At 64.8% G+C, this 55434-nt stretch carries 57 protein-coding genes, 1 tRNA gene, 1 pseudogene and 1 other annotated feature (2 of these 60 running past the window's edge); of the genes and pseudogenes, 15 read left to right on the top strand and 44 right to left on the bottom strand.

Annotated features, from left to right (window positions below; all coding sequences use genetic code 11):
* The 7 genes in view from N7L95_RS08350 to N7L95_RS08320 are tightly spaced (at most 50 nt apart) and all read right to left on the bottom strand, a layout consistent with a single transcriptional unit that may run on beyond the window.
* Positions 1–308 carry the beginning of a tape measure protein gene (locus N7L95_RS08350; protein ID WP_301259358.1) on the bottom strand. The gene continues 3241 nt to the left of window position 1, outside the view, so 308 of the gene's 3549 nt are visible here — the first part of the coding sequence; it begins with the start codon at positions 306–308; its stop codon lies off the left edge, out of view.
* Positions 309–328: 20 nt separating this feature from the next.
* Positions 329–976, bottom strand: coding sequence for a DUF6441 family protein (locus N7L95_RS08345; RefSeq protein ID WP_301259357.1), 648 nt, complete (start codon positions 974–976; stop codon positions 329–331).
* The gene (locus N7L95_RS08340) at positions 973–1113 is read right to left on the bottom strand and encodes a hypothetical protein (RefSeq protein WP_301259356.1); all 141 of its coding nucleotides are present in this window, start codon (positions 1111–1113) and stop codon (positions 973–975) included. Before N7L95_RS08340 ends, N7L95_RS08345 begins: the two co-directional genes overlap by 4 nt.
* A gap of 50 nt (positions 1114–1163) precedes the next feature.
* Positions 1164–1565 (bottom strand): DUF6631 family protein, encoded by a 402-nt coding sequence (locus N7L95_RS08335; protein ID WP_301259355.1) that lies wholly within the window; start codon positions 1563–1565, stop codon positions 1164–1166.
* Entirely contained in the window at positions 1562–2314 is a 753-nt protein-coding gene (locus N7L95_RS08330; RefSeq protein WP_301259354.1) for a phage tail tube protein, read from the bottom strand. Before N7L95_RS08330 ends, N7L95_RS08335 begins: the two co-directional genes overlap by 4 nt.
* 2 nt (positions 2315–2316) lie before the next feature.
* A complete protein-coding gene (locus N7L95_RS08325) occupies positions 2317–2517 on the bottom strand; it encodes a hypothetical protein (protein WP_301259353.1) in 201 nt (66 codons plus the stop codon).
* Positions 2489–2926 (bottom strand): hypothetical protein, encoded by a 438-nt coding sequence (locus N7L95_RS08320; protein WP_301259352.1) that lies wholly within the window; start codon positions 2924–2926, stop codon positions 2489–2491. Before N7L95_RS08320 ends, N7L95_RS08325 begins: the two co-directional genes overlap by 29 nt.
* A 290-nt stretch (positions 2927–3216) precedes the next feature.
* On the opposite strand from N7L95_RS08320, the gene N7L95_RS08315 reads away from it, so the two are divergent.
* The gene (locus tag N7L95_RS08315) at positions 3217–3918 is read left to right on the top strand and encodes a hypothetical protein (protein WP_301259351.1); all 702 of its coding nucleotides are present in this window, start codon (positions 3217–3219) and stop codon (positions 3916–3918) included.
* A 31-nt stretch (positions 3919–3949) separates the two neighbouring features.
* Here the strand turns inward: N7L95_RS08315 and N7L95_RS08310 are convergent, their stop codons facing one another.
* The 8 genes from N7L95_RS08310 to N7L95_RS08275 all read right to left on the bottom strand — a co-directional run bounded on the left by N7L95_RS08310 (position 3950) and on the right by N7L95_RS08275 (position 12607).
* Complete coding sequence (locus tag N7L95_RS08310; protein ID WP_301259350.1) at positions 3950–4231, bottom strand: head-tail joining protein; 282 nt, start codon at positions 4229–4231, stop codon at positions 3950–3952.
* A 1-nt stretch (position 4232) separates the two neighbouring features.
* Positions 4233–5234 carry a major capsid protein gene (locus N7L95_RS08305; protein WP_301259349.1) on the bottom strand — a complete coding sequence of 334 codons (1002 nt, stop codon included), beginning with the start codon at positions 5232–5234 and terminating at the stop codon, positions 4233–4235.
* A 79-nt stretch (positions 5235–5313) separates the two neighbouring features.
* Positions 5314–5691 carry a head decoration protein gene (locus N7L95_RS08300; protein WP_301259348.1) on the bottom strand — a complete coding sequence of 126 codons (378 nt, stop codon included), beginning with the start codon at positions 5689–5691 and terminating at the stop codon, positions 5314–5316.
* 3 nt (positions 5692–5694) lie between these two features.
* On the bottom strand, positions 5695–6948 hold the full coding sequence (locus tag N7L95_RS08295; RefSeq protein WP_301259347.1) for a S49 family peptidase: 1254 nt from the start codon (positions 6946–6948) through the stop codon (positions 5695–5697).
* 1 nt (position 6949) lies between these two features.
* The gene (locus N7L95_RS08290; RefSeq protein WP_301259346.1) at positions 6950–8425 is read right to left on the bottom strand and encodes a phage portal protein; all 1476 of its coding nucleotides are present in this window, start codon (positions 8423–8425) and stop codon (positions 6950–6952) included.
* Entirely contained in the window at positions 8425–8634 is a 210-nt protein-coding gene (locus N7L95_RS08285) for a phage head-tail joining protein (protein ID WP_301259345.1), read from the bottom strand. Before N7L95_RS08285 ends, N7L95_RS08290 begins: the two co-directional genes overlap by 1 nt.
* A gap of 371 nt (positions 8635–9005) precedes the next feature.
* Positions 9006–12086: a terminase gpA endonuclease subunit gene (locus N7L95_RS08280; RefSeq protein WP_301260100.1), complete on the bottom strand. Its 3081-nt coding sequence runs from the start codon at positions 12084–12086 to the stop codon at positions 9006–9008.
* On the bottom strand, positions 12086–12607 hold the full coding sequence (locus N7L95_RS08275; protein ID WP_301259344.1) for an elements of external origin: 522 nt from the start codon (positions 12605–12607) through the stop codon (positions 12086–12088). The genes N7L95_RS08280 and N7L95_RS08275 overlap by 1 nt, the downstream gene beginning before the upstream one ends.
* A 127-nt stretch (positions 12608–12734) precedes the next feature.
* Between N7L95_RS08275 and N7L95_RS08270 the strand changes: the two genes are divergently transcribed.
* The 3 genes from N7L95_RS08270 to N7L95_RS08260 all read left to right on the top strand — a co-directional run bounded on the left by N7L95_RS08270 (position 12735) and on the right by N7L95_RS08260 (position 14278).
* Positions 12735–13307, top strand: coding sequence for a DUF3489 domain-containing protein (locus N7L95_RS08270; protein WP_301259343.1), 573 nt, complete (start codon positions 12735–12737; stop codon positions 13305–13307).
* Positions 13279–13815 carry a hypothetical protein gene (locus N7L95_RS08265; protein WP_301259342.1) on the top strand — a complete coding sequence of 179 codons (537 nt, stop codon included), beginning with the start codon at positions 13279–13281 and terminating at the stop codon, positions 13813–13815. The genes N7L95_RS08270 and N7L95_RS08265 overlap by 29 nt, the downstream gene beginning before the upstream one ends.
* A 97-nt stretch (positions 13816–13912) precedes the next feature.
* A complete protein-coding gene (locus tag N7L95_RS08260; protein ID WP_301259341.1) occupies positions 13913–14278 on the top strand; it encodes a hypothetical protein in 366 nt (121 codons plus the stop codon).
* A gap of 54 nt (positions 14279–14332) precedes the next feature.
* Here the strand turns inward: N7L95_RS08260 and N7L95_RS08255 are convergent, their stop codons facing one another.
* The 16 genes from N7L95_RS08255 to N7L95_RS08180 all read right to left on the bottom strand — a co-directional run bounded on the left by N7L95_RS08255 (position 14333) and on the right by N7L95_RS08180 (position 26131).
* Positions 14333–14638: a hypothetical protein gene (locus tag N7L95_RS08255; protein WP_301259340.1), complete on the bottom strand. Its 306-nt coding sequence runs from the start codon at positions 14636–14638 to the stop codon at positions 14333–14335.
* Entirely contained in the window at positions 14625–14975 is a 351-nt protein-coding gene (locus N7L95_RS08250) for a hypothetical protein (RefSeq protein ID WP_301259339.1), read from the bottom strand. Before N7L95_RS08250 ends, N7L95_RS08255 begins: the two co-directional genes overlap by 14 nt.
* A gap of 51 nt (positions 14976–15026) precedes the next feature.
* Positions 15027–16286 (bottom strand): DNA modification methylase, encoded by a 1260-nt coding sequence (locus tag N7L95_RS08245; protein ID WP_301259338.1) that lies wholly within the window; start codon positions 16284–16286, stop codon positions 15027–15029.
* A 631-nt stretch (positions 16287–16917) separates the two neighbouring features.
* Complete coding sequence (locus N7L95_RS08240; protein ID WP_301259337.1) at positions 16918–17361, bottom strand: DUF6362 family protein; 444 nt, start codon at positions 17359–17361, stop codon at positions 16918–16920.
* The gene (locus N7L95_RS08235; protein WP_301259336.1) at positions 17354–17563 is read right to left on the bottom strand and encodes a hypothetical protein; all 210 of its coding nucleotides are present in this window, start codon (positions 17561–17563) and stop codon (positions 17354–17356) included. Before N7L95_RS08235 ends, N7L95_RS08240 begins: the two co-directional genes overlap by 8 nt.
* Before the next feature lie 11 nt (positions 17564–17574).
* Positions 17575–18120, bottom strand: a complete 546-nt coding sequence (locus N7L95_RS08230) for an antA/AntB antirepressor family protein (RefSeq protein WP_301259335.1) — start codon at positions 18118–18120, stop codon at positions 17575–17577.
* Positions 18117–18590: a hypothetical protein gene (locus N7L95_RS08225; RefSeq protein WP_301259334.1), complete on the bottom strand. Its 474-nt coding sequence runs from the start codon at positions 18588–18590 to the stop codon at positions 18117–18119. Before N7L95_RS08225 ends, N7L95_RS08230 begins: the two co-directional genes overlap by 4 nt.
* Before the next feature lie 120 nt (positions 18591–18710).
* Complete coding sequence (locus N7L95_RS08220; protein ID WP_301259333.1) at positions 18711–20990, bottom strand: phage/plasmid primase, P4 family; 2280 nt, start codon at positions 20988–20990, stop codon at positions 18711–18713.
* The gene (locus N7L95_RS08215; protein ID WP_301259332.1) at positions 20983–21216 is read right to left on the bottom strand and encodes a DNA-binding protein; all 234 of its coding nucleotides are present in this window, start codon (positions 21214–21216) and stop codon (positions 20983–20985) included. Before N7L95_RS08215 ends, N7L95_RS08220 begins: the two co-directional genes overlap by 8 nt.
* Positions 21213–21947 carry a PD-(D/E)XK nuclease family protein gene (locus tag N7L95_RS08210; protein ID WP_301259331.1) on the bottom strand — a complete coding sequence of 245 codons (735 nt, stop codon included), beginning with the start codon at positions 21945–21947 and terminating at the stop codon, positions 21213–21215. Before N7L95_RS08210 ends, N7L95_RS08215 begins: the two co-directional genes overlap by 4 nt.
* Positions 21944–22423 carry a DUF6511 domain-containing protein gene (locus tag N7L95_RS08205; RefSeq protein WP_301259330.1) on the bottom strand — a complete coding sequence of 160 codons (480 nt, stop codon included), beginning with the start codon at positions 22421–22423 and terminating at the stop codon, positions 21944–21946. The genes N7L95_RS08210 and N7L95_RS08205 overlap by 4 nt, the downstream gene beginning before the upstream one ends.
* A gap of 12 nt (positions 22424–22435) precedes the next feature.
* The gene (locus N7L95_RS08200; RefSeq protein WP_301259329.1) at positions 22436–23128 is read right to left on the bottom strand and encodes a hypothetical protein; all 693 of its coding nucleotides are present in this window, start codon (positions 23126–23128) and stop codon (positions 22436–22438) included.
* A complete protein-coding gene (locus N7L95_RS08195) occupies positions 23125–23961 on the bottom strand; it encodes an ATP-binding protein (protein ID WP_301259328.1) in 837 nt (278 codons plus the stop codon). The genes N7L95_RS08200 and N7L95_RS08195 overlap by 4 nt, the downstream gene beginning before the upstream one ends.
* Positions 23961–24488: a hypothetical protein gene (locus N7L95_RS08190; protein WP_301259327.1), complete on the bottom strand. Its 528-nt coding sequence runs from the start codon at positions 24486–24488 to the stop codon at positions 23961–23963. The genes N7L95_RS08195 and N7L95_RS08190 overlap by 1 nt, the downstream gene beginning before the upstream one ends.
* A gap of 10 nt (positions 24489–24498) precedes the next feature.
* Positions 24499–24783: a helix-turn-helix transcriptional regulator gene (locus tag N7L95_RS08185; RefSeq protein WP_301255739.1), complete on the bottom strand. Its 285-nt coding sequence runs from the start codon at positions 24781–24783 to the stop codon at positions 24499–24501.
* Positions 24784–25189: 406 nt separating this feature from the next.
* Positions 25190–26131: a hypothetical protein gene (locus tag N7L95_RS08180; RefSeq protein ID WP_301259326.1), complete on the bottom strand. Its 942-nt coding sequence runs from the start codon at positions 26129–26131 to the stop codon at positions 25190–25192.
* A 563-nt stretch (positions 26132–26694) separates the two neighbouring features.
* Here N7L95_RS08180 and N7L95_RS08175 point away from each other — a divergent pair.
* From N7L95_RS08175 to N7L95_RS08165, 3 genes are all read left to right on the top strand, one after another.
* The gene (locus N7L95_RS08175; protein WP_301259325.1) at positions 26695–27174 is read left to right on the top strand and encodes a DUF2924 domain-containing protein; all 480 of its coding nucleotides are present in this window, start codon (positions 26695–26697) and stop codon (positions 27172–27174) included.
* Positions 27171–28583 carry a recombinase family protein gene (locus N7L95_RS08170; RefSeq protein WP_301259324.1) on the top strand — a complete coding sequence of 471 codons (1413 nt, stop codon included), beginning with the start codon at positions 27171–27173 and terminating at the stop codon, positions 28581–28583. The genes N7L95_RS08175 and N7L95_RS08170 overlap by 4 nt, the downstream gene beginning before the upstream one ends.
* A 104-nt stretch (positions 28584–28687) precedes the next feature.
* Positions 28688–29065 carry a hypothetical protein gene (locus N7L95_RS08165; RefSeq protein ID WP_301259323.1) on the top strand — a complete coding sequence of 126 codons (378 nt, stop codon included), beginning with the start codon at positions 28688–28690 and terminating at the stop codon, positions 29063–29065.
* A gap of 136 nt (positions 29066–29201) precedes the next feature.
* Here the strand turns inward: N7L95_RS08165 and N7L95_RS08160 are convergent, their stop codons facing one another.
* Positions 29202–29768 carry a LysR substrate-binding domain-containing protein gene (locus N7L95_RS08160; protein ID WP_363324875.1) on the bottom strand — a complete coding sequence of 189 codons (567 nt, stop codon included), beginning with the start codon at positions 29766–29768 and terminating at the stop codon, positions 29202–29204.
* A 130-nt stretch (positions 29769–29898) separates the two neighbouring features.
* Between N7L95_RS08160 and N7L95_RS08155 the strand changes: the two genes are divergently transcribed.
* From N7L95_RS08155 to N7L95_RS08145, 3 genes and pseudogenes are all read left to right on the top strand, one after another.
* The gene (locus N7L95_RS08155) at positions 29899–31119 is read left to right on the top strand and encodes a hypothetical protein (protein ID WP_301259322.1); all 1221 of its coding nucleotides are present in this window, start codon (positions 29899–29901) and stop codon (positions 31117–31119) included.
* Between the two features lie 25 nt (positions 31120–31144).
* Complete coding sequence (locus tag N7L95_RS08150) at positions 31145–32485, top strand: hypothetical protein (RefSeq protein WP_301259321.1); 1341 nt, start codon at positions 31145–31147, stop codon at positions 32483–32485.
* 51 nt (positions 32486–32536) lie between these two features.
* A pseudogene (locus tag N7L95_RS08145) lies at positions 32537–33383 on the top strand (IS3 family transposase); the annotation flags it as partial.
* Positions 32817–32934: a sequence feature (AL1L pseudoknot), on the top strand. Its footprint overlaps the pseudogene before it by 118 nt.
* 36 nt (positions 33384–33419) lie before the next feature.
* Here the strand turns inward: N7L95_RS08145 and N7L95_RS08140 are convergent.
* The 3 genes from N7L95_RS08140 to N7L95_RS08130 form a co-directional block, all read right to left on the bottom strand.
* The gene (locus tag N7L95_RS08140; protein ID WP_301259320.1) at positions 33420–33665 is read right to left on the bottom strand and encodes a hypothetical protein; all 246 of its coding nucleotides are present in this window, start codon (positions 33663–33665) and stop codon (positions 33420–33422) included.
* A gap of 23 nt (positions 33666–33688) precedes the next feature.
* Positions 33689–34246, bottom strand: a complete 558-nt coding sequence (locus tag N7L95_RS08135; protein ID WP_301259319.1) for a Tse2 family ADP-ribosyltransferase toxin — start codon at positions 34244–34246, stop codon at positions 33689–33691.
* Positions 34247–34440: 194 nt separating this feature from the next.
* Positions 34441–35373, bottom strand: a complete 933-nt coding sequence (locus N7L95_RS08130; protein ID WP_301259318.1) for a LysR family transcriptional regulator — start codon at positions 35371–35373, stop codon at positions 34441–34443.
* A gap of 1062 nt (positions 35374–36435) precedes the next feature.
* Here N7L95_RS08130 and N7L95_RS08125 point away from each other — a divergent pair.
* The 5 genes from N7L95_RS08125 (at position 36436) to N7L95_RS08105 (ending at position 44198) form a co-directional block, all read left to right on the top strand.
* Complete coding sequence (locus N7L95_RS08125) at positions 36436–36687, top strand: SymE family type I addiction module toxin (protein ID WP_301259317.1); 252 nt, start codon at positions 36436–36438, stop codon at positions 36685–36687.
* Positions 36688–36916: 229 nt separating this feature from the next.
* On the top strand, positions 36917–37492 hold the full coding sequence (locus N7L95_RS08120; RefSeq protein ID WP_301259316.1) for a hypothetical protein: 576 nt from the start codon (positions 36917–36919) through the stop codon (positions 37490–37492).
* Positions 37493–37967: 475 nt separating this feature from the next.
* Positions 37968–42905: an RHS repeat-associated core domain-containing protein gene (locus tag N7L95_RS08115; protein WP_301259315.1), complete on the top strand. Its 4938-nt coding sequence runs from the start codon at positions 37968–37970 to the stop codon at positions 42903–42905.
* Positions 42906–42911: 6 nt separating this feature from the next.
* The gene (locus N7L95_RS08110) at positions 42912–43205 is read left to right on the top strand and encodes a hypothetical protein (protein WP_301259314.1); all 294 of its coding nucleotides are present in this window, start codon (positions 42912–42914) and stop codon (positions 43203–43205) included.
* Between the two features lie 468 nt (positions 43206–43673).
* Positions 43674–44198: a ParB N-terminal domain-containing protein gene (locus N7L95_RS08105; RefSeq protein ID WP_301259313.1), complete on the top strand. Its 525-nt coding sequence runs from the start codon at positions 43674–43676 to the stop codon at positions 44196–44198.
* Between the two features lie 531 nt (positions 44199–44729).
* Here N7L95_RS08105 and N7L95_RS08100 read toward each other — a convergent pair.
* From N7L95_RS08100 to N7L95_RS08060, 9 genes are all read right to left on the bottom strand, one after another.
* Positions 44730–45827, bottom strand: coding sequence for a helix-turn-helix domain-containing protein (locus N7L95_RS08100; RefSeq protein ID WP_301259312.1), 1098 nt, complete (start codon positions 45825–45827; stop codon positions 44730–44732).
* Complete coding sequence (locus N7L95_RS08095; RefSeq protein ID WP_301259311.1) at positions 45796–46398, bottom strand: hypothetical protein; 603 nt, start codon at positions 46396–46398, stop codon at positions 45796–45798. The genes N7L95_RS08100 and N7L95_RS08095 overlap by 32 nt, the downstream gene beginning before the upstream one ends.
* A 423-nt stretch (positions 46399–46821) precedes the next feature.
* A tRNA-Thr gene (locus tag N7L95_RS08090) sits at positions 46822–46897 on the bottom strand.
* Between the two features lie 75 nt (positions 46898–46972).
* On the bottom strand, positions 46973–48004 hold the full coding sequence (locus N7L95_RS08085; RefSeq protein ID WP_301259310.1) for a class 1 fructose-bisphosphatase: 1032 nt from the start codon (positions 48002–48004) through the stop codon (positions 46973–46975).
* 67 nt (positions 48005–48071) lie between these two features.
* Complete coding sequence (gene pepN, locus N7L95_RS08080) at positions 48072–50744, bottom strand: aminopeptidase N (RefSeq protein WP_301259309.1); 2673 nt, start codon at positions 50742–50744, stop codon at positions 48072–48074.
* A gap of 51 nt (positions 50745–50795) precedes the next feature.
* Positions 50796–51900 (bottom strand): peptide chain release factor 2 gene (gene prfB, locus N7L95_RS08075; RefSeq protein ID WP_301259308.1). Its coding sequence is split into 2 segments (ribosomal slippage): positions 50796–51818 and positions 51820–51900, totalling 1104 coding nucleotides; the frame shifts between segments, so codons are not numbered across the junction.
* Between the two features lie 58 nt (positions 51901–51958).
* Complete coding sequence (locus N7L95_RS08070) at positions 51959–52885, bottom strand: alpha/beta fold hydrolase (protein WP_301259307.1); 927 nt, start codon at positions 52883–52885, stop codon at positions 51959–51961.
* A 76-nt stretch (positions 52886–52961) separates the two neighbouring features.
* Positions 52962–54686, bottom strand: coding sequence for a lipid A export permease/ATP-binding protein MsbA (gene msbA / locus N7L95_RS08065; protein WP_301259306.1), 1725 nt, complete (start codon positions 54684–54686; stop codon positions 52962–52964).
* A 98-nt stretch (positions 54687–54784) separates the two neighbouring features.
* Positions 54785–55434 carry the 3' portion of a hypothetical protein gene (locus tag N7L95_RS08060; protein WP_301259305.1) on the bottom strand. The gene runs 142 nt beyond the window's last position, so 650 of the gene's 792 nt are visible here — the last part of the coding sequence; the start codon falls outside the window, past its right edge; it ends in the stop codon at positions 54785–54787.

Here is a 55434-nt window from a genome sequence, read left to right as displayed (position 1 = left end):
GCTGCCGTCTCGGTGAGAACGGTCTGGTCGCGCCCCGCGACATCCGGCGGCGGCGCGTCGGCACGGGAGGCGTCCTGGAAGGTTGCTGCCCGCTGGAGCCGGCCTTGCAGCGCGTCGTATTGCGCGGCTGCCGCCTGCAGGTCTCGCACGCCGGCTCCGGCGCCGATGCCCGCCCCCACGTCTCGCAGTGAGTCTCCCACCTGCGCGGCTTGCTCGCGCAGCTGCACCAGGCTGGACTGTATGGTCTGAAACGCCCGCCGCGTGTCGTCGACGGCGGTGATCAGGATCTGCGCTCGGTTTTGAGCCATGACATTTCCTTGGAAGGAAATCAGGTTGGGGTCGAGGCCTTCTCGGTGGCCGCGACCAAGCGGCGCAAGTCGCGGCTCACCGTGCGCGTCAGGTCGAAGCGGCGCCGCAGGCGAACTTGCCGCACGAACACAGCGATCGGGATCTCCTGTCCCCGCTTCAGCCTCTTGACGCCGCTGCGTTCCCGCTCGGCGCGCCGAAAGCGGGTGAGCGCCCGGCTGTTGGCAGAGAGGTTCTCCGCCATCAGGATCGTGCGCCCATCCCTCTGGACGAAAAACGCGTTGCCGGCGTCCATCAGGTCGCGCACCACGCGGGCAAATGCCTTGCGGCCCAAGCGCTGGTGTTGCGGCAGCAGCGGGATCAACATGCGGCCCTGGATGGAGCCACCCTGCTCGTGGAGGCCAAGCCAGGGGACCTTGGAGCCGATGTAAAGCGCGGGCAAGCGGTCCGGCTTGCTGTCGAAGACCTTGGAGCGCATGGACTTCAGGAAGGATGGCTTGGCAGTCTTGAAGCTGGCCCGCATCTCGGACCGGACGGTCTCGGCAATCTCCTTACCGGTCTCCCGCATGGCCTTAGCCACGTCGGTTCGGAGGGAACGCCGAAAGTCCTCCTGCCATGCGTCGAAACCGCCCGGCCTCAGCAGGCCGCCAGCGGCGAGTTGCAGTTTCATGCGCTGTACTTCTGCAGCTCCCGCTGCAGCTGTTGAATGGCGTCCCGGCTGCCCTGGGCAGCCACCGCAGTGACAGTGAGCTGTGCGGCGAGCCGCTCGTGCTCCAGCCGGGCATCGGCCGCCAGGAAGGCGTTCACCTGGGCCACGGTGTAGCCCAGGATCTCGGCATACCGGTGGCCACCCCTGATCAGCCGTGCGATGGCGTCGGCCCAGCCAAGCGGCCGCCGATGGCCTGTGCCACCTGGCCGATGCGCGGCGCCACCCGCCGCACGAAAAAATCGGCGTTCACCTCGAACACCGCGCCGGCCAGGACCAGCGCCTCGTCGAGAGCGAGGCGGTCGATCCACTCCCGCGGCCGGCGTGCCGCCAGGCTGAGTGTCTGTAGCAGCGCCTCCCCGTGCTCGCACAGCAGCGCCAACCAATCCGGCTCCGCGGCCAGTTGCGACGCAAAACGCCGGACGGCCTTCAGCACGGCGGGCAGCTCGCCCAGCACCAAGGGGCGGATCTCCAGGCGCTCGCCGGCGATGTCCACCGTCACCGCCAGCGGCGAGATGATGTCCAGGTCCATGGTGGTTCTGCTCTCGCTCATAGCAGGATCAACCGGCCGAACATGCCCAGCTCCCCGGCGGCCGGCTTGAGGGTGTCGGCCAGCACCTGGCCCGACAGCTCGAACTTCAGCAGCTCGTCGGTGATCATCGACAGCTCTTTGGCCGGGTTAATCGCGACTCGGTACAGGTCGATGACGACCTCCGCATTGCCATCGGCCGTGTTCAGTCCCTCGAAGCGCACCCAGCGCTCCGGAAGCGGCTGGGTGAACATCGAGGTCACCTGCGCAGCCCCATAGGCATAGTCGACCTTGAACGGCTCGACATAGGGGCCACCGGCGGTCTTGTCATTGACCACCAGTGAGCCGTGCTTGGTGTTGACGCTGTACTGCGCAGTGGGCAGCGTCTTCGGCGTGGAAGACGAATCCTTGACCACTACCGAGGACACGTTCTGCTTGGACAGCAGGTAGAGGCTGCCGGGCGTGACGGGACTGGGCAGGGCCTCGGCCGTCACGCTGCCCGCGGCTTGCTGCGTGGTCGTGCCGTACAGGCCCAGGGCCAGATTGACCGGCACCAGCTCCTCCAGCGTGCAGGAGAACTCGCCCTTCTTGGTCTTGATCAGCTGCAGGTCGGTGAGGCGCTGGCCGCTGGAGGACTCCTGGTGCTCCAGGGTCTCCACCGACAGCGATACCTTGAGTTCGGGGACGTTGCCGACGTAGGCAAGACCCAAGGGGCGGCCCGCGGTATCGCGGGCGCCGATGTAGACGCGGCCTTGGCCGGAGAAATAGGGCATGGTCAATTGCTGTCGAGGTGGTAGGGAGACGAGGGAGTCGCGGCCAGGGCTTCGGCGGCCTGGGTGAGACCCAGTGCCAGCAGGCGGCGCCGGTCAAGCTCCTTCGGGTTCGGGAGGCGGTGGCGGCGGTGCCGCAGGTCGGCGGCCGGCCGCAGCTCGCGCAAGCGGCGGCGGTCAACCGGATCGGGTGAGGTCGTGGGCATGGGTTCGGTAGCGGATTTCGTAGCGGGCCGGCATCGCGACGGCGCCGGCATCCGCGTCCTCGGCGTCCCACTCGCTGTCGAGCTCGCGCAGGGCGATGGCGAGCCCGCCGAGATTGGCATCGGCGAACAGGGCGGCGTGGGCGGCAACGACAAGCTGGTCGGCCACGTCGAAGGCGCTGTCGATGTCGGGACTGCCCCGGGCGACGGCGACTAGGCGGAACGTCAGGGCGCGGTCGATGAGGGCGTTGGCGTGGCCGGTGACGGCGTCGGTTTCGGGGAACAGCAGCAGCGCGGCGCTGCTGTCACGGTGCACGGGTGTCGTCGGTGAGCGCAGCACCGTCGACGGCGCGACAGCCGCGCGGAGGCGCTCCAGGACCGCCCGCAGAAGGCGCTCGCGGACGGAGGTCATGCTTCAGAGAGGCGGCGATGTGTGAGCGAGAGGACCTAGAAGGTCGAGGACAGTGTTTGAGCCCGGGCGAAGCCAAGAACTCGTCCACGAAGATGATCACGGTCTCGTTCGAGGGGGACTGACCCGCTGGTGTGGAGCAGCGTCGCTGCAACAGGGCCCATAGGCAGTGAAGCGGATTTTTTCAAGCGAATGCTGCCGGTGCGAGCCACCTAAGGTTAGGGCTCACCAGGCGGCGTGTGCGAATATAAGAATGCGTTCTGGACGAATTGCGCAACACGCCGGAGGCCGTCATGCCGCTATTTCTTACGGAGCTGAAAAAAGAGATACCTGACGACGACCCAAATGTGCTCAAGGAGGAATACTTCTCTGCGCGACGAGACGGCCGCTCGATGGACCTCGCTGCCATAGTGAAGGCGCAGGAAGCGCACGCCATGTCCGTGAAGCGCAGGGAGTCTGAGAATCAGGCCCACAGTGTCCCCCTCGATGTTTTGGAGGGCACCCAGCTCTACTTAATCGAGTGGATGTCTCAGTACCGGCAGATTCTGACGAAGCCACCGAAGGCGCCCGCGGTCACCCACAATATCCAGCTTCCGGTTGCTTGCGTTCACTTGATCGCGGAGATCCAGTGCGTGGTAGCACGTCTAAGGGACGCCAATCAGAAATCAGACGGCGGCCGGGTTCATGTGCAGGCTCTCCGAAAGGAGAATCCATCTCACGTACTTATACTAAAAACTCTGACTGCGACCGTGAATGATCTGATTCTGCTGATAAAGAAGATCCTCGAACGGGCAGCCAGTGACGGAAAGGCGCAGAAAGTGTTCGAGGCGTTGGTGATGAGCGGCTTCACTGACTATCTGCTGCTGTATGTTTCCACCCCTGTGTGCAACCAGCAAGCAGCTGCAAAGCTCGGCGGCTTCCTCGATCTCATCAGCTGTACCCAAGCTAGGGGATCCTCCTCGAAGCGCTCCAAGGAGGAAAGCACGTCTCAGTAGAGGAGATGGCACAGCGCACTGGGCCCTGCGTTCATAGTCGTGAGAGGGTGGCCCTTCGCTCGGTGCCGTCGCCGATTGCTTGCTTGTCCCGTACTCGGTAGGCCACGCCTTCGATATAAATTGTCTGCCCAGGAGCAAGGTCCGGGAGCCAGGAGGCGGGGTAACGGATGGCGTAGTCTGCGGACACGGCTAGGCCGTCGAGCACCGTGTTGTCGGGCGATCGGAACTCGGTGTGCACCGGGTGTCCGTCCACGACCACCTTCGTGAGCAGTCCGGATCGCGCGGCGGCGTCGTACAGGTCTTCGACCCGCACGTCAGGCCTTCAGCTTCACCAGCAGGGCCGGCCGGTGGCACATCGGCAGCGGGTTGCTCTGCGTGTGCAGATCGGTGCCCCGATCGAACTTGCGCGGCTCCTGCTTGGCGTACAGCGGCTGGCCCGGCGTGTTGACCGTCTCATTGAAATCGGCCGGCGCAACATAGGTAGCAAAAGTGCTGATCGTTCCGATGGGGAAAGCCTGCGCCTCTCCGGCGCCAATGAAGCGCCGGGTGTTGCCGTGTTCGTCGCTGGCCTGGCCGCGGTATTCCTCGAACAGGATGGAGCCGTAGCGGAAGCCCTGGCGCACATCGTTGATGAGGACCGCGCCGTCCTGCCAGCGTTCGTAGGCCTTGATCACCGTGGCGTGGCCCGTCAGGGCGGCGAAGAACTCCGGCGAGCACAGGCAGTGCACGCCCGTCATGAACTCGCCCCGCAGGTTCTCCTCGATGTGGGCCAGCACCTCGATGCACTTGGCCTTGACGTTGGTCTTCTCGTTCTCCAGCCCAAAGCTGATCGTCTTGGGCTGGATGTCGAACTCGCGGTAGAGGTCATAGAGCACCGAGCCGTCGGCGTCGAGGATGACGCCCTTGAGGGCCCCCATGCGCAGGTGCTCCAGCGTGATGGCGTGCTTGTTGCGCATGGTCTCCAGGTGGCCGGCCATGACGCCCGCGATCGATTCGAGCTCGGTTTCGCTGCCGAACGCCCGGATCCCTTGGACCTCCTCAGGCAGCACCACGTCGTCGTGCGGGATGTGCGGCACCACAAAGGACCGGATACCCCGCTTGCCGCGGGTGCCGACCGTGCCTGGCGCCCCGGGCGGTCGCGTCGGCAGCAGGTTGAGCACGCCGTTGCGCTCCTCGATCAGGATCTGGCGCAGCCGCACCGACTTGATGGGCATCAGGTTGAGCGACTCCAGCCGGCCGTAGCGGTTGGGCAGGATGTTGATGGCCGCCGTCAGAGCGGCGGTGGAGAACGCCGGGTTGTTGAAGGGGTTCTGCATGCGATGGCACAAAAGAAGACCCGCCGGGCGCGTGGCGCCGGGCGGGTCGGATGAGGGGAAGACGTCGGTAGCGAGGCGCTCACGCGCTGTCGCGGACCGCCAGCCCGCGCACCGCAAGCTGGGCGATGGCCGCGGAGCGCTGCTCCGGCGTGATACCGGCCGGCCATACCAGCGCGGCGCGGGCAAAGACGGCGTGGCGCACGATCAGAACCGCATCGGCCCGCTCGCCCTGCGACGCATCGATGTCGAAGGCGAGCACGGCCTCCGCCGCCTCGGTGCCGTCCTTGGCGGCAGGGGCCAGCGCCTTGATCTTGCCGGTGGCCGTCTCCCGGCCGACGACGGCGCCGAGCACGAGTTTCTGGCCGGCGGCCACGGTGGCGGTCTCGCGCGAGTACAGGTTCGGAGCCTCGTACTTCAGCAGGTCGCCCAGGTTGTTGGGTTCGCGGAGCACGGGCACGGTTCAGCTCCGAGAGATCAGTTTCTTGACGGCTGACATCAGCGGGCTGGATTCCGGCGCGGCCACTGCGCTCGTGCCGGCGCCGGCCGTGATGCGCGAGCTGATCTCCGGCTGGCTGGCGCGCGCGTCGAGCAGCACCCGACGCACCTGGTCCTGCGTCATGCCGGCACCGAGGAATTCGGCGGTGCGCTCCGGTGCGCCAGCGATCAGACACAGCTCGGCAATGGCATGCGCCTCGTTGCGATAGGCCGCTGCTGCGGCAGGCACCGGAGCAGCTACCGACGACAGAGCAGCAGTGGCGGGCGGCACCGCGTCAGCCGGCGGGTTCATGAGGTCGTTGGAGTGCATCGTGTGCTCCGTGGGTGAGGAAGAAGGAGAAGGCGAAGTAGGCCGCGGCGTCACCGCGGCGGGGGAAGGCAGGAGAACGGTTGGACCCGCGAGGCGAGCAGCGAACTCGGCCTGCACGTCTTCCAGGCTCAGCACGGCATCGGCCAGGCCAGCGTCAACACCGCCATGGCCGAACAGCAGCCGCGCCTCGGTCGCCCGCACGGCGTCTTGGCTCAACCCGCGCATTTGCGCCACGGAGCCGACGAAGATCGCGTAGAGGCGATCGACCTCGGTCTGCAAGGCAGAGGCGGCCTCGGGCGTCAGCGGCTGGTGCGGGCTGAAGTCGTTCTTGTGGTGGCCGGCGTAGACCGCGCGGTACGCCAATCCGTCCTGCAGATCCTTGGCGGACTGGTCCACGTGCAGCGCAATGACGCCGATGGAGCCAATCCCAGCTGTCTGCGACAGCGTCAACCGGCTGGCCGCTGCGGCGATGGCGTAGGCCGCCGAGTAGGCCGCATCGTTGGCGTGTGCCCAGACCGGCTTGCTCCGGCTGGCCGTGCGGATGCGCTGAGCCAGCTCGAACACGCCACCAGCTTCACCGCCGGGCGAGTCGATGTCCAGCAGGATGCCTTTGACTTCGGGGTCGGCCAGCGCAGCGTCCAGGCGGGCGCCAATCTCGGCATAGGACGTCAAGCCGGAGGCCGCCTCCAGACCCATCGACCGGCGCACCAGGGTGCCGTGAATCGGGATCAAGGCAATGCCGGGGGCGGTCGGGCTGGCCGCTGTCCGGGGCACCGGCAGCGCCGGCTGCGCCTCGGCGCTGGGCCATCCCAGGCGCGATCCCAGCACCGCCAGGATGACGTCCAGCTTGGATCGGGTGATCAGCAGCGGCGTCCCGTACAGCCGGGACGCCAGGTAGGGGAGTGACATGTCAGAGGTCCTGTTCATGGACGGCGGGTGCCGGTGTCGCCGCCGCAGGCCGGTCGTGCCGCGGGTCGGAGTCGAAAACCAGCCCTAACGCGTCGGCGCGTTCGTTGTCGGCCGCAATCTCCCGGTCAACGTCCTCGGCGTCGTAGCCCGACGCAGAGATCGCCTCGGAGCGTGAGAGCAGACCGGAGCGGATCGCGGTGTTCATCGCGTCGAACTCCTTCTTCGGGTCCACCCACTGCCAGCCTTGCGGGATCCACTTCACCGCCTGGTACTGTCGGCGGCGCCGCGTGTAGCCGGGCAGCTCCAGCGCCCCTTCCAGCACCGCCTGGGCCATCCAGGCCCGCCAGATCGGCCGGCACAGCTGGTGCACGATCACGCCGTGCTGCAGCGCTTCGCAGCGACGGCGGAACTCCAGCAGCCCGGCGCGGATGGAGGAGTAGTTCACTTGCGTCAGGTCACCCGTCAACATCTCGTAGGTGATGCCCATCGCGGCGGCTACGGCGCGGAACTGCTGCCGCATGAAATCGGCGTAGCTGCTGCCCACGTCCGCAGGGGCGGAGAAGCGGATGTCCTCGCCTGGCTCCAGGAACTGCAGGGTGCCGGGCTCCAGGCCGGCGAGCGCCGCGCCGTGGGCATCCGGCCCGCCTTCGCCCATCAGGTTGTCCTCGGGAGCACCCCGGGTGATGAATCCGGCGAACATGGCCGCCGTCTTCTTGCGCACCAACTCGGCGTCGTCGTACTGATCCAGCTCGTGGAGCTTCACGAGGGCGCGGGCGAGCCAGGGCTCGCCGCGGATCTGGCCCGGCCGCAGCGGACGAAAGAGGTGGATCACTTCACTGGCCGGGATGCGCACCGTCTCCATGCCGCCGACGCCCGACATCGGCGCCAAGGCGCCATCGTTCGGGTGCGAGCGGTAGAGGTGATAGGCCACGCGCCGGCCCAGCCGATCAAACTCCATTCCAGCCCGCACCACGTTGCCCGATAGCAGCTCCAGGTTCATCGTGGCCGGCAGGTGTTCCGGCTCCAGCACCTGGATCTGCAGAGCCACCGGCAGGCGGTCCTCCGGCCGGCGGTAGCGCAGGCGGACCAGCGCCTCGCCGCCCTCCAGCATCGCCCGGCAGGCCAGCGACTGCAGGCCGTAGAAGTCGGTGAGGCCGCCAGCATCTGCGTCCTCGCACCAGTCGCGCCACAGCGCCTGGATCATCTCGCGCTGCGGGATATCCAGCACCAGCGACTGCGGCTTGATGCCGGTGCCGATCGCGGCAGCCACAAACGCCTCGGTGCCGGCCGCCGCCCATGCGTTGCGGCGCACCAGGTCACGGCTCTTGGCGCGCAGCTCGTTCTGAGTGAACGCCAGCGCCGCCACAGCGCCTGGGTTGCCGACCTGCCAGGCGACAGCTCGGCGGCCACCGCCGACACCGTCGTAGGTGGGCGTTGCACCGAACAGGCCACGCCTGAGTTTGGCGAACCAGCCCATCAGGTGCCCTTGCTGGTGGTGACGCGGATCTGCCGGGGCGGGCGGGCCGTCACCCCTTGGGCGGCCAGGTCGCGCTTGACCTCTCGCAAGGCCGTCTGCAACTCGGCGACGTCGCGGTACTCGACGGTCTTGTCGCCGAAGCTAACGCGGCGCTCGCCTTTGGCCAGGGCCGCTTGTACGCGTCGTAAATCCTCCTCGGAGTAAGCCATAGACATAGCGGTGGGTAGAAGATGGAGAAGAAGTGACAGGCGAGCGCAATGATTTGTGGCGCTCGACTTCATCGCGGACTAGATTCGAGTCATATCCTTGAGACGGAGGTCAGCGATGACAGCAGGCACGGAGCCAGCTCCACGATCAATGGCGGATCAGCTGGAGAAGATGATCGTGATGGGCGAGCTGCGCCTCACTAGCCGGTTGAAGTTCATCCTTGCCGCGCAGAGCGCTGGGGCTCACCTGAGGGCTTCGCATCGCGATCTGGCTGGGATCATGAACAGCCTTTCTCAGCTGAACGCCTTCCGCAAGGAGCTCTACCACCACCAGTCACGAGGTATTACCTCTACGACCGCTGAATCCCCAACGGCTAGGACGAGAGCCATCGACTCTTAACCACCCGCCTGGTGTTTCTGCGCGCTGAGGAGTCGAAGGCCGTGGCCGCAACGGCGTCAGGCGCAGAAGCGGCGAACAGCTGGGAAGGTTCGGGCTTTGGCGAAAACTGCGGTGGCAGGGACCGCCCGCCCTCGAACGGTCGCTCCAGCTCCCGCCAATGGCGTTCTTCGAAACGGTCCAAGCCGCACGCCGCCGCAGCAGCTCGGGCGTAGACCGCGATATCCAGGGCCTCGTTCCTCTCGCGCATCTTCTGCCACTCCCGCACCGGGAAGCCGTTGCGGTCTCGCCGGGTGACCAGTTGCTCGGCGCACAGCTGCTGCAGGTACTCGGCGTCCATGGCGGGCAAGTGGACGTAGCCGGGCGGATAAGCGATCTCCCCAGTGCTCGGATCGACGTTCGGCGCCTTTCGCAGGTTGCTGTACAGCTCCTGCTTGGCGAGGCCCACTGCCACCGCAAAGACCTTGATGCCGCGCCGCAGCCGGCGGCCAGCCGCCGTGACATCCACCGCGGTCGGTGTCCCGATCAGTGCGGCACCAGTCGGCACCCCCTTGACCGCCATCACCCGGACGTCGTGGCAGGCGCGCACGAACGCATAGGCCTCCTGCGTCTGAAAGCCGGTGTCCACGGCCAGCTTGGCCAGCGGCATCTGCACCCCACTCTCGTGGGCCCAGGTTTCGTTCAGCAGCGCGCCGAGCTGGCGCCACACATCGGCTCGCCCGGTGTCGCCCATCAGCACGCGGTGCTCGATCAACCAGGATTCCTTGCCCCGGCCCCAGGCCCAGACCGACACCTCGATGCGGTCCTTCTGGATGTCGGCCCCCGCCACCAGCAGCAGGCCGCCCCAGGGGATCGATCCCGGGCGGTAGCTCTCGCGCCGCTCTAGCAGGCGCTGCCAGTCGGGCGCCTCGCCGTCCTCGGTCCACGTCTCGCCCAGCTCCGTGTTCTTGAAGGTCTTGATGGCCGCCGACGAGCGGGATTCCTTGGCGGTGGCGCTCTCCCAGGCGGCAGCAATGTCGCGCCAGGAGCGCCAGCCGATCGGACTGTACAGCGATGACAAGTGGAAGCCGGCCGTCCGCCGCGAGCCACCCGTCACCGTCGCCCGCCACTGCCCGCGCTCCAGCATCCGCGTCTTGTGGTGCTCAGGGATGGGCGCTTCGCAGTCCTCGCAGATGTAGGCGACGGTGTGCGGCCGCTCCCGCTCCCAGCGCAGTCGCTCGAAGCGCAGCCACTGGCTGTGGCCGCAGTGCGGGCACGGCACGAGGTAGCGACGTTGGTCCGACGCTTCGTACTCGCGCTCGATGGTCGAGGCTCCGGCAATCGTCGGCGTGCTGACGATGAAGATCTTGCGCCGCGCGAAGGTGCGAGTGCGGGCCTCGGCCAGCGAGATGGCATCTCCTTCGCCCTCCACGTCCAGCGGATAGCCGTCCACCTCATCCAGGAACAGGTAGCGCACCGGCATCGAACGCAGGCCCACCGCGCTGTTGGCCCCGGTCATCACCAGCACGCCGCCGCGGAACTCCTTGGACAAGATGGTGTTGCCCGCGTCCCGGCTGCGGGCCGGCGCGATCAGCTCGGCCAACACCGGTGACTCCTCCACCAGCGGATCGATGCGCTGCTTGGAGTTGCGCTTGGCCATCTCTACGGTCGGCCAGACGGCCATCATGGGACCCGGCGAGTGATGGATCACGTAGCCAATCCAATTACTGCCCGCCTCGGTGTTGTGGGTAGGAATCCAGCCCTTGCCGCACAGGAACAGGTGATCGGACGAGTCCACGGCGATACAGCGCACCGGTACCGAGGCCACCGGCTGGATATCGACGATACGTCGGCGCCGGCTCCTGGCGGGCAGCCCCTTGTCGATCGAACGCATGCGGGCAAGCTTGCGCGAGAGCCGAAACATCGGCTCTTCTGCATAGGCGGTCCAGGTGACCCGCCAATGCTCCTGGCTGGCCGTCCAGCCTTGCTCGCGGATTCGATGCAGCCTGCCCGGTCGGCTGGACACGCTGGGTTTGTAGCCCAGGCTGCGCAGCAGCTCGACGAGTCCATCGATCAAGTTGCGATCGACGTTGGAGAAGGTACATGTCTTACCGTCGGCGCTGATGGTGCCGTCGGTATCCATCAAGCCCTGCACCAAGGCCAGGCGCTGCTGGCGCCCAGCGCGCAAGTAGGCCTGCGGGATGTGCTTGTTGTCCAGCAAGTCCAGCAGCCGCAGATGTGTCATGAAACGGGAGCGACCGCTGCCAGCCAGGGGCAATTGATCCTCGCCGATGGCCCGGTACGTCGGGTCGATGATCACATTGGCGCAGCGCCCCTTGCGCCAGGTGGGCAGGCGGAATATGGCATTGACGCCGCAGGCGTTCAAGTGCTGCGCGATCTCCTCATCGTCTTCATGCACGCTGATGTGATTCATCGTGCTGCTGCCGTCGCCCAACCAGACACCCAGCACGTAGGGATCGATCAGCAACGGTTCGCGGGGCAACTCCACCGCCTTGCACAAGTCCACGGCAAACCGAAACCGCTTGCTCCGGCCCAACATCACACGCCCGACCATTTGCTCCGTTCGCAGCGTGCGTTCCTGCGGAACATCATTGGTGAAGTCCCACACGCGCCAGAGATGCGCTGCATCACAGACGACGGTCTGACCGTCCTCGAAGAGGATGCAATAGCAGGGCTGGTCTTCGAGCACTGGCGAGGCGCCCGTGACTTTGCAGGGCCAGCCATCGGCCCCGAGGACATAGTCGCCGGGGCTCAGCTGACCCATCGTGCTCCACCCTTCGGGAGTGGGAATCGGCGTATCGAGCGCCAGCGGGGCACCGACCTGTGCGCCCTTCATGAACACCACGCGTTCCACGGGTGACGTCGGCGAGAGGCAGTCGAGGATCTCCCGCAGGTAGGGCGTGCGGGCGGTGCGCCAGCGTCCGGGCTCCGCGGATGCCTTGCTGGACAGCACCCGGTGTTGGTCAGCCCATTCGGAGACCGTCAGCAGTGGATCCGGCGTCAAGCCCTGCCGCCAGGCACGTTCGATCTCGACCGCCCCTTCGTAGTTGAAGTCCATCATCCGTCCAGCCGTGGCTCGACCTCGCCCAGCTCTTGCAGTTGCTCGCGCACGGCGCGCTCCAGCGCCACGTGCATCTCGTGCGGGTCCACGCCGAGCCGGGCCGCCAGCTCGGACGAGACCCGGCCGGGCCAGTTGAGCCAGGCATCGCGCTCCGCACGCGCCAGCTTGAAAACGTGGGCCAGTGCCTGCGAGCGGTCCACCAGCTCGCCCTTGAGGCGGGCCAGCCGGACCTTGTTGGCCTGCGCTTTGACGACCTCGTTGACGGTGCGGGCCTGCAGCAGCGAGGTACCACCCGCTGACGCAGCGCCGCGCTCCACCAGGTCGCTTTGCACCCGAGGGGCTTGCTGCCGCGTGCCGACGCGCGGCTCCTCCGTGTTCTGCGCCCACTCGGCGTCCGCCTTCTCCGCATCGATGGTGCCGTCCGGCTGCGGTGTGATGCGGCCCGCGCGGATCGCCTTGTGGACCGCCGTGTCGCTGACGCCGCGGTGGCGCGCATAGGCCCGGATTGAAAGTCCCATCGTGCTCAGGCAGGACTGGGCCTGCGGAATCAACTCGCATCAACTCTTCCGTTGCTGCGTGGCCCGAGAAGAGCGTTCATAGCGGCGTCGCACAGCGACCGCCAACCAACCCAAAAGGATGAACAACATGAACGCAACGACCCTGACCGCCACCCAGCGCGAGACCCTGACCCACGCGGCCGAGCACAACGAAGGCCGCATCGAGTGGTTCCCCGCCAGCGTCAAGGGTGGCGCCCGCGCGAAGGTGCTGCAAGGCCTGGTGGCCCGCGGCTGGGCCTACCAGGAAGGGGATCGCCACGCCGTCACCGACGCGGGCTATCAGGTCATCGGCCAAGAGCGACCCGCGCCGCAAGAAGAAGCGGCGCTCGATGGGGACAGCTCGCTGGAGGCGGACGTGGCGGCCGCCGAAGCCAGCTGGGCCGACGCTCGACCGGCACCCGAGCGCAAAGCGCGCACATCGCGTGATGGCAGCAAGCAAGCGCAGGTCATTGCCTTGCTGCGCCGCCCCAGCGGCGCCACGGTGGCAGAGATCCAGGCGCTGACCGGCTGGCTGCCGCACACCGTGCGCGGCACCTTCTCCGGCACCTTCCGCAAGCGCCTCGGCCTTCAGGTGGTCTCCGCTAAGGAAGACGGCGGCAAGCGCGTCTACCGCATCGTTGAAGCGGGTGCGAGTGAGACGACTGAAGTTCTGGCTGCCTGAAGCGAAGGGCCGCTCAACGCGGCCCTGGCGGGAGTCATCGGCCACCTGCCGGCAGCCGAACGCCGTCACCCTGCACGGCGGCTTTGAATCAACCCGCATCAATTCGATGACGCCAAGGAAAAGAAGAATCATGGACACGCACGTTTCCCTGCAAGAGCTAACGATCCGCATCTCCCGCACCCCACGCACGGTGTTCATGTGCGGAAGAGAGGTGGCGGTGCACGAACTGGGTATCCGGCTGCCCTTCACGCGCAAGCCCCAGACGCTTGAGGACGTGGGCGGCGGCGAGCCGCAGCGCATCTTCGTTACCTCGACGCGGCACCTGACCGCTGAGGAATACGACGAGTTCACCGGCGATCTCATGCGTCGCAGGGAATGGGTGACCCGCGAGGGCGGCCTGATCTGGAACGCCTGGGTGTGCGTCGAGCTGGTCGCACCCGACCGCCCGGTCCTGTATGTGAACTTCGAGGGCGCGGACTACGCTCGCTACGTGGCACGGCTCGGTTGATCAATCGGTATCAGGTTGGAGGCCAAGACCCCTTGGCTTCCGGCCTGCTCGGAGCGTGAATAAGGTCATCGCACGCACCCATCGGGAGAAAAACAGCATGCACCCCAACTACGGCTTACCCGGCACAAACGACGAGGCTTCGGGTTTCATCGGCACCATGGGCCAGCGAGCGTCGGCCGCTTGGCCCGAAGCAATGACGCGAATCGCCGAAGCGACCGGCGAACGGCTTGAGTCGGTTCGGGCCTTTCTCGACAGCCGGTACGGACGACAGTTTGCGGATGATGTCCTCAACTTCCACCATACCGGCCTCGACTTGGCCGCCGCAGTCGCAGCGGCGGTGAACCGCTGGCAGTCGTGGCGGGTGAGTGCGCAAACCTCCACCCGCACCGGCATCCCGCGTGGCATCAGTTATTTGACCGGCTTCGTTGTTGCGGCAGCGTTCGAGGAGGAGCGCGTTGAGTAGTGCCGTTGGCATCGGCCGGCCGATTGCCTGCTCAACGCACGCGGCCTGCCTTGCTCAAGGCGAGGCGGGCGGGAACGATGTCGGGTCACCCGGCGGGAACCGGGCGGCGGCGTCCTCGATCTCCAGACGCTTGCCAGCCCTCATGTCGTCGATAGTTTCGGCAATCAAGCGACGCTGCTCCCGGAAGGTCGCGACCGACTCGCGCATGGTTGCCAGCAGTTGATGAGTCAAGGTCGCGTCCCCACCCGTTTCGGCAAGACGACGGGCTGTCTGCTCCAGTTCTGCAATGTGCAGCTCGGCCTTCGCAATGTCGCGGTCCGCGTCTGCCAGGTGCTCAAGTTCTTGCTCAAGGGTTGCCATGACAAGTCCTTTCCATAACCGTTGACCCGTACCGATGCCGTACCGGAGCGCGCACCAGCGGTTGTACGCCCGGGCATCCGTGCCCGCCGGCCGTAGCGGCGCCCGTCGGTCTACACAACGCCCCGGACGCGATGATGGATCGGCGCGGTTCTTCGAGAACGAGCCGCGCTGCACGCAGGGCGGCCAGAAGCGTCTTGCTGTTCGCCTCCTCGACGTGCCCCTGCGGAATGGTCCTCGCTGTGTCCTCCAGCTCCGCAATTCGGGCCTGTGCCCGCTCGATGTTCTGATCGATACGCGTTAGTTGGGCGATCTGCTGAGACAGGTCGGGCACGATCATTCATTCTTCGTATTGCGATCGCTGCGATCCAACCGCATGAAGCGCCCGCGCTCAAACAGAGACGGCAGCCAGTGCATCAAATGGCTGCTGATCTGACTCACGAACAGCACTTTGCTCTGTCCACTCCTGCCAGCGGCGGATAACCACGTCGGCGTACTTGGCATCCAGTTCCATCACCCGCGCAACCCTGCCAGTTTTCTCAGCGGCGATCAGGGTCGTTCCCGAGCCAGCAAATGGGTCGAGGACAACGTCACCCGGCCTGCTCGAGTTGCGGATCGCCCGTTCCACCAGCTCGACCGGCTTCATCGTGGGGTGCAGGTCGTTCTTTGCTCGTCGATCGATCTGCCAGACGTCGCTCTGGTCGCGGTCCCCGCACCAGTGACGTTTGGCGCCCCTCGGCCAGCCGTAGAGGATCGGTTCGAACTGGCGCTGGTAGTCCGCGGTGCCGAGCGAGAAGCGGTTCTTCGCCCAGATGATGAATGTGGACCAGTGACCGCCTGCCTCTCGGAAGGCGGCCTGCAGCGCGTCGAGCTCGCTGGAGGACATGGCGATGTACATCGCGCCGCGACAGCGCGGGACCATCAGCGACAGGGCGTCGGTGAGGAATTGCTGGAAGCCTGCGCCAAGGGCATCGTTCAGGATCGGACGGGCCGTAGTGCGCTTTCGGAACATTGCGTTATCCCCGTACGCAACGTTGAACGGCGGGTCCGTGAACACCATGTCAACCTGGCCATCGCCCAGCAGCAGCTGATACACCTCGGCGCTGGTTGCATCGCCGCAGACCAGGCGGTGCTTCCCCATCAGCCAAACATCACCCGGGCGGGAGATTGGACGCGCCTCCTGCTCCGGAACAGCGTCATCGTTCGTCTGCCCTTCCTGCTCCACCTCATCCTCGGACAGGATGTCCGCCACCTCATCGGCGTCGAAGCCGGTGAGCGACAGGTCGAAATCCGCCTCGTTCAGCTCGGCCATTTCAAATTGGAGGAGCTCGTCGTCCCACTCCGCCCAGGTCGCCGACCGGTTCGCAAGCAAGCGAAAAGCACGAATCTGTGCGTCGGTCAGCTCATCGGCCAGTACCACTGGGATCTGCTCCAGCCCGAGCTTGATCGCGGCCTTTAGGCGAAGGTGCCCGTCAACGAGTTCGCCAGTGCTGCGGGCCACCACAGGCAAACGAAACCCAAACTCCGCGATGACGGACGCCATTTGGTCGACCGCGTGGTCATTTTTTCTCGGATTCCGGGCATACGCGATGAGCTTGCTCGTAGGCCAGTGTTCGAGCTTGAGCGGAGGAGAGAAGCTGTGCGATGGCATTTGCGGTCGGGTGACGGACGGCCCACCCCGAAGAGGTTGTGACGGCTTGTGGGCGCCGTGTGGCGGCTTCAGTGGGAGCAGGAGGAAAGAAGACGGCCCGGCCAATATCACACTGGCGTCGGGCCGCTGAAGGCCGTGGTGAACGGCCGGTCGGAGCAAGGAAAGGAAGGACGAAATCGATAGTAGCGCGCGGGAGGCGCGTGAGTGCCAACTGTGCCAACCGGGTTTGCACCCGGACGCTATTCAAGCGTCGCGCGGTTTCCGCCCGCATTGGTACCCAGAAAGAAGGACCCACAAACTGTCCTGTGGGCTGTTGAACAGCAGGCCGACAGCGATCCGAGGTGGATCACGCCGCTCTACAGCAGGTCCTTTTGCAGTCGCAGTTCGAACTGTACCGAGAACGACGCCGGCCGTCTTGCACTCCGAGACGCCGGCCACACCGCAGGTGGGAGCGCCGGCACTCCTGGCACCGCAGACGGGAGCGCAAAGTAACTCTGGCTACCAAGGTCTGCTTTCCGCTCCGGGAGATCACTCCCTACTGCTGGTCCCTGCGCCACCGTACCCAAAAATGTACCCAAAAACGGCCAAAGTGTTGCAGACCTCAAGTAGCGCTTGAGGGCGCGCATGGGAGCTATAGCCGCATTTCAGGAGCACCAGGGTGCGCAAAGGAGCGCAAAGGAGCGCTGGCATCTGTGGCCTGCTGGTTGAGCCGGTCGGCCACGACCTGGAGGGCCACCATCCACCGACGCCAGGCCGTGGTCCGCTCGCAGCCCAGGCGCTTGCCGATCTCCTGCCAGCCGTAGCGCTGGGCCCGCATCCACACCAGGTGCCGCTGCTCCACCTCAAGCCACTGCACCCACTGCATGGCCTGCAGCAGGCGCTCGATGTCCTGCGGACTGGGTGGGAAGCGCACCGGTGCCTCATCCCTGCGGCCCAGTGCTTCCCACTGCTCCCGGACAACGCGCGGCCAGGTGCTGAGGTAGCCCTGCACCCGAACGGCGGGCAGCCGTCGCGAGGTCTCTGCAGCATCGGCGAAGCGCGTGGCCACCGCCTCAACGGTCCACTGCTCAGCCATGGCGCTTGCCTCCCTTGCCGTAGAGCCGCTCGCCGATGCGGCGGACCATCTCGCGCTCGACAAAGTCCAGACGCTCGTCGGCCTCGTTCACGACGAGAATGCGTTGGTCTCGCCAGCCGTGTTCCTTGACCGCATCCAGGTCGGTGGTCTGCGGCTGCAGCTTGCCCAGGGGGCAACGATACCGGTACGTGTCGATCTTCATAGCTTCCCTCCTCACCGAGCCCACTTCGGGCGATGGCTAAGCGGCAGGTATGCCGGCCGCGCCACGGGCTGCGCAGCCGCCTCTCGGATCAACCCCTCCCGCCTTGCATGAAAAGCTGCATAGGCCTCGCCAGCGACATCCGCCCAAGCTCTCCGATTGATCGCCTGCCGCTGTCCGCGGCTGAGCGCCGTCGGCGCAACGGGCGAGGACTGCTCCTGCCGAAGGCGCCGCTCGCATTCGATGAAGTAGCGCCGTGCGTCCCGACCGCGCGGTGTTCGCTCTACCATCGCCAACTCCTTGGCCATGTCCAGCGTGAGGTGCACCTCCGATCGATGTACCGTGCGCCAGCCTCCCTGGTGTGGGACTTGCTCCACAAACTTGTGGAGCAAGTAGTCGACACCTTCCTCAAAGCCGTACTTGCGGATGCGCCCCTTGATCCAAGTCGTGTAGTCCTGCGAGGACTCCAAGAACTCGTGCAGACGCCGGGCGTTGACCAGGGGCACCGTGGTTCCATGGATGCGACCCGACAGCACTGGAATCACTGCTTTGTCGTTCACTCGGCGTCTCCTTCCGTGTCGATGGCCCACAGCAACAGCGCAAGTGCGTCGGCCTCGTTATCGTCCAAAGGCCCGTAGCCCCGTTTTTTCACCGCAGCAGCCACCTCCCCCTTGCCCGCGTTGCCGCGGCCTGCTACGTGCCGTTTAATGGTCCCCACGGGCACGCCCTGGTACGGGACTTGGTGCTGTTCGCACCAGGCCGTCAGGTGAGCCATGAGGCCGCCGTAGATGTGCGCCGCATCGACCCCGGTGTGCCGACGCACTTCCTCGAAGTACACCGCTCCGATGTCGCCCACAGCAGCGCGAAGCTCCGTGAGCCAGCGCTTGAAGCGCAGGAAGCGCATCCCGCCGCCTTCGAAACGTTGCGGCTTGAATTGCTGTGTGCCGCTGGTGGTCGTGCCGTCCTGCTGGCGCAGTGCCCAGCCAGTGAGTGTGCCCAGGTCCAGGGCAAGAATCGCCATGTTCGTCATCTCGTGTTCCGATGATTGCGGGACTGCGTGACGATTGGTGAACCCCTTCCGGTATTTTTCTTACGCCTGCGCGGCCGTAGAGATAAATAGGAAAGGCCATCACCAAACGTCACGTGCGGGTCAGTCCTCGGGGTTGAATCTGTGGTGCCCGTGCTGCCTCGGCTTGAGACTGAGGCCCTTGAACGCCCGCACGCCGCCGCTGAGGCGGGACTGCTCGAAACCGCGGGCCTTCAGCATTTCCGCGAAGCGCTTGATGGAGCCGACGAACTCGCCGGCTCGCTCCGCCCAGTCCCGCCAGTCGGCATAGAGCACCGAGGTAGCGACCTTGGCACCAGGCATGAGCACGATCCGTTCATCGAGCCACTGCCCGCTGGCGTCCTCGGCCTCGAAGTACTCCTCGGTGGCCGCCACGACGCAGGCGGGCGCGGATAGACCCTCCCGCTGCCACGCGAGACAGCCTCGGATCCCCCAGGCCAGGATGCCGTCTCGCTCCCTCAGCAACTTCTCGGTGAGGCGGCCGTCCCGCTTCTCGGGCGGGATCGTGACCGTGAAGGGGACGAGGTGGAGCCGCCGCTTCATGGCTTCATCCACATTTCGGATGGACGGCTTGTGGTTGCCCGCAATGACAAGCTTGAAGTGCGGTGTGTACTCGAAGAAGTCCTGGCGCATGAAGCGCGCAGAGACCTTGTCCCCGCCGGTGATCGCCTTCACCTTTGATTCGTTCCACCGGCGCCCCTGTTCGGTTTCGATGGACGCGACAAAGCGGGCACCGCGCAATCCCGCCAACTCGGTGGGGTGACGATCGCCGCGTGCTTCCATGAAGGTGTCCATGGGCGCACTGGCGGCGTAGTCGCCGAGGATGGTGGTCAGCACATTCATGAACACCGACTTGCCATTGGCGCCCCTGCCGTACAGGAAGAAGAGGGCCTGCTCCTGCGTGGAGCCGGTCAGGCAGTAGCCGACCATCCGAGCCAGATACGCCTGCAGCTCGGCATTCCCGTCCGTCACCGCGTCAAGGAAAGACATCCACGTCGGGCAATCGCCCTCGGGGCGAGCGGTCGTGATCTTGGTCATCCAGCTGTTGCGGCTGTGCGGGCGAATCGAGCCATCACGCAGTTGGACGACACCACCCGGCGTGTTCAGCGCCCAGACGTCGTTGTCCCAATCGCTGGCCCGGGACGCATGCTGCGGGTCCGAGCGCGCGATCTTCTCTACCGCAGCGAAGGTGGCCGCGCTGGCCAACCGGCCGCGCAGCCGGGGCGTATCCGCCAGGGTGGACGCGCAATGGCCGATCCCTCGGGTGAGGTGCAGCACATACTGCACTTCGTCGGTATTCCAGCGCGTGCCGGTCCAGACAAACCACTTGCCCCACGCGGCACAGTAGCGCCAGTCGTCAGCGTAGCGGCGGGTGAATGCCGTGGCCAGCCCGTCTTCTGTGGCCCACTCCACCTCGCGCAGCACCTCTTGTGCGGAAAGCGCAGCGGCCGGCAAGCTGACCGGCATGCCCCGGCGCGCCGCCAGGAAGCCATGGATATCGAACTGCTCAGCCACCGCGTCTGCCGCATCCCACCCTTGCGGCTTGTCCTCCGGGGGGTACAGGATGGCGCACGAGGTCGCGCCTGCCCGCAGGATGGCCTGCGCCGCGTTCTCGGCGTACTGCCAGCCCGGCTTGTCCTTGTCGGGCCAGATCAGCACGATCTTGCCAGCGAGCGGGGACCAGTCGGTCTTCTCCACGGGCGCGTTGGCGCCGTTCATCGCCGTGGTCGCGCAGATGCCGAGCCGGATCAGCGTATCGGCACACTTCTCGCCTTCCGTGAGCACCACCAGTTCGGCAGTCAAGATGCCGGGTTGGTTATACAGCGGGCGCCGGTTGGGGGCGGTGGCCTTCTTGCGGCGCACATCCCAGGGCCGAAACTCCTTCTTGCCGCCCGGCGGATCGTAGCGGTAGACGCTGGCGATCCGTTGGCCTGCAGCGTCAAGGTAGTCCCACCGTGCCGTGGCCGGGCCCAACTCGTCGACCGGCTGCTTGCGGGGCGGCTTGGCCGTCGGCTGCACCGGTGCACGACCGAGCAGATCACAGGCTTTCTGCAGCACCGCCTGAAAATCGCGCTGCACGTCCAGGCCGTAGTGCGCAGCGATGATCGAGAAGACGTCGCCACCCGACCCGTCGGCGCGGTCGGTCCAGAGACCCGCCTTCTCGCCTTCCAGCACGATCTCCAGGCTGTCGCCGGGACTGCCCAGCACGTCGCCGATCAGCAGCTTGCCGCCGCGCTTCTTCCCGGCAGGGAACATGATGGCCAGCACCGACTCCAGTCGGGCGAGCAAGGCGGCCCGGATCTCGTCGCGCTGCGCGTCGAGCTGGTGATGCACTGGGGTACCGTAGTCGTTGAAATCAAGCATCGGGCGCCTCCTTCCGGGCGCGTTGCGCTTGCCACGCCAGCATCTCGCGGAGCTTGAAGCGGACCAGCTTGTTGATGTAGTAGTGAGGGATGAGCAGGCGCTCGCGCTTGGCGGCGTTGCTCAAGAGCGAGGACGGCAAACGCAGGGCGTGGGCCGTTTCGTCGGCCGTCAGCAGCCGCTCTAGCATCAGATCCTCAGCAGTCAAAGGTGATGGGTTCTTGTTCATGACAGTGATTTGCAGCGGTCCTGCCAGGCGCAGAACCGGCATTCGAAATGGGTCGGATCGACAAAGGCGCGGGGCAGCAGCTCGCCCGCCTCGGTGGCCTGGATGACCCGGGCAGCGCGGTCCGACATCCGCTGTGCCAGCGCCGCATCGAAGGGCACAAGCTCGGCGTAGATCTCCATCGAATCGGCGTTCAGCGCGGTGAACAGCGCCGGGTGCTCGTGCAGTTGCAGGTACGCCTGGTACAGCGCGACCTGGGCCGCGTAGACCGGTTTGGCGACGGCCAGGCCGTGCTTCTGCAGCTCCTTCCACCCTTTGGCGCCGAGGCACTTCATCTCCCACAGCGCCGGGCAGGCAAACCCGTCCGGGCCGGAGAGCAGCACGCCGTCGACGTGTCCCTGCAGCCGCCCGTCGGCGACGCTGAAGCCGAACTGCTCGCCGTCCGCCTTGCAGGTGCGCAGATCGAAGCCGGCGGCGCGCAGCCAGGCGGCCATGCAGTCCTCCATCCGGTGGCCGCGCTCGAAGATGCGTAGCAGGCGGCCGGTGAAGCCGCGCCCCAGGTCCACGGGAGCCTGCGCGTACTCGAACTGCAGGGCCCGCTCGCAGGCCACACCGACGCGCGAGGCGCCGAGGTAGGTGCGAGCGGACTGCTCGGCGGCCCGCCGTTGCAGGCCGTCGTCGATCAGCGCCTCCACCCGTTCGCCCAAGCGGGCTGTCGGGTTGAAGTCCATCATCGGGTTGCTTCCTCCCAGGGGGCTTCGCTGGTCATGTCGGCGAACGGCACAACCAGCGGGTCCGGGACCGGCGCCATGCCGCGCACCGGCGGGAACTTGGTCGCCTCGTGGTGCTCGACCATCGCCTCGGTGTAGCAGGTGACGATGGCATCCACCACCTGCAGCGCCTCGGCTTCGGTGTACTGCCCGAGCGGCTTGTCGAAGCCGATGGCCGAGCCGGCTTCGCCGAAGGCGCGCAGGCAGCGACGCATCGATGCCCGTTCGATCTCGGACGCATCAACCACGGTGACCTCCTCGGACCCGATCTCCCCACGGCGCACCGCCACCCAGTTGCCATACAGCGCATGGAACGCCGCCTGACAGCGGCTGGAGCAGAACGCCCAATCGATCGGGTAACGCCGCGGATCGACCACCGCGTAGCGGTTGTCGGTATGGCCGAAGCCGCGGGCGTCCCTTGAGCACACCCAGCATTTCATTTGGCCTCCCGCTCATTGCGCCCAGGACGGCTTGGCCGTCACCGGCGCACGGGTGGCGGCCGGCTGGGGTCCCGACGTTGGACGAGCTGGGGCAGGCGGCGCGGTCCTCCATGCCGGCGCCGTCTGCGTCGAAGCGGCCGAAGCAGGCGGTGGTGCTGGCGTCGTGGCCATCTGCGCGGCAGGTGACTGGCCCAAGCGCGACGCGACGCCCATCAACCGAGCGTGATCCGGGTGATCCGGCTCCACCGCCACCTTGACCACGTTCTTCTGGTTGCCACGGCCGTCCACCTCGACGTCGATGCGGGCCAGGAACTCGATGCCGTCCAAGTCGCCGAAGGAGGCAATGTGGCGCTCCGCGGCGGCCTGCGGGCTCATGTCCTGCGGGTGGACGTTGCGGGCGCTGTTCAGCGCGGCCCGGATGAAGCTCCGGCCCATCTGCGCCCAGGTCGGTCCGTTCGGGCTGTAGAGCCCGATGTTTGTCCAGAGCTTGCGTTTGGCGTAGTCCCCAGCCAGCACCACAAACTCGGCCGCCAGGTAGGCGGAGCCGGTCTCCTGCGAGACCGAGGCCCAGCCGCCCGTCCAGCCCATGCCCTCGTCGTCGACGCCCCCCGGCTTGAGCGTCATGCGCACCGGCGCGATAGTGCCCTTCGGGATCAGGTCGAAGGATTGCGGTTCGGCGTCGTTGAAATCGTTCCACATCGTCATGCGGCGGTCCTTTGCGGTTGTTGGTTGTCGATGGTTTTGTGAGTGGCGGCGCACTTGGCGATCAGCGCGCCGAGGTCTGGCGGCTCCAGCAGGTCGAGCGAGCCGGAACGGTCCTTGGCGGGGTAGCCGTAGGGATTGAGGGTGTGGGTGACAAAGGCGCGGAATGCGCTGCCGTCCTCCGACTTGATCTCGGCCAACGTCACGACCTCGTCCACGACGCCGGGCAGCTCGTTGGCGGTCTTGCTGCCCTCGATCTGGGGCAGGAACACCTTGCGGTTGAAGTCGTCCAGGCGCTCGTCCAGGATCGCCACGAAGACGACGTGCTTGCCGCGGGCGTGCTGCAGTTGGGTGAGTGCGCCGATCATCTCGGCACCCAGCAGCCCGTAGGCGCCGCGCGTGTCCGGCTTGCCGGTGCGCTCGGAGAACGCCTGCGGCTGCGTCTTGGCCCACGCCAGGCACCAACGGGCCAAGACCGTGAGGCTGTCGACGAAGTAGCAGTCGTACTTGTCCAGCTGCGCCGGATCGCCGTAGCGCTGGCAGACGTGATCGAAGTGCGCCTGCGAGAACGGAGCATCGGCGGGCAGCGCAGGGTTCGGACCGGCCAGGAACACCACCGTGTCCCGGAACTCGGACCAGGTCGCCGGACGCAATGTGTCGCCCCGCCAGTCCTTGACCGCCAGGTCGCCCGCTTCCAGGTCGACGAACAGCGTGCTCGCCTCGGGCAGCGTCTTCAACTGAGAGGTCTTGCCAATTCCGGCGCGCCCCAGCAGCACCAGCTTGACGCCGGTGCGCTCTGCGAGCCGCTGCTCCGCGGTGATGATGGGGAGCGACATCAGTTAGCCTCCTTGGCATCGAGGTGCAGGGTGATGCTCGCCTTGCCGGGCTCGACGGTTCGGGCGGGCGCGAACTGCTCCTGGAGGCTGGGTGGCCAGCTCTTGAACTTGGTCTCGGAAACGGACAGCTTGGCGTCGATGTAGTGCTCGACCTTCTCGCCGCCGGCGACGATGCGCTCGGCCAGCTGGTGCAGCTGCTGCTGGTCCCACTTGACGCGCTTGGGCAGCTCGAAGGTGATTTGCACGCTGCCATCGCGGCCTTGCACCGTGCCGAAGTCGCGGCCAGAGTCACGCAGGGCCTGCCGGCTCGTGCTGCCGTAGGCGGCATCCAGCGCCGCGGCGAACTTCTGCTCGGCCTGACGCAGCCATGCGGCCGCTTCCTGCAGCTGGCGCTGGACATCCGCCTTGTGCACAGCAGGCATCGCTGCCAGCTCGGCAACGGTGAGCGCGGCAATCGCCGGCAGCGCAACCAGCTCCGTCACAAAGCAGCCGGTCAGCGCCGAATCGGTCGTGGTGATGTGGTTCATGACCGCGCCCTCACTGACCCGCACGCTGCGACGTCGAGCTGTAGACCGCGGCCCGCTCGAACTCCACAATCGCCTCGACGGGGTAGCCGACCCGCTTCGACAGCTTCAGGTACTTCGGCCCGCGGCCCTCGTGACGCCAGCGCGCCAGCGTCTTGTGGTTGATGCCCCAGCGGTGGGCCAGCTCGTGCTCGCTGAGCACCTGGCGCTGCACCGGCGTGGCGAGATCCGCCACCGCTGCGGCGAGCTGATGGGCCGCGCTTTGCGCCGCTCGGCCCTTGGGTGAAGAGATGAACATGGAACCTTCCTGTGTTGATGTGCGATGCACAGGAAGGATTGAAGAACTATCTTGGCGAACTGATAAGGGAACAAAAGTTCGCCATTCAGCAAACGTTCAGTTCGCCATGGAACCCGCATGAATGCTGGGTTTTCGGTGTCCATGGCGAACCAGGTTCGCCATGTGGTTCGCCATGATTGGGGCTGGTTCGCCATGTGGTTCGCCAAGATCGCCCCTGGTTCGTCATGCGGTTCGCCATGATTGCCTTTGGTTCGCCATGCGGTTCGCCATGTGGTTCGCCAAGACGTGGTTACCGAGCAACACACGGCGAAGATCACACGTGATCTATCGGCGCACCAATGAAAAACGGCGGGCCAGTGGCCCGCCGAAATACGGCTGATGAAGTCGAGGCGCGCAGTGGCGCATCTCAACTCGCAGATCTGCCCCGCGCGGCGGCTCCCGGTTTGGCGATGGGCATCGAATAGGTGCCGCGCTGCTGATGCGTCACCACGAGCGCACGATAGGCATACAGCGGCCCCTCGTACTCCAGCTCTCCCTTGTTGCGGCCCTTGACCTTGAAGAGATCGGCCGGCTTCTCGCTGCTCAGGCCGGCCCGCTGCATGATCTCCTCTGCGGTTCTGCTTTCGCCGCCGAAGGACCAGAGCGCCTTGAAGATGGCGGCTTGGGCGTCGGTGAGCCAGATGACGCCATGCGGCCAGCCCGCCACCTGGACGCAGCGGAAGTCGAACGCAAACGGTGCAGGGGTGAGCTCAACGGCGCCAGGCCGCCAGATCGGTTTGTCGAGGTCTTCGGCGGCATGGGCTGGCTGGTGCGTGGGGCACACCGGAGGGCTCGATGCCGACGTGTCCCCTTCGACGCCACGGCCTTGCTGGACGTGTCCGGGCCGGACGCCCCTGAGACCCCCGAACGACACTGCCTCCGTCGCTGCGACACAGATCTCCTGCACTTGGCCGCGACGAAGGCCGTCCAGACACAGGTCCACTGCATCGCAAGCCTGCTCGAACACATCGCGGTGGTGGACCAACAACCAGAACGACCGGTGCAGGTCATGCTGGCAGCCGGCCAGGCCGTGCAGGACGTCGTCGCGCCCCTCGGCCGCCTTGAGCATCGCCCTACGGCCCAGGGAGTTGGCCAGCCGCGCCCCCTTCTGAAATCGCTCTATGGACTCGGGCGGCAGTTCACCACTGGCCAGCTTCTCGATGGCGCAGTCCAGGATCCGTGCCATCTCCTTGACGGCCACGGGGCGCTGTTGAAAGCGGAAGTGAGGGCCTTGCTGAGGCCGCTGCTGCCGCACCTGGTGATGACCAAGATGCGAATGGGCCTCGTTCGAGGCCCGTCTTTTCTTCATTCTTCTTCTCCAAGATCCAGGCCGGCACCTCCGGCCCGCTGCTCACGCAGTGCTGCAGGGTTGCTCAATCCACCAGCGGATGCGCCGGCCTCCAACGGCGATGCAATGTCGACCTGCCACTGGGCGTTGATCAGCCTCTGCGCGTTTGCTGCTGAAGTTGTTCATGAGGTCTCCGAGTAGTTAAGGTTCTTTACTGCGAGCGCAGATGGTAGTTGCAGATACATCTGCTATCAAGTGCCCCACCCCTGTCAGCGCAGCGAGGGAGCGCAAAGGAGTTACGTCTACCGGGTCCCGGTCCTAGGATCGGATCGGTTTATTCGTGACCTTCTTCTCATGCGTTTGCAACAACCATCCTTTGCCAGCAGCCTTCAAACACAAGCCGACTCGCCCCGCCACCCACACCAGGAGATTGCCGACCTGCTGGCCCTTGCGTTGCTGCGCCTGCGGGCTCGCCACAGCGCGGCTTCTGCGCCACTACATCCCACACTTGAGACAGTTGGACTTCACTTCCTGCCCGAGCAGAGCGTCAATGCCAACGCCTCTGAACCGAAAGGAGTTGACGCATGAAAGTTGGAACACCGGCGAGGCCAGTAGCCCCCGAACCGAGCCTGGCCGAACAGATCGCCCAGCTGCCTCACCTGCCGATGACCGAGCTCTGGGCACGCTGGGATCGGCTCTTTGACGAGCGGCCGCCTCACCACAATCGGACCTACATCGAGAGCCGCATTGCCTACCGCTTGCAGGAGCGGGCCTTCGGCGGCCTGTCGCCATCCGTGCGCCGCCGGCTGGAGGCCATCGGCGAGACCGGCATCATCCCGCGCTTGACCCAGCGGGAGGCCAACAGCCTGCTGCCCGGCACGCTGCTCACCCGCATCTATGACGGCGTGGAGCACCGGGTAGTGGTGCGTGGCCACAGCGATTTCGAGTACCAGGGGCGTCGCTACAAGAGCCTGTCGGCCATCGCCCGCTCGATCACCGGCACCCAGTGGTCGGGGCCGGCCTTCTTTGGGCTCAAGGCCGCACGTGGAGGGAGCAAGGAATGAGGGCCGCCCGTGCGTCTGGAGCGCCGCTGGTGCCGCAGAAGCGGTGTGCGGTCTACACCCGCAAGTCCACCGAGGAGGGGCTGGATCAGGAGTACAACAGCCTGGAAGCGCAGCGCGATGCGGGGCTGGCCTACATCGCCAGCCAGCGGCATGAAGGCTGGATCCCGGTGGAGGACGGCTACGACGATCCCGGGTACTCCGGTGGCAACATGGAGCGGCCCGCGCTGAAGCGCCTGCTGGCCGACATCGACGCCGGCCGCGTGCACATCGTGGTGGTCTACAAAATCGACCGGCTGACGCGCAGTCTGGCGGACTTCGCTCGTCTGGTGGAGGCATTCGATCGTCGCGGCGTGTCGTTTGTGTCGGTCACGCAGCAGTTCAATACGACGTCGAGCATGGGGCGCCTGACGTTGAACGTGCTGCTGTCGTTCGCCCAATTCGAACGCGAGGTGACCGGTGAGCGCATCCGGGACAAGATCGCAGCCAGCAAGGCCAAAGGCATGTGGATGGGCGGCATGCCGCCGCTGGGTTACGACGTGCGGGAGCGCCGGCTGGTGGTCAATAAGCATGAGGCCGACCTGGTGCGTGACGTCTTCCGTCGCTTCGCCGAGCACGGATCGGCCGCTCGCTTGGTGCGGGAACTGGCCATCGAGGGGCGAACCACGAAGGTGTGGGTCACTCAGACCGGGAATCGGCGTGAGGGCCGGACCATCGACCAGGCCTACCTCGGCAAGCTGCTGCGCAATCGCCTCTACCTTGGCGAGACCGTGCACAAGGGCGCCAGCTATGAGGGTCAGCACGAAGCGATCGTGAGCCGAGCCGCCTGGGATGCCGTGCAAGCGGTGCTCGATCAGCGGCGCAAGGGTCCACGCCAGCGGCCGTCGGCAAACCCGTCCTTGCTGGCCGGATTGTTGTTCGCACCGGATGGCCAACGGATGCTGCCTACCTACACCGACAAGAAGAACGGCAAGCGCTATCGCTACTACGCGCCCTACCTCTACAAGAGGCGGTCGGCCGGCGTGACGGCGCAGCGGGGGGTGAGCTGCATTGGTTTGCTCCCGGCGGCCGAGATCGAGACAGCCGTGCTGCAGCAGATCCACGCCGCACTGCGGCAGCCGGAGATGCTGGTGGCCGTGTGGAAGGCGGCCCAGGCCTGGGAGGCGGGCCGCGACATCAACGAGCCGCAAGCGGTGGTGGCGCTACAGCGCATGGCGCTGGTGTGGGAGCAGCTGTTTCCTGCCGAGCAGCAGCGCATCGCCCGGCTGTTGATTGAGCGGGTGCAACTGCACGACGGTGGCCTGGACATCGTGTGGCGAGAAGACGGCTGGTTTGCTTTTGGCCCCGAGATCGGGCGCCATCCGTTTGTTGAGGAGCAGAAGATGAGGGCGGAGGAAGGGGAGGTCGCTTGAAGGACAAGGGGGCGACAACTGCTCGCACGGCGAGGCGGACAATCACGGTCGAGGCCGCCGGGCAGCCGCGCAGCCATCACACGGGGGTACAGAAGGTCACTTCTGTGCCGCTGACCATCAGGCGCCGCCATATCCGGAAAGTCCTGACGCTGCCGACCGGCCAAGATGCACCGGCGTCCCTGGCGACGCTCGATGTGTCGATGATCAAGGTGCTCGGCAAGGCCTTCTACTGGCAGCGGCTGATGGAGGAGGGCGGGGCGGTGTCGACCAAGGACCTCGCGCGGCTGCTGAAGCTCGATGCCGGCTGGGTGGCCGAGGCGTTGCGGCTCACCTTGCTGGCCCCCGACATCGTGGAAGCGATCCTGGAGGGCAAGCAACCGCGGTACCTGAACCTTCACATGATCCGGGGGCGGGAAGACCTGCTGCCGCAGAACTGGCAGGAGCAGCGTCGGTTACTAGGCTTCCCCTGCGACGTTCCGTGATCGACCTGGCGTGCCGCCCGTTCCCTTTCCGGGCGCCCGCGCCCACCGATGGCGCATCACAACGCAGGTGTTGTGCTCCGTAGCGCGTGGTCCCCTGCCTGCCGGAGCCGACCAAAGATCTCCCGCATGGCCGGCTCTATGGAATCCAGTACCGGGTTGCTGTCCGCTCGCCGGCGCAGCACGCCCATGGCATTGCAGCGAGGCGAATTGCACACTGGTCGCAGTGCGACCTCTTTTGGCAGGTGCACTGCAAGGACTGATGGGAGCAGCGCCACAGCCAGCCCCCGGCAACCAGATCCAGGACCCGGTGCACGGTCGTCACTTCGTAGTGGACGTAGGGCTGAAAGCCGGCCTCGGCAAAGGCGGGGTCCGGTCGATCTCCCCGCGCCAGCCAGGACTGTTCGGTGAAGGCGGCAAACCTATCCTCGACGAACTGCTGCAAGGCCAGCAATTCTTCTCGGGCCCGTGGGTCCTGACGGCGTAGTGCGACGCATAGCGTGTCGTCCAGCTTGCAAGCGGCAGACACCGCCGAATGCCTCCGCAGCAGGCATGCCATCCCGATGTCGATCTCGTCGGCAAGCAGGGCCTCGGTCTGTTCCGTACTTGGGATGTCACGCACGTCCATGTCAAATTCGGAGAAGTGCGCCTGCAGCCGGGCTGCGAGCCCCGCCGCTGCGGGTACTGGCGATTGACCTCTACCCAGCCGGGAACTCTCACGCCCGCACGTTCACTCATGGGTTCGATGCATCGCCTGATGCGCATTTAGCCTGCCCTTGGCCCCAAGCATCACCGTGGTCGCGGGCCGGCCTCATTGACCACCACCAAGGAACCCCATGACGGACAACTATCTCGGCGAGTTGCATTGGAGAAATTTCGCCAAACGCCAGAAGCTGAGCGACCCGAAACTGGTGAAGGCGATGGCGGATGCACTGGTGGCGCTGGAGCTGGCCAGCCAGCCGAAGCAGCAGCTGCAGGCGCTGGATGCGATCGAAAAGCAGGCCGCCGCGCTAAAGAAGAGCATGGAGGACACCAAGGAGCTGAAGGGCTACCTGAAGGGCCTGGACGATGCGGTGAACAAGCAGCGCAAACTGAGCGAGTTCGAGGCGAAGAAGGCGGCACAACAGGACGATGAGGACGAGCCGGCCAGCGCGCTGCTCGACCCCGCCACACTGCTTAAGCAGCTGAAGCTGTGCCGGCAAGATGCCGCTCGCCGGGTTTCCTTCGGCTTCACTGACGCGCCGGACAAGGACGGGATGTCCGTACTGGCCCTGAGCCCGAAGCTGGCTGGCCAGAAGTTGTTCACCAAGCTGAAGGACGAAACCAAAGCCAAGACAGGTGCCCACGGTACGGCCTGGATCCGCAACGGCAATGAATTGATGCTGCAGGTGGACAAACCCGTGAGCGGACTGGTGAAGAAGGTGCGTGTGCCGGTGCGCGAATGCGGCTTCAAGATCACCAAGGTGGTGCTGGTCGGCCCCGATGAAACGGTGTTCGAGCAAGACGAGGCTACCGAAGAGGCGTCGCTGCCAGAGAACGCCGCTACTGCGGATGTCGGCGTGGATCCAGGTACCGCATTCAATGCCCGGTTCGCAGCGCTGCTACCGAAAGTCAAGTCCGCAGCCCGGGAAGTTCGAGCCAAGGCGAGTGAGGCGGGGCTGGCGGCGCGCAAGGGCGATTTTGTCCTGGCCCAGCAGCTCCTGGACGAGACCGAGCGGTTGCTGGCAATGTCCCTGCCCGACTCGAGTGAGAGCAGCGCTTCGCGCGATGCGATGGCGCAATGGAAGGCCGCAAGAGCGGCCGCGATGGCTTCCCTGAAATCGGTAGCGACCGAGATTGCTGAGGCCAAACACCCCCGTTCGGCCAAGGCGATCCTGGAGATCCAGGCAGTCGCGAAGAACCTGACCGCCGAGCCGATCACGGCCCAGCAAATCAACGAGCTGCAGAACTACCTCCGCTCCGACGAAGTCGTGCACGACGTCTCCGAGCTTGCCGACGACATCCGCACGCCGTTGCTGGCAGCCCTTGGCCACGTGAGCAAATCCCTGACCAACTAGTTCCAACTTCACTCGCTTCTGAAAAATGCAAAACCAAGAATTCGTACCCAAAACAGGTACTGCCGTTCGCGAAGTGCTCTGGTGGCGCGCAACCCGCCCAGGCCAATCCGCTGAAGCGGAGAACACCTCGACAGACCAAGACATGGGCGAGGGGTCGCAGGCTTCGGACAATTTCGCTCAGATCACTGACTTCTCGGACTACAACTTCTCGGCACAAATCGACAAGGTAAAGACCTACAACCGCACGACCCTGATCCACTACAAGTCGAAAGGAGCAAGCACGCTGCAAGGCGGAGATGCGGAGACGCAGCTGCAGGCCGTGGCCTCCTTCGCCGAAGCGGCGACGCGGCATGTGCACCAGGCGGCCAGCGAGCTGACACGCGGCGAGTTTGCCAATTGGGATCCGACCGGCTCACATCTCAAGCACATGCTGGATCTCCAGCGTGACTGGCAGGCGGCAGGCAAGAACGAGGCCAAGTTCTACGACCTCCAGAAGTTACGTACCGTGCAAGCTGGCAAGCAACTTGAGAAGAATGACTACAACAGAGGCATCGCCAACGCACTGCAGGCAGCAGGTTGGCCGGACAATTTCAATGAAGAGGCATTCTGGCAAGTGCGGGAGGCCATGCATGCGAAAGATGCCGAGCTGCAGAGCGATGCCAAAGCCCGAGCTCTGGCCATGCTGAACAGGGTCGCAGGCTATCTTGTCGAGGAGCGCACTTATCAACTGCTGAGAAGCACGCACGAGGGAACGTGGACCGAGCAGGACACGAGCGCTCTCGGCGGAGGCACGCGTCCTGACATCACCATGCCATTGACAGGCAGCGGGGCAGGGAAGTATGCGCTGTTGGATATCACCGCCGCCGGGTCGCAAGGGCACATCTTTGCGAAGCAGCCTCTGTGGACGAACAGCACCAAGGTGGTTGACTCCATCGAGATCATGTACCCGTCCTACGACCAGGCCACGCTGACGGATATCATGCTGAACAAGCAGAGCTTCACCCCCGAACAGCTCGAAGAGCGCCGGCAGGCGCATGCCAACCGCAAAGCGCAAGAAGTACAGGCCCGCTATGAAAAGACGCAGACGCTGCGCGAAGCGCTCGACCGGTGGAGCTCCGACCGATTCAGGGAAGCCGTCGGTGGCAACACGCATGCGATTCACCTGCTGAAGGCCCTTGGCATCCCACGCAAGGGTTTCAATACGGCGTCACTGCAGAACGTCAACCGCGCCACGGTGGCGTCAGCGTTGCAGAATTTCGAGCAGGCGCTGGCCGTCGAGCGGTGGGCTGCTGCCAATTCCGTGAACACCAACCAAAGCTTTCCGATCTTGCTCGAACTCTATCTGGCTGCCGTAGCCGAGCCCTGAGTGAATCGCCCCGGGATTCGAGGAGGCTCTTTTCTCTGAGAGGATGGAGCCATGAACAAGAAGTCGAACAAGTTCTCACCCGAGGTGCACGAGCGCGCGGTGCGTATGGTGCAGGAACACCGAGGCGAGTACCCCTCGCTGTGGGCTGCCATCGAATCGATTGCACCCAAGACCGGCTGTGTGCCGCAGACGCTCAACGAATGGATCAAGTGCGCCGAGGTCGACTTAGCGCCAGGGAAGGCACCACCACGTCGGAGTTGCAGCGCCTGAAGGAGCTGGAGCACTAGAACAAGGAGCTGCGCCGCGCCAACGAAATCCTGAAGCTGACCAGCGCGTTTTTCGCGCAGGCGGAACTTGACCGCCGCCTGAAGTCCTGAAGGGCTTCATCGATCAGCATCGCCAGGCCTACGGGGTCGTAATCGATCTGCAAGGTGTTGCAGATCGCCCCGTCAGGCTATTGGCGTTACGCCACGCAGCAGCGCAATCCAGCCATGCGATGCCAGCGCGCCCAGCGCGACAGCGCCTTGACGCGGCACATCGAGCGCGTGTGGAGCGCCAACATGCACGTCTACGGCGCCGACAAGGTCTGGAAGCAGATGAACCGCGAAGGCATCGCGGTGGCGCGCTGCACGGTCGAACGGCTCATGCGCCGCTTGAGCCTGCAGGGCGTGCGCCGCGGCAAGGCAGTGCGCACGCACCGTCAGCGATTCCAAGGCACCGTGCCCGCTCGACCGGGTCAGTCGCGTCTTCAAGGCCGAACGACCCAACCAGCTCTGGGTCTCCGGACTTCACCTTCACCTACGTCAGCACCTGGTGAGCCTGGCTGTACGTGGCCTTCGCGGTTGACGTGTACGCATGGCGCATCGTGGGTTGGCGCGTGAGCAGCACGATGCGCACATCTTAGTGAAACGATGTCTGCGAATCCCACAACTAATCAGCTAGGAAACACTGCGGTGTAGCGCGCTTCAAAGCTGGGGTAAACAGGCTCTTTTGCGCGGCCAGCCTCATAGGCCTCCTCCAGTTCCCCAAGCACGCGGTCAATGTCCATGACCCGCTCTGACAGGCGCTCCTCCTCTTCGACCTCGTCTGAGACTTCCTGGATCCGCTTGAGCAGCCGTTCTCGCTCGTTCAGCACGGACGAAACAAGAATGGACAGGCATTGCATCGACAGTTCAGACATGGGGTTCTTCTCCAGGATCGTTTTTACTCGGCCACAGCCTTTGCTGCGAGGCCTTTGAGATGCTGCAGAAAGAGCGACAGTGGCATGTCGTCTTTGGGGGCGACGGTGTAGTGGGTGGGTCTGCTGCTCGTGGCAAAAGGAGCATCTCGCGTTACGGCAAGTGCTGGGGGCAGTTCCGTGCCAGCAGGCAGCCGATACCATTCGAACTTGGGCAGTAGCGTGTTCTTCTTGTCGAACACAGACACCCCTCGATGGTCGCCCTTCATGGTGCGACATCCCTTGACCATCAACTTGTCCGCGTTGCGCAACATGTCGGCGGTGAGGGGTTTCGCCTGGTCCTCCGTCGCCAGCTGGCCAAAGTCGCTTCCGACATACTGCGGACTCTGTCCCTGCTGATTGACAGCGAGGACGTCTGGGCGCCGCAGGTCCTGCTTGGTGTACCAGCCGATCAATGTCGGCTGCATCAGGTCCGTCGCGTCGCCCTTCCTACGACCACGATACAGATCGACCGGCGTACTTTCGTCGTAATAGCGATCAAGGGCACCCGCCTTTTCATAGACCCGGCGCAGTTCTTGGCTCATCGATTTTGCTCCCTGTTGCCTAGCACCTCAATTGTGCAGGCTGCTCGCTCATGGTCGAGGCGCCCCCCCCATAACGAGGGGGTACCGGAGCACATCGGCCTACGAAGTTCCACGACAACCTGCGGACCGGCCCAGCAGAGGCCGTCCTTGCCACGTAGTCCGCTGTTAAGCCGCCGGCGATGGTGCAGCTAGAGTCAGCACCCGACCGTTGCGCCATCAAGCGCATCCGCCGCAGCTTGCTGGAGACGGGCGAAGATCTCCCGCATCGCCGGATCCACGAATGAGAGCACCGGATTGCTGTCGGCTCGCCGCCGAAGCAGCGCGAGCGCGGTGCAGCGCGGCACGTTGCGCAGCGGTCGCAGTGCCACCTCCTTGGGCCGGTGAAGCGCAAGGACTGAGGGAAGCAAGGCCACACCCAGCCCTGCTGCGACCAAGTCCAGGACCCGGTGCACCGTCGCGACCTCATAGTGCACGTAGGGCTGGAATCTGGCCTTCGCAAAGATCGGGTCGGGCCGGTCCCCGCGTGCGAGCCAAGATTGCTCACTGAAGGCCGCGAATCGGTCCTCGACGAACTGCTGCAAGCTCAAGGACTCTTGTCTGGCCCGGGGATCTTGCTGGTGCATTGCTATGCAGAGCCGGTCCTCCAAGTGGCACGCCACCGACACCGCGGAATGTCTCGGCCGCAGGCACGCCATACCAATGTCGATTTCATTCGCAAGCAAGGCTTCGGTTTGCTCAGTGCTTGGGATGTCGCGCACGTCCATGTCGAATTCGGAGAAGTGCGCCTGCAGCCGGGCTGCGAGCCCAGGCAGCACCGGAATGGCCAACGAAGGAGCGATGCCGACCCTGAGTCGATGCTTCTCCACGCCCCTTGCACGACGCGCCAGGTCTGCCAGGCGTCCCATGGACGCAAGTTGCACGCGGGCCTCGGGCAACAGCGCTTTGCCGGCGGGCGTCAACACAACTCCCCTTGCGTGCCGAGCGAACAGCAGGACCCCTAGCTCTTCTTCTAGTTGACGGATCTGCTTCGACAAGGCTGGTTGAGCGATGAACAGCCCCTCTGCCGCCACACTGAAACTGCCGGCTTCTGCAACAGCTGCGAAGTAGCGCAGGTGTCTTAGCTCCATTGGACCTCCCATAACTTTGAGGAATGGGTCCCAGACCCAATATGTCATTGAAGTGCGGGCCCAACTCGGCGAAAAATAGCGCGTACACAGGGAGGCAGCAATGGGGAAAGAAGGATTGGTCGAGATTAAGGCGACGGCAGCCTGGCGGTCAGCCTGCCATCCATTCAGAGCCCCGTCGCACGTTCTGCGTCACCCCCATAGGCTCGGCTCCCCAACTACCGTCAGCAGCATCAGAACCGGCTGACTGCATTCCTCAACCGATAAAGGCTCCTGCCCCAAAGAGGGTGTGGGATGGGCGATCTTTGCCTGCGCGCTTTGCAGGCGATCTGAAGGAGAAGCATGCTCGACGGTCACACGCCATACGGCTTCTGGTGCTGCGCAACGCTTGCACGTGACGTCTCGTGGCAGCGAGGGCGCATCTGGTACCGGGGACTGGAGCGACAGCTACGCTCAGATGGATTCATCACTGGGCTTCACCGCTCGGTGCTTGTGGCACTGGACCGCTGCCCCAGTGGAGAGCGCCGGTACCGCTATCGGCTGGTTCAGGTACTGCTGCAGGACCCCATCCTGATCGTGGCGCAGCTCGGCGACCTTTTGCCAATCTTGGAGATCGATGCAGGTGATGCATCGGGGACCTTTGGATGGAAGGCTACAGGGCTGCCGCATGGGTCCTCCCCCGCGTTCTCGAGGGCGACCTTGCACAGCATTCACTGCGGTGTGACGCGAGCCAGCCGTTCAGCGGCCCGATGCAATGTGGAAAGGCGAATCGGGAAGAGCCCGTCGACGACGGCTGCTCCTCCACCACAGCACGCGGTGCTTGCAGCACTGCGGCTGTAGACGGTTACTGCTCGTCGCGCGAAAGGATAGAAGGAGGAGACCGGGCCAGCGATCAAGCAGACGCGCTTGTAGCTGGATGAGCCAGAAAAGCGCCCGCTGGGTCCTTCCCTGTGGGAGGTTGTCTCTTTATTCTGTCCGCGCGGCGACGCCGTAAAGGCGCCGACCCGAAGGTGCGGGAACACCTCGGATCGGCTAACCACAATCAACTTCCTTGGAAAGTCAATCGTGGCTGATGTCAATCATAGGCCGGGCGAAGCATTGCCCACAACCAGCAGGCTCGAGAAGAACGAGCGCTACCTCAGCGTCAACGGCGCGTTCCTTCCCTACGACCGAAGTCGCCAACCCGCCAGCGTGGCCGACACGCCGGTCCCGTGGGTGCGCCTGCGGGGCAAGTGGCTCAGGGACGCCGGCTTCGAGGTGGACACGCAGGTGCGGGTCCGGATCATGGCCGGGTGCTTGGTACTGACGACGGACTGAAGAAGGGCGAACAGGCCGCCAGCAGCGGCTGCCTCGCCCTGGTGCGTTGAGCCGTCGGCGTCGGTGGCGCCTGCAGTCGTCCACCTCAGCTGTGAAGAAGCTCGTGAGCAGGCGGTGCAGTCCCCTTGCAACCGGGCTCCGGCAGCTGGCTACCACTGGCACTCTGACACTTCTAGCAGGTGCCGCGGCTCATCTCGCCAACCGTCCACCACCTCTGAAGGAAATGAGCATGCACGCACATGATCAGGTGGCTGCGGCCATCGATTTGCGCATCAAACAACTCGCCGCCCAAGGCGCATCTGTGGAGATCATTCTCGACCGAATGCTGGGCTTCTTGCCTGGCCTGCGGCAGATCCTCGAAGGATCAACAGAAGCGGAACTTGCTGATCTGTACGAGCGCTACGTCGGATTCCAGACGTTCGCCTGCCTATGGCGCCATGCCTCGGACTGGGTGAGCCAGCAGGACTCACTGAAAAGTGCCGAGCTGGCCATTCCTCATGCGTTGCATGAGCCGTTCTCGGCGATGCTGTCCGCGACCGCCGCGCTGGAGATGGCGTTTCAGTCCTGCCTCGACGCTGCAGCGCCGGACGTGCTGGCGCAGCAGCTCGCCACGCTGAGCGCCATGCACGTCGAATGGCTCCGTCAGGCCAAGCAGGTCATCAACGAGCTGGCTGGCCTCGATATCCCCTTGGGAATCACGCAATACATCACGGACTCGGTCACGGATGCGGCTGATCGGATCAGGATGCTGGAGGCGCAGGTCCTTGCACGCGTTCCCGGAAGCTCGGTGCCAAGAGCAGCATGAGGTGCATCTCCATGCCCCTCAGTGGCTAGCGTCGTTGGCTCTGCTCTTCGGAGTGCTGTTGTCAGCCCGCCCGTCTTAGAGGCAGCCGCGCTTCGAAGGCGTGTGTCGGCGCTATAGTCCACGCCGCGTTCCGCCCTCCCTCCCTATTCGCGGGGCGCCTTCCGGCTCGCGGCTGTGATGCAAGTCATAGCGCGGCGAGCCGCTTCATTTTTCAGATACAGATGTTCACCAGGAGTTGTCCCCCCCGGACGAGGGAGCCCAGCCTCATGTCAGCTGCGCCCTGGCTACACTGCTCGCCAAGACACTCGGCGCCTGCCGGTAGGCCAATGGCTTATCGGACGGAGCGTCACTGCAGGGAGGTTCCAATGGCATTTCGCAACGTCGACGCTTGGCTTTCGGCGGCCAGGGAAATACAACTCGTCTGCCAGCCTGGCACACGACTTCTTCGGCGCGCTGTCTGAGCAGGATCGCTGACATGACCTCGTCTGCTGTTGTCGTGCGCGAGCGCTCCACCGCCTTCGTTCCGCTGGACGCCCTGGCACCGGAAGACCTCGGCCGCGGCGCCCAGGTCTTCGACGCCTGGCTGCGCAAGATCAGCAACAACTGCCTCACCGCGGACCGCCTCACCACCGTGATCGGCAGCATCCCGGTGGTCGGCAATGTGATGGCACTGGGCGACGCGCTGATCGACATTGTCGACCTGGTCGGCAAGCACGACCGCGGCGAGCCGTTGAACGTGCTGGACTGGGCCAGCCTCGGCATCAACCTGATCGGTGTGGTGCCCGCCCCCGGGACCTCGGCCGCGCGCATGAGCCTGCGGCCGGTCATGCACGCCATCAAGAGCAACTTCAGCAAGCAGGCACTCAAGGGCAACATCAGCGAAGCGCTGGTCACCGTGCTCATCGGCCATCTCAACGACGAGATCGCCGGGCGCTTCGAGCTGTTTGTGCAGAAGGCGATGACCTTGATGCAGGGCATCCTGAACGACTGCGCCAAGTTCGTCGACCTCTTCTGCGACAGCCTGATCGACCTGCTGCAACGGCTGCACGACAACCAGCCGCTGATCGACCAGCGTCCGCCGCCAGCGCCGCCCCGTCACCTGCGTGACCCGCGCACGGAGAGCACGCTCGACAGCGTGCTGGCCTACCTCAGCGAGGCCGCCCGGACTGTGAAGCAGGAGGCCGCCGAAGTCGCTATCGACGCGGCCAACACCGGTGCTAGCGCGGCGCTGTACTTCCTGCCGGACGAGGCCAAGCAGCTGCTGCGGCTCGCCGTCGCGCAACTGCAGCACCTCAAGGGCGGGTTTCGCGGTGCCGTGCAGCGCCTGTGCGACCCGGCCGTCGACAAGAGCCTGATGTGGCTGCTGGCACGGCTGCTGGAGGCCATTACCCGCCGCAGGAAGCCCGGGGGCAATGCCACCGTGGCGGCTCACCAGGGCAGCGAGCACCAGGCCAACCACCAGGGCCGGGTGCAGGAGTCCACCCACCAGCAGGTGCCCGCCCGCAACGACGGCAACGGCTGCAAGCAGTGCCAGCTGCCCAGCGCCACCCGCGGCTCCATCAGCTTTGCGATGGGCGCGGAGCGCTTCACCCACACCGACTTCACGCTGGCCGCGCCGCTGCCCATCGAATGGAGCCGCACCTACCGCAGCCACCTCAGTGCCTACGACCAGGGGTGCCTGGGCGCGCGCTGGCTCACGCCGTACACCACCCGGGTGGACGTGGAGGTCGAAGGCCGGCAGCGGGCGCTGGTCTACCACGGCGAGGACGGCCGCAGCCACCGCTACCCGTGGCTGAAGGTGGGCCAGGTGCACCGGGACCCGGTGGAAGAGATCACGCTGAGCCGGCTGAGCGAGACGCTGCTGGTGCTGGACTTTGGCAAGCCGGTGCCCGAAGGCGGCAGCAGCCCCTGGCGCGAGAGTTATGAGCGCGTTGCCACGGGAGCGGGCACGGCTGCAGCACCGGGCCGCGAGCACTTCCGCCTGGTGGCCGTGCACAACGACCAGGGCGCGAGCCTGGGCCTGCGCTACGACCACCGCATTGGCGATGTCGAGGTGCTCAGCGACATCGTCAGCAAGCAGGGCGAGCAGGTCATTGCGCACGTGGGTGTCCAACCCGAGGCCGAGACAGGCCGCATCCGCGCCTTGTGGGAGATCCGGGACGGCCAGCTGCTGCGCCAGCTTGCCGCCTACGACTACGACGCCGCAGGCGACCTGGTGCAGGCGCAGGACGAGAACGCCGCGGCCTGGCGCTACGAATACCAGCACCACCTGGTCACGCGCTACACCGACCGCACCGGCCGGGGCATGAACCTGCGCTACGACGGCAGCGGCGACCGGGCCAAGGCGGTGCACGAGTGGGCGGACGACGGCAGTTTTGAAGTGCGCCTGGCCTGGGACCCCGACCTGCGGCTGACCACCGTGACCGATGCGCTGGGCCAGACCAGCGAGCACTACTACGACATCGACGGCTACACCTACCGCATCATCCATGCCGACGGGCTGGAGGAATGGTTCTTCCGGGATGCCGCGAAGAACATCACCCGCCACGTCCATCCCGATGGCAGCACCGACGACTACCGCTACGACGCCCACGGCAACCTGCTGCAGCACGTGCGGCGTGATGGCAGCCGGGTGCACTTCGAATACGACGAAGCGCACCGGCTGACCGGGGTGCTGGACCCGGACGGTGGGGTGTGGAAGCGGGAGTACGACCGGCAAGGGCGCCTGATCGAAGAGATCGACCCGCTCGGCCACAAGACCGAATACGCCTACGATGCCGCCGGCCGGGTGAGCAAGGTGACGGACGCCAAGGGCGGCGTGAAAAAGCTCGCCTACACCGCCAGCGGCCAGCTCGCGCGCTACACCGATTGCTCGGGTTGCACCACGCAGTGGGACTATGACGAGCGCGGTCGCCTGGTGAAGACCACCGACGCCCTGGGCCACGCGACTGAGTACCGCTACACCGCCATCACCGCTGCCGCCCTGCAGGCGACACAGCACGCCACCGAGCCCGGCAACCACCCCGGCCAGCTGGCCGCGGTGCGCCACCCGGACGGCAGCGAAGAGCAGCTGTGCCACGATGCCGAAGGCCGGCTGTTGTCGCACACCGACGCACTGCAGCGCACGACCGCCTACCGCTACACGGCGGCTGGCTTGATCGAGCAGCGCCGGGACGCCGCCGGCCACCGGCTGCAGTACCGCTGGGACCGCCTCGGCCGGCTCACCGAGCTGCGCAACGAGAACGACCAACCCTACCGCTTCCGCTACGACCCGGTGGGCCGGCTGCTGGCGGAGACCGGGTTTGATGGCCAGGCCACCGAGTACCGCTATGAGGACAGCACCGGGGTGCTGCTCGAGATGCGCGACGGCGGGGTCACGACGGCGCTCGAGTTCGATGCGATGGGCCGGCTGCTCAAGCGCTCGGCCACGGCGCCGGGCGGGGAAGCACAGACCGAGACCTTTGGCTACTACCCCGGCGGGCAGATCGCCGAGGCACGCAATGAGCATGCGCGGCTGCAGTGGTTCTACGACGTGGCGGGCAACCTGGTGCGCGAGCACCACCACTACCAGGGGCCCTTCTTTCCGGAGAAGAAGACGGCGGTCTGGCGGCATCGCTACAACGAGTTGAACCAGCGGGTGGGCACCACGCGGCCGGACGGGCACACCGTCGAGTGGCTCACCTATGGATCTGGCCACATCCACGGCCTGGTGCTGGACGGGCGGGACGTGCTCGGCTTCGAGCGGGACGAATTGCACCGGGAGGTGTATCGGCGACAGGGCAACGACCTGGAGCAGCACCAGAAGTACGATCCAGCCGGTCGACTGCTGGAGCAGCAGGTCAAGTACCGCCACCAGCGCAGCCCCGTCGACATCAGCCAAGCCTATCAGTACGCCAGCACCAGCATTGGCGCGCAGGCGACGATCCTGCGGCGTTACAGCTACGACAAAGTCGGACAGCTCGACCACATCGAAGACAGCCGCCGCGGGCGACTGGAGTACCGCTACGACCCGGTAGGTCGCCTGCTGCAGGCAACCAGCGCTCTGGCCAAGGAGACCTTTGCGTTCGACCCGGCCGGCAACATCTTGCCAGCGGAGGACCGGGAATCGTCGCCGATCCCGGCCCGTCAGGCGTTACCCAAGGTGCTCGACAACCTGCTGAAGGAATACGCCGGCACCACCTACACGCACGACGAGCGCGGCAACTTGACGGAGCAGCTCCGCAACGGCCATCGCTCCGTGTTCGAGTGGGACGCTTTCAGCCGGATGACCAAGGCCGTCACGCCCTACGGCACGGCACAGTTCGCCTACGACCCTCTGGGGCGGCGTATCGCCAAGCACAGCTTGCGAGCGACAACGCAAGCGGGCGACCCGCAGCGCGAGGAGGTGCTGTTCGGCTGGGATGGCGACACGCTGGCCTTCGAAAGCCGCACCCAGCACGGTGCCCGTCAGACGGGCCGGCAGACGGCGCACTACATCCACGAGCCGGGCGGCTTTGTGCCCCTGCTGCAGACCAGAAGGAAGGAATCCATTCGACTGGCGCCGACCACCGATGTCAAGGCGCTGATGGCGAGCAACGGAGGGCACTACGCCGCCGAACTGGACCCGTTGTGGAACGGCGAAGCGGATCCTGAAGCGGCGCCCTTCACGAGCGAAGAGATCGCTTTCTATCAGTGCGACCACCTTGGAACACCACAGGAACTCACGGACCACAACGGCAAGATCGCTTGGGCTGCGCAGTACAAAGCGTGGGGACAAGCGAAGGAGGCGATCAGCGGGGCAGCGATCAAGGCCGGCTTCACCAATCCGATCAGATTCCAGGGGCAGTATTTCGACGAAGAAACGGGTCTGCACTACAACCGCTATCGGTACTACGACCCGTTCGCCGGCCGGTACCTTTCGCGCGATCCAGTTGGCTTAGCAGGCGGAGTCAATCTTCATGAGTACGCGCCGAATCCCTTGGGCTGGATCGATCCATGGGGCTTGCAGCGGCGCAAGAAGTCGGATCCGGCGCCCACTCTCACGCATCAGCCTTGCTGCAAATGCAAAGGAGACTACGCTTACCGGGTGCTCCGATCTGACGAGGATCCGAGTGCTGGGCTAGCGCCCAAAGATCCCACGGCAAACTACACGCCTGAAGGTCACGTTGGGCATGGATCAAGGCCGGAGTTCCGAAGCCAGTACATCTCCGCATCTCGCACCTACGAGCAAGCCGTGAGCAACTCCCAGCGCTACGGAACCGGTCGAGAACGCATCGTTAGGATCGATCTCTCGCAGGTGCATGATGCCATCGACCTGAACAGTGAATGCAGCCCCTTGAAAGGCATCTCGGCGCGACGCTTTGCAGGAAGATCAGGGGAGGTCCTGATCGTCGGATCCGTGCCACCTTCAGCCATCAAGATCGTTCGACCTTAAACGACTATGAACGCGAACATTGACCTGTTTATCGAGAAATGGCTCGATTTCAGCACTCAGCTCCGAGAAAAGGAAGGCTTCAATGAGAAACTCTATCTGGAAATGGTTGAGCTACTGAAATCGATCAAGCATGAAACCGCGGGCAGTGACTCAATCCAGAAAAGCCTCGCAGAAATCTTCCTCGACATGTTCGGCATCATGTTCAGCTGTGCAGCGATGTACCAACCGGAGGAGCAAAAGCAAATCTATCAAGCCGCCGATCATTTGCAGTACTACGCCAGAGATATTTGCACCAGCTAAGCAGAACCCATTCAGGTGAAGGGAATAATTGATGCCGCTATGTGAATGCCACACAGTCTATAACGTCCGGATGACCTGCTCCCCTCCAGCCGTGCCAGCGTGAGGGAAGTGGAGTCCCACGAGTGCATCGACATCACCTTCCACTACGGCATCTCGGGAGAGTACGTCACGAGGTTGCTGGCCGTGCGGCCGCCGAGGCTGTTGTTGGCATTCCATTCACGGCCTAATCCAGCTATCCGGACTTGCAGGATAAAGTCACTGACGAGGTTGCTTCTAAGTTGATCGATCGCTTGGAAAGTGTCTAAGGTTTGTGTTATTGTCCCTCGCATTCTGCAGTGAAATTACGTTCGATGCAGAGGTGAGTCTTCGTTGATCCGGTTAAGGAAGATAATCGACCGATGGCCGTTCAGTCGGGAACATATTTGGCTGCGGGAAAGGTTATTGAAGTATATGCGGCGGGTGGCATAGATGTGGCTATCGAAGAAAGAGCTTCGCTCACTCGAACCAGTTCGTGGCCGGCTAGATGAGCCCGTTGAGCTTCCTGTCGCATATGCGCGACGCGTACAGCGCCTGCTTCCAAATTTCCCTGATTCAGTAATACTGCAGTGGTTCTATGAACACGGCGGTGTCATCGAGCAGCATGCGGGATTGAATTTCCCTTCTTTGAGGTTCAGGCTGACGACGTTTGAAGTAAAGGAACTGGAGTTGCCGTGTCTTGCTGAGCACCCGACGGTTGTTCAGTATCGCGACTACTTTCTTCAGGGGGTTGAAAGTCGCAGGATGAAGCGGCTTGCTCAGTTCATTCAGCAACAGGGTACGTGGCCGGTTCCGCCGCTAGTCTTTGACAACGCCGATGGAGGATTTGTTGCCTCATGGGGGTTTCGCTACTCGCGTCCCTTCGACGTCCTCGAGGGGCATCACCGGATGGCGGTGTTGTACGCCCTTGGTATGCACCGGCGAGGCAGCCACGAGGTTTGGCTGGTCCAGCATTGAACCTCCAACTCCACGTTCTTCGGCACCCAAGCGCTTGCGGAGAAGTCAAAGGCGCCGTTTGTCTCCGCTGGCTTGCCTATGCATCTGCTCGGGCGAATCTCGTCCCGTTTTTTATCTCGCTCGGGCAAAAATGGTGGAAAACCGCTCTCCGTGGCCATTACGTAACTCCTTGTCCGCAAAGGACTTCTGCGTAGGCCAACTCTAAGAAGTCGCCTCACTTTTTGGCGAAGAGGGAGGGAAAACGAGTTCATCCGGAGCAATAAGGGTGAAAACAGGCGAAGGCGTGGCCCACGGAGAACGACCCGAGGCCCCGCACCTCTGCGGGAAGCGCGCAAAGCGAGACGCCCAACCGAGAGCGGTTGCGCATTGTGTTCATGTCTCGGGGAGGGTGCACGCCTAGGCTGCGTTTGATAAGCGCCAAATGCTCCGATTGCGCCATCCTGTTCCCCAGGGGCGGGGACGGTTCGGAGCTCTGCCTGAACTTTTCAAACAGACCGCGCCTGCCTCCCACCGAAGCCCTCTTGAGCGAACTCAGCGAACTAGGCGAAGCGCGTGCTGCTTCGATTTAAGTCCGTACATCTCGGATAGCTCGCTGTACTGAAGATGCAGCGCTTTCTCAAGGTCGTTTTCGGTATATCCCATCGTTTCTGTGAGATTTGTAATCAACGCTCCGAATAGTGTCGGTTGTTCCGCCGGAAAGTCACAGGAAAGCGGTTCGCGTAGTCGATACCCACGGGCGGACATTACCCGCCAAAGGTATTGGGCCTTGTTTGGATCTAGTCTTCCAATCGTCGTGGCGCGAACAATCAATGCCGCCATTGAAACTTTCCACACAGGCTTCAAGCTGGCGGCTCGTTCAAGAGTCAGGCCGTTGACGTCAGGGCCAATATCCGCGCGCGGCATCAACAGCGCCGCTGCGAATTGGTCTGCCTGATGCTCCATTTCGGGGTGTGGGCAAAGATGCATAACCAAGTGCCCAAGTTCGTGGGCAAGGCTAAATCTGAGCCGGTCCGCAGGCTGCGCCTTGTTAAGAAAAATGATTGGTGGTAAACCAGGTATCCGATAGCTCACGCCGTCGATGTGTGCCGACTCCATATTGCACGGGACTACTAAACAACCGGCACGTTCGACATATTCGGTGAGGGAGCGAATCGGTCCGCGAGGCACATACCAAGCACGTCGTACGGCATCCGCAACTTCTTCTGGATCGCCGCCAAAATCATCCACGTCATACTGCGGCAGAGGTAGTTCCGGTAAGAAGTCAACCGACTCCAGGAATGTCCGAAGATGTGCAATGCGAACGTTGAACTCAGCAATGACCCGGTCGAGTACCTTCGAGCCAACGGTCGTCTTCTTCCTGAACATGGGGTGAGCGCTCATCGGGGGGCCGTACTCGCGCTCGGCTTGAAAGAAGAAGCTTTTAGGACATAACAACGCTTCGGCAAGTTTGAGAAGAAGCTCGTCACTTGCTTCCTTAATGCCAAGCTCGACCTTGGATAGGGTCCCCTGCGAGATGCCTGCCCGCGATGCAAGCTCTATCTGGCTTAGGCCAAGCATTCTCCTTCTCAACGCGAGTAATTCCGGGCGGAAAAGTGCTTCACGAACCGCTATTGGGCTCAAGACGTTCATTTTGATTGCCAGACTTCGGCTTAATAATGCGTTCTGCAGGAGAACCTTGACGGACGACAGCAGGAAGATCAATGACCTTTTGAGTTTCGTCTTCCTTGCCGAGCAAGTCGATTGCCCATGCGACGGAGTTTTTGTGTCGCTGAATCAACGCAATCCGTTGAATCTCTGTGCCAAGGTCGTTCAAAACGTAGATCAATTCGAGGCGGGTGATTCCGCTACCAAACAAATCGAGTTCCTGGTCGTGAAAATCCAACGCCGACTGAGTAGGGTAGTTGCGCGACAAGAGGTCATCGTACCCAAGTTTGAATCGGATAAAAATGGAGTCGTGCAGCAAGAGGCCTTCCCAGTTTTTTATGACCTCTACGCGGACGTCCTGTCTCCCGTCGAACCGCCGCTTTGCATGCGTGAGCAGTTGGTTCCACACGAATGCAGCACGAAATCGCTTGTGCTGCATCTGGGCTGGGTAGCCGGAGGACATCCAGTCGGCCCATGCGGCATTGACCACCGCTACAAGCTCGCTGAAATAGGGGCTGGCGATGCGTTGAGGTTCGTCAGGGGCAAGGACAAGCATGTGGCGTTCCGCAGGACAGTGAGATGCTGGGCGACGCGATGCTAGCACAGAACAACAAAAGGCACGTAAAAATATTCCAGTTTCTATTCCAGTGCCGTGGTGGAGCAGGGATTCCGCATCGTAGCTTGGCGTCCAACAGTGCCCAATGTAGGTGTTCACTGTTCCCGTGCTGGCCAGTCGGCATGGAAAACCGCAATCTGTGGCCTTCGCGTAAGTCCGCGTCAGCAAAGGACTTCTGCGTAGGCCAGGCGCAAAGATTTACCCTACTTTTTTGAGAAGAGAGAGGAAAAGAGAGTCCAACTTGGGCAAAAACGGCCGGGAAGGGCGCGGGCGTGGCCTACGCAGAATGGCCCGGAACCCCGCGCCGTTGCGGGAAACGCCCAAAGCAAAACGCCCAACCGAGAGCGGTTGGGCGTTGTGTCTTGGTGCCGGTGAAGAGAGTCGAACTCCCGACCTTCGCATTACGAATGCGCTGCTCTACCAACTGAGCTACACCGGCAAAGAAAGCGAGATTCTAGCAGCAGATTTCCCGCTTCAGCAAGCGGCCGAGCAATTCAGCCGCCGCGCTTCGTGCTCAGTTCGACGCACCGCGCTCCGCATGCTCGCGATGGTAGGCCGTCACCCGCTCCACCTCGTTCTTGGAGCCCAGGATCACGCTCACCCGCTCGTGCAGCTTGCCGGGCTTCACGTCCAGGATGCGCTGCATCCCGTTCGTCGCAGCACCGCCAGCCTGCTCCACCAGGAAGCTCATCGGGTTCGCTTCGTACAGCAGGCGCAGCTTGCCGGGCTTGTCCGGCTCGCGCTGGTCCCAGGGGTACATGAACACGCCGCCGCGGGTCAGGATGCGGTGCACGTCCGCCACCATCGACGCCACCCAGCGCATGTTGAAGTCCTTGCCGCGCGGGCCTTCCTTGCCGGCCAGGCATTCGTCGATGTAGCGGCGCACCGGCGGCGCCCAGTGGCGCATGTTGCTCATGTTGATGGCGAATTCCTTCGTGTCTGCAGGAATGCGCACTTCATCCTGCGTCAGCACGAAAGAACCCTGCTCGCGGTCCAGCGTGAACATCGCCACGCCGTCGCCCACCGTCAGCACCAGCGTCGTCTGCGGGCCATAGATGCAATAGCCTGCCGCCGCCTGCTGGCTGCCGGCCTGCAGGAAGTCTTCCTCGCTCACGCCGGTGTGGCCCTCGGGCTTCTTCAGCACCGAGAAGATGGTGCCGATGCTGACGTTCACGTCAATGTTGCTCGAGCCGTCCAGCGGATCGAACAGCAGCATGTACTCGCCCTGCGGGAAACGGTTGGGCACCACGTAGATGCCGTCCATCTCCTCCGAAGCCATCGCGGCCAGGTGGCCGCCCCATTCGTTGGCTTCGATCAGCACCTCGTTGGCAATGACGTCCAGCTTCTTCTGCACTTCGCCTTGTACGTTCTCGGTGCCGGCAGTGCCCAGGACGTCGCCCAGGGCGCCCTTGTTGACGCTGATGGCGATGCGCTTGCAAGCGCGCGCCACCACCTCGATCAGCAGCCGCAGCTGGCCCGGGATGTGGCCGTGCATGCGCTGCTGTTCGACAAGGTATTGCGTGAGGCTGACTCGTTTGTGGGTCATGCGGTGAGCTCCCAAAGTGAAATGAATCGTTGTTGTTCGGCCTGTTGCCGTGCGCGCCCGTCCCGGCTCAGTCGGCCAGGGCGCGGGTGACGATCTCTCGGGTGTCGTCGCTCAGCTCGGGCTTGGCCGCCACGCGGGCGATGGCCTCGCGCGCAGCGCTGCGGTAGGGCTCGGCCAGCTGCTTCCAGCGGTCCATGGCCCGCGCCACGCGAGCCGCCAGCTGCGGGTTGATGCCGTCCAGCTCCAGCACCCGCTCGGCCCAGAACACGTAGCCTGCGGCGTCCGGCCGGTGGAAGGCGGCCGGGTTGTTGAAGCACAGCGCGGTGATCAGGCTGCGCGCGCGGTTGGGGTTGCGCAGCGAGAAATCGGGGTGCGACAGCAGCTGCCGCGCCCGCGCAAACACCTTGCCGTCCTTCTCGGGGGCGGAGGCCTGCAGCGCAAACCACTTGTCGATCACCAGCGCTTCCTCGCGGAACAATGCATGGAAGCGCTGCAGCGCCGGCTCGGCCAGCTCGTGGTGCGCGCCCACCAGCGCGCCCAGTGCACCGATGCGGTCGGTCATGTTGTTGGCGTCCTTGAAGCGCTGGTACGCCTTGCCGGGCCACACCGTGGTCGATTCGCTCGTGGCGGCCAGGCACAGGTTGGCCAGGGCCAGGTTGGCCAGCGAGCGCTTGCCGGCGGACACCGGATCGGGCGAGTAGCCGCCTTCCACCTGGGAGGCCGTGAAGGCGGCTTCCCAGTCCTCGCGCAGCGCCAGCGCCAGTTGCAGGCGCAGCGATTCGCGCACGGCATGGATGCGCTGCGGATCGACCTCCTGCAGCTGCTCGGCAATGTAGCTCTCGCCGGGCAGCGTCAGCAGCAGGTCCTTGAAGGCGGCGTCCAGCGCGGGGTGGTGCAGCACATTGCGCATGGCGTCGCGCAAGGGCGCGTCCAGCTCGATGCGGCCGTCGCCCTTGATGGCCGTGAGCAGTCGGTTCAGGCCCAGGCGCTGCGCGGCTTCCCAGCGGTTGAAGGGGTCGGCGTCGTGCGCCAGCAGCACCAGCAGGTCGGCATCGCTCAGCGTGTCTTCGAGCACCACCGGCGCCGAGAAGCCGCGCAGCAGCGAAGGCACCGGCTCGCTGTCGAGGTGGATGAACTCGAAATGCTGCGTCGCCTCGCTCAGCACCAGCACCCGCTCTGTGCCGGCCGGTGCCGCCTCGCCCACCAGCTGCAGCGGCAGCGGCGTGCCGTCGCGGCCCACCAGGCCCAGGGCCACCGGGATCACGAAGGGCTGCTTGTCGGCCTGCCCCGGGGTGGGCGGGCAATGCTGGCTCAGCTCCAGCCGCCAGGTGCGCAGCTCGGCGTTGTAGTGGCCGCGTGCGCTCACCCGCGGCGTGCCCGACTGGCTGTACCAGCGCTTGAAAGGCTCCAGCTTCTGCGCCAGCGCGCTGCCGGGGTTGGCATCGGCAATCGCCTGCGCGAAGTCGTCGCAGGTCACCGCCTGGCCGTCGTGGCGCTGGAAGTACAGCGTCATGCCCTTGGCGAAGCCGTCGCGGCCCACCAGGGTTTGCATCATGCGCACGACCTCGGCACCCTTGTCGTAGACGGTGGCGGTGTAGAAGTTGTCGATCGCCACATAGCTGTCGGGCCGCACCGGGTGGGCCATCGGGCCTGCGTCTTCCGGGAACTGGTGCTGGCGCAGCGTGCGCACGTCGTCGATGCGCTTGACCGCACGGGCGCTGGGCGAGCCGGACAGGTCCTGGCTGAACTCCTGGTCGCGGAAGACGGTCAGGCCTTCCTTCAGGCTGAGCTGGAACCAGTCGCGGCAGGTGACGCGGTTGCCGCTCCAGTTGTGGAAGTACTCGTGGCCCACCACGCTCTCGATGCCGGAGAAATCAGCGTCGGTCGCGGTGGCGGGGTTGGCCAGCACATACTTCGTGTTGAAGATGTTGAGGCCCTTGTTCTCCATCGCGCCCATGTTGAAGTCGCTGACGGCGACGATCATGAAGCGGTCCAGGTCGAGCGAGAGGCCGAAGCGGGCTTCGTCCCAGGCCACCGACGCGATGAGCGAACGCATGGCGTGCTCGGTCTTGTCGAGGTCGCCAGCGCGCACATACACCTGCAGCAAGTGGTCGCGCCCGGCGCGCGAGCGGATCTTCTGCTCGCGGCACACCAGGTTGGCCGCGACCAGTGCGAACAGGTAGGACGGCTTCGGGAAGGGATCGTTCCACTTCGCGTAGTGCTTGCCGCCTTCCAGCTCGCCTTGCTCCACCAGGTTGCCATTGGACAGCAGCACCGGGAAGCGGGCCTTGTCGCCCTTGAGCGTGACGGTGTAGACCGCCATCACGTCCGGGCGGTCCAGGAAATAGGTGATGCGACGGAAGCCCTGCGCCTCGCACTGGGTGAAGAAACCGCCGTTGGAGGTGTACAGGCCCGACAGCCGGGTGTTCTTCTCCGGCGCGCAGGTGGTGCGCACTTCCAGGGTGAACGGCTCCTGCGGCAGGTTCTCCAGCACCAGCTGCTGGTTCTCCACGCGGAAGGAGACCGACTCGCCGTTGACCAGCACCCGGGTCAGGTTCAGGTCTTCGCCGTCCAGCCGCAGGGGCTGGCCAGGGTGGTCGGCATTGCGCTCTATCGTCATCCGGTTGACGACCAGCGTCTTGGCCGGGTCGAGGTCGAACGTCAGGTCGACGGTCTTGATCCAGTAGGCCGGCGGGGCGTAGTCCTCGCGGCGGGTCACGGCGGCGGTGCCTTCACGCATGGTGTTCGCTTTCTCGGGTTGCGGGCTGCCGGGGTGGGGCGGCCCGGCGGTTCAGATGCCTTGCTTGAGGCTGGCTTCGATGAAAGAGTCGAGGTCGCCATCCAGCACCTTCTGGGTGTTGGAGATCTCGACGTTCGTGCGCAGGTCCTTGATACGGCTCTGGTCCAGCACATAGGAGCGGATCTGGTGGCCCCAGCCGACGTCGGTCTTGCTGTCCTCCAGCTTCTGCTGCTCGGCCATGCGCTTGCGCATCTCATGCTCGTACAGGCGCGAGCGCAGCATCTGCCACGCCTCGTCGCGGTTGCGGTGCTGGGAACGGTCGTTCTGGCACTGCACCACGATGCCGCTGGGGATGTGGGTCAGCCGCACCGCGGAGTCGGTCTTGTTGATGTGCTGGCCGCCGGCGCCCGACGCGCGGAAGGTGTCGGTGCGCACGTCGGCGGGGTTGATCTCGATCTCGATCGAGTCGTCCACCTCAGGGTACACGAACACGCTGGCGAAGGAGGTGTGCCGCCCGCCCGAGGAATCGAACGGACTCTTGCGCACCAGGCGGTGCACGCCGGTCTCGCTGCGCAGGTAGCCAAAGGCGTATTCGCCTTCCACCTTGATGGTGGCGCTCTTGATGCCGGCCACGTCGCCTTCGGACTCTTCCATCACCTCCGTCTTGAAGCCCTTGCGCTCGCAGTAGCGCAGGTACTGGCGCAGCAGCATGCTGGCCCAGTCGCAGGCCTCGGTGCCACCCGCGCCGGCCTGGATGTCGATGAAGCAGTTGTTCGGATCGGCCGGGTTGCTGAACATGCGGCGGAACTCGAGCTGCTCGAGCTCGGCCGTCAGGCTGCTTACTTCGCCTTCAATGGCTTCCAGGCCGGCCAGGTCGTCATCGGCCTTGGAGAGCTCGAACAGCTCGCTGTTGTCGGACAGCTCGGATTCCAGGCGGCTGATGGTCAGCACCACGCCTTCGAGGGCCTTCTTCTCGCGGCCGAGTTCCTGCGCGTGCTTGGGATCGTTCCAGACGGTGGGATCTTCGAGGGCCGCGTTGACCTCGCTCAGGCGGTGGGACTTGGTCTCCCAGTCAAAGATACCTCCGAAGCTCGGCGGTGCGCCGAGTCAGGTCTTCGAGCGTGTTGCCGAGGGTGTTGATGCGTTCTGCGTCCATGATGTCTCGTGTCCTTCTGAAAACAGGGGATTTTCTCACGCAGCGCCGGCACTCCGGCTCAAGGGGCGTTCAGGAAAACCTCGATGCGGGCGGCCAGTGCTTCGGGCTGGTCGTGGTGCAGCATATGGCCGGCCGGCGAAAGCACCTGGCGTTGCAGCCGCGGCACCTGCGCCAGGCGGGCTTCGAAGTCGCTGCGCGGGTAGCGGTCGCCCCAGAACCGGGCCACGTCGGTGCGGTCGCCTTCCACCCACAGCACGGGGGCCGCGATGCGGCGCCAGCAGGCCAGCGCCTCTTCCTTGCGGTAGAGCACCGGGTTGGCGCGCTTGTGCGCCGGGTCGCCGAGGATCTGCCATTGCCCGGCTTCGTCCGGCTGCGCCCAATGGGGCGCCAGCCATTCGGCGAAGTCGGCGCGCAGCAGCGGGTTGTTGCGGCGCAGGCGCTCGGCCACCGCGGCCGGGCTGTCGTAGCCGCGCAGCTCGGCCGGGGATTTCAGCTCGTCCAGCCAGCGGGCATAGCGGCGCGGTGCGTCGTCGGCGGTGGTGTCGGGCAGGCCGAAGCCTTCCAGGTTGATCAGGCGCCTCACGCGCTGCGGCCGGATGCCGGCATAGAGCATCGCGACGTTGCCGCCCATGCTGTGGCCGAGCAGGTCCACGGGCTGGCCGGGCAGCAGCGCGTCGAGCAGTGCTTCGAGGTCGGCCAGGTAGTCGGGGAACCAGTAGGTGTCGGTGCCTGGGCGTTCGGTGAGCCCGAAACCGCGCCAGTCGGGCGCCAGGACGTAGCGTGGCTGCTGCAGCGCGTCGACCATGAACTGGAAGGAGGCGGAGACATCCATCCAGCCGTGCAGGAGCACCAGCGGCGGCCGGTCGGGACCGGCCTGCGAGGCGTCGCCCCAGCAGCGCAGGTGGTAGCGCAGGCCGCGCACGGGCCGGAAGACCGGCTGGTGCGGCCGGCGGGCGAGGTAGCTGGCAGAGGGAGGCGGCTGCATGGCGGGCTGCGGTGCGCCGCACTGGGCGGCCGGGCTGACGGGTTGCGGCACCGGGGGGCGCCGCCAGGCTGCCAGCTTACTCGACCGCCTGCGCCTGCACCATGCCGGCGTACAGGCCGGCCCGCTCCATCAGTTCCTTGTGCGAGCCGGCCTCCACCACCCGGCCGTCGGCCAGCACGTAGATGCGGTCGGCATTGCGCACGGTGCTCAGCCGGTGGGCGATCAGGATCAGGGTCTTGCGGCCGTGCCATTGCTCGATGGACTGCTGCACCACTCGCTCGGATTCGGTGTCCAGAGCCGAGGTGGCCTCGTCGAAGATCCAGACGCTCGCGTTCTTGTAGAGCGCCCGCGCGATGGCAAGCCGCTGGCGCTGCCCGCCGGACAGCCGGCTGCCGTTGGCCCCCACCGCGGTGTCCAGCTGCTGGGGCAGCGACTCGACGAACTCCCACAGGTTGGCCGCCTTCAGGCAGGCTTCGATGCGCACCAGGTCCTTCTCCTGGGCGTAGGCCACGTTGTCGGCGATGGAGCCGTCAAACAGCACGATGTCCTGCGAAACCACGGCGAACTGGCGGCGCAGCGAAGCCTTGCGGATGTCCTGGATGTCGTGGCCGTCCAGCGTGATGGTGCCGGAGTCGGGCGCAACGAAACCCAGCAAGGCGCTGACCACGGTGGTCTTGCCTGCACCGGACGGGCCCACCAGTGCGATGGTGTGACCGTCCGGCACGTCGAGGCTGAGGCCGTTGAGCGCCGGCTGCTCGCTGCCGGGGTAGACGATGCGCACCTGGTCGAAGCGGACGGAGCCGGCGCACCGGTCGAGCTCGCGGGTGCCCAGGTCGGGCTCCGGCGGCGTGTCCATCAGCTCGAAGGAGGCGTTGGCGGTGATCAGGCCGGCGACGATCGGCTGCGTCACGTCGGTCAGGTGGCGCATCGGCGAAATCGTCATCAGCATCGCGGTGAGGAAGGCGACGAACTCGCCCACCGTGGTGCCGCCCTGGTTGGCCTCCACCAGCGCCAGGGTGAGGATCAGCGCCACGCCGGTGCTGGCCACGATCTGCGTCAGCGGGGTCATCAGGGCGCCGGCGGCCACGCTCTTGAGCGTGGTGCGGCGCAGGCGCTGGGCCTCGTTGGCGAAGCGGCGGCGCTCGAACTCGCCGGCGTCGAAGGTGCGCACGACACGCCAGGCGCGGGTGATGTCGTCGACGATGCCGACCAGCCGCACCTGCGATTCATATGACTGGCCCCCCACCGCCTTGATGCGGCGATGCACCTGCCGCACCACCACACCGAGCAGCGGCATGGTGATCATCGAGATGAGCGTGAGCTTCCAGTTCAGGTAGAAGAGGTAGCCGAGCAGGGCGACCAGCGTGGTGCCGTCGCGCAGGATGGTGGTGAGCGCGCCGGCCAGCATGTTGGTGGCGTTCTGCGGGTCGCTGATGACCTTGTTGGCCGCCACGCCGGGGCTGAGGTGGTTGTACAGGCTGGCATCGGCCCGCATGATCGCCACGATCAGGTCCGTGCGCAGCGCCATGACGGCTTGCGAGGTCGACCAGGTGAAGAGGTAGGTGCCGCTGAAGGCCAGCAGGCCCCGGCCGGCGAAGAGGCCGATGATGACGACCGGCACCAGCCAGGTGGGGAAGCCGAGGTCGGCCTTGAAGCCACTGTCGAGCAGGGTCTTGAACAAGGCGGGCACGAGCGGCTCGATCGCGGCGGAAAGGAAAAAGCAGATCACGCCGAGGACGACGCCGGCCTTGTGCGGCAGAACGTATCGGGCGAGTCGCGATGCTGTACTTTTGAGATTCATTTCCGGGGGCGAGGTGAGGGGCCGGAGCGCAAGTTCTGGAGATGGGGCGGCGCTCGGACAACCGGGGAAATCTGTGGTCGGCGGTTCGTTGTGCTCGCTCAGGCTGCACGCCTGCGTCGCCGGAGACGATGGAGGGCGTTTTTCAGGCGCCAAGTCAAAGGGCGCGTGAAGGCGACCGCGCCATGGGGCGCGTACTTCGTCAACTCGTTGGGCAATTGCAGTTGGTACTTCTCGCGCAAGCGGCGCTCATCGTCCCTGGGTTGCATGTCCGGGTTGTTCTTGTACAGGTCTCCCCCGAGCGGGCGCGTATGCCGTACCGGCGTCGCGTCTATCACTGCGATGCTGTCCGGCCTGCCACGGCCGCAGAGGCGGGGCCACAGGCTGTCGAGGCCCCAGCCGCTGGGGCTTTCCGAGAAGCTGGGCAAACAGATCTTCAGCGCGGTGCGGTCGAAAATCGGGACCATGACTTCGACGAAGTTCACGAAGCGCAGCAATTGACGCGGATCTTGCAGCAGCACCTTCCAGGTGTAGTAGGAATCGCTGGTCAATGCTGGCTGCGCGAGCGAGAGCCGGAAAGCATGGAACAGCGCGAACATGCGGTTCAATGTGTCGGTCGTCGCGGACACATCATCATCGGGAAACCAGAAGGCGTCGTACTGCTCGATCAGCTCTGGATACTGCGTCAGCGCTTCGGCAATGCAGGGCCACTTGGGGCCCTTACGCATCTCGTAGTGCTCTGCATCGCTGG

The organism is Eleftheria terrae, assembly GCF_030419005.1.
GTDB lineage: Bacteria > Pseudomonadota > Gammaproteobacteria > Burkholderiales > Burkholderiaceae_C > Caldimonas > Caldimonas terrae.
The sequence above is the reverse complement of the archived record's forward strand: the minus strand, read 5'-3'. Positions and strand labels throughout refer to the sequence as shown.

What these genes read in the sequence shown, in the direction of transcription:
- N7L95_RS08345 (WP_301259357.1), bottom strand. Translation starts at nt 976, where the DNA reads ATGAAACTGCAACTCGCCGCTGGCGGCCTGCTGAGGCCGGGCGGTTTC.
- N7L95_RS08335 (WP_301259355.1), bottom strand. Translation starts at nt 1,565, where the DNA reads ATGAGCGAGAGCAGAACCACCATGGACCTGGACATCATCTCGCCGCTG.
- N7L95_RS08330 (WP_301259354.1), bottom strand. Translation starts at nt 2,314, where the DNA reads ATGCCCTATTTCTCCGGCCAAGGCCGCGTCTACATCGGCGCCCGCGAT.
- N7L95_RS08325 (WP_301259353.1), bottom strand. Translation starts at nt 2,517, where the DNA reads ATGCCCACGACCTCACCCGATCCGGTTGACCGCCGCCGCTTGCGCGAG.
- N7L95_RS08320 (WP_301259352.1), bottom strand. Translation starts at nt 2,926, where the DNA reads ATGACCTCCGTCCGCGAGCGCCTTCTGCGGGCGGTCCTGGAGCGCCTC.
- N7L95_RS08315 (WP_301259351.1), top strand. Translation starts at nt 3,217, where the DNA reads ATGCCGCTATTTCTTACGGAGCTGAAAAAAGAGATACCTGACGACGAC.
- N7L95_RS08305 (WP_301259349.1), bottom strand. Translation starts at nt 5,234, where the DNA reads ATGCAGAACCCCTTCAACAACCCGGCGTTCTCCACCGCCGCTCTGACG.
- N7L95_RS08295 (WP_301259347.1), bottom strand. Translation starts at nt 6,948, where the DNA reads ATGTCACTCCCCTACCTGGCGTCCCGGCTGTACGGGACGCCGCTGCTG.
- N7L95_RS08290 (WP_301259346.1), bottom strand. Translation starts at nt 8,425, where the DNA reads ATGGGCTGGTTCGCCAAACTCAGGCGTGGCCTGTTCGGTGCAACGCCC.
- N7L95_RS08285 (WP_301259345.1), bottom strand. Translation starts at nt 8,634, where the DNA reads ATGGCTTACTCCGAGGAGGATTTACGACGCGTACAAGCGGCCCTGGCC.
- N7L95_RS08280 (WP_301260100.1), bottom strand. Translation starts at nt 12,086, where the DNA reads ATGGACTTCAACTACGAAGGGGCGGTCGAGATCGAACGTGCCTGGCGG.
- N7L95_RS08275 (WP_301259344.1), bottom strand. Translation starts at nt 12,607, where the DNA reads ATGGGACTTTCAATCCGGGCCTATGCGCGCCACCGCGGCGTCAGCGAC.
- N7L95_RS08270 (WP_301259343.1), top strand. Translation starts at nt 12,735, where the DNA reads ATGAACGCAACGACCCTGACCGCCACCCAGCGCGAGACCCTGACCCAC.
- N7L95_RS08260 (WP_301259341.1), top strand. Translation starts at nt 13,913, where the DNA reads ATGCACCCCAACTACGGCTTACCCGGCACAAACGACGAGGCTTCGGGT.
- N7L95_RS08255 (WP_301259340.1), bottom strand. Translation starts at nt 14,638, where the DNA reads ATGGCAACCCTTGAGCAAGAACTTGAGCACCTGGCAGACGCGGACCGC.
- N7L95_RS08250 (WP_301259339.1), bottom strand. Translation starts at nt 14,975, where the DNA reads ATGATCGTGCCCGACCTGTCTCAGCAGATCGCCCAACTAACGCGTATC.
- N7L95_RS08245 (WP_301259338.1), bottom strand. Translation starts at nt 16,286, where the DNA reads ATGCCATCGCACAGCTTCTCTCCTCCGCTCAAGCTCGAACACTGGCCT.
- N7L95_RS08240 (WP_301259337.1), bottom strand. Translation starts at nt 17,361, where the DNA reads ATGGCTGAGCAGTGGACCGTTGAGGCGGTGGCCACGCGCTTCGCCGAT.
- N7L95_RS08235 (WP_301259336.1), bottom strand. Translation starts at nt 17,563, where the DNA reads ATGAAGATCGACACGTACCGGTATCGTTGCCCCCTGGGCAAGCTGCAG.
- N7L95_RS08225 (WP_301259334.1), bottom strand. Translation starts at nt 18,590, where the DNA reads ATGACGAACATGGCGATTCTTGCCCTGGACCTGGGCACACTCACTGGC.
- N7L95_RS08220 (WP_301259333.1), bottom strand. Translation starts at nt 20,990, where the DNA reads ATGCTTGATTTCAACGACTACGGTACCCCAGTGCATCACCAGCTCGAC.
- N7L95_RS08215 (WP_301259332.1), bottom strand. Translation starts at nt 21,216, where the DNA reads ATGAACAAGAACCCATCACCTTTGACTGCTGAGGATCTGATGCTAGAG.
- N7L95_RS08210 (WP_301259331.1), bottom strand. Translation starts at nt 21,947, where the DNA reads ATGATGGACTTCAACCCGACAGCCCGCTTGGGCGAACGGGTGGAGGCG.
- N7L95_RS08205 (WP_301259330.1), bottom strand. Translation starts at nt 22,423, where the DNA reads ATGAAATGCTGGGTGTGCTCAAGGGACGCCCGCGGCTTCGGCCATACC.
- N7L95_RS08200 (WP_301259329.1), bottom strand. Translation starts at nt 23,128, where the DNA reads ATGACGATGTGGAACGATTTCAACGACGCCGAACCGCAATCCTTCGAC.
- N7L95_RS08195 (WP_301259328.1), bottom strand. Translation starts at nt 23,961, where the DNA reads ATGTCGCTCCCCATCATCACCGCGGAGCAGCGGCTCGCAGAGCGCACC.
- N7L95_RS08190 (WP_301259327.1), bottom strand. Translation starts at nt 24,488, where the DNA reads ATGAACCACATCACCACGACCGATTCGGCGCTGACCGGCTGCTTTGTG.
- N7L95_RS08185 (WP_301255739.1), bottom strand. Translation starts at nt 24,783, where the DNA reads ATGTTCATCTCTTCACCCAAGGGCCGAGCGGCGCAAAGCGCGGCCCAT.
- N7L95_RS08180 (WP_301259326.1), bottom strand. Translation starts at nt 26,131, where the DNA reads ATGAAGAAAAGACGGGCCTCGAACGAGGCCCATTCGCATCTTGGTCAT.
- N7L95_RS08175 (WP_301259325.1), top strand. Translation starts at nt 26,695, where the DNA reads ATGAAAGTTGGAACACCGGCGAGGCCAGTAGCCCCCGAACCGAGCCTG.
- N7L95_RS08170 (WP_301259324.1), top strand. Translation starts at nt 27,171, where the DNA reads ATGAGGGCCGCCCGTGCGTCTGGAGCGCCGCTGGTGCCGCAGAAGCGG.
- N7L95_RS08155 (WP_301259322.1), top strand. Translation starts at nt 29,899, where the DNA reads ATGACGGACAACTATCTCGGCGAGTTGCATTGGAGAAATTTCGCCAAA.
- N7L95_RS08150 (WP_301259321.1), top strand. Translation starts at nt 31,145, where the DNA reads ATGCAAAACCAAGAATTCGTACCCAAAACAGGTACTGCCGTTCGCGAA.
- N7L95_RS08140 (WP_301259320.1), bottom strand. Translation starts at nt 33,665, where the DNA reads ATGTCTGAACTGTCGATGCAATGCCTGTCCATTCTTGTTTCGTCCGTG.
- N7L95_RS08135 (WP_301259319.1), bottom strand. Translation starts at nt 34,246, where the DNA reads ATGAGCCAAGAACTGCGCCGGGTCTATGAAAAGGCGGGTGCCCTTGAT.
- N7L95_RS08130 (WP_301259318.1), bottom strand. Translation starts at nt 35,373, where the DNA reads ATGGAGCTAAGACACCTGCGCTACTTCGCAGCTGTTGCAGAAGCCGGC.
- N7L95_RS08120 (WP_301259316.1), top strand. Translation starts at nt 36,917, where the DNA reads ATGCACGCACATGATCAGGTGGCTGCGGCCATCGATTTGCGCATCAAA.
- N7L95_RS08115 (WP_301259315.1), top strand. Translation starts at nt 37,968, where the DNA reads ATGACCTCGTCTGCTGTTGTCGTGCGCGAGCGCTCCACCGCCTTCGTT.
- N7L95_RS08110 (WP_301259314.1), top strand. Translation starts at nt 42,912, where the DNA reads ATGAACGCGAACATTGACCTGTTTATCGAGAAATGGCTCGATTTCAGC.
- N7L95_RS08105 (WP_301259313.1), top strand. Translation starts at nt 43,674, where the DNA reads ATGTGGCTATCGAAGAAAGAGCTTCGCTCACTCGAACCAGTTCGTGGC.
- N7L95_RS08100 (WP_301259312.1), bottom strand. Translation starts at nt 45,827, where the DNA reads ATGAACGTCTTGAGCCCAATAGCGGTTCGTGAAGCACTTTTCCGCCCG.
- N7L95_RS08095 (WP_301259311.1), bottom strand. Translation starts at nt 46,398, where the DNA reads ATGCTTGTCCTTGCCCCTGACGAACCTCAACGCATCGCCAGCCCCTAT.
- N7L95_RS08085 (WP_301259310.1), bottom strand. Translation starts at nt 48,004, where the DNA reads ATGACCCACAAACGAGTCAGCCTCACGCAATACCTTGTCGAACAGCAG.
- pepN (WP_301259309.1), bottom strand. Translation starts at nt 50,744, where the DNA reads ATGCGTGAAGGCACCGCCGCCGTGACCCGCCGCGAGGACTACGCCCCG.
- N7L95_RS08070 (WP_301259307.1), bottom strand. Translation starts at nt 52,885, where the DNA reads ATGCAGCCGCCTCCCTCTGCCAGCTACCTCGCCCGCCGGCCGCACCAG.
- msbA (WP_301259306.1), bottom strand. Translation starts at nt 54,686, where the DNA reads ATGAATCTCAAAAGTACAGCATCGCGACTCGCCCGATACGTTCTGCCG.